This window comes from Streptomyces sp. NPDC006879, assembly GCF_042869595.1.
Taxonomy (GTDB): Bacteria; Actinomycetota; Actinomycetes; order Streptomycetales; family Streptomycetaceae; genus Streptomyces.
Window position 1 is genome coordinate 56790 of record NZ_JBIAGC010000019.1, and the last position, 55931, is coordinate 112720.

47 protein-coding genes (1 of these 47 only partly in view) are annotated in these 55931 nt (G+C 71.2%); 19 read left to right on the forward strand and 28 right to left on the reverse strand.

The window, feature by feature from the left end:
- Positions 1-3: the 5' end (the start) of an EF-hand domain-containing protein gene (locus ACFYMC_RS16765; protein ID WP_388525088.1), read on the reverse strand. The gene continues 516 nt to the left of window position 1, outside the view; only the first 3 of its 519 coding nucleotides appear in the window; the start codon lies at positions 1-3; its stop codon lies off the left edge, out of view.
- Positions 4-310: 307 nt separating this feature from the next.
- On the opposite strand from ACFYMC_RS16765, the gene ACFYMC_RS16770 reads away from it, so the two are divergent.
- Both ACFYMC_RS16770 and ACFYMC_RS16775 read left to right on the forward strand, forming a co-directional pair.
- The gene (locus ACFYMC_RS16770) at positions 311-883 is read left to right on the forward strand and encodes a sigma-70 family RNA polymerase sigma factor (RefSeq protein ID WP_388525091.1); all 573 of its coding nucleotides are present in this window, start codon (positions 311-313) and stop codon (positions 881-883) included.
- Between the two features lie 80 nt (positions 884-963).
- A complete protein-coding gene (locus tag ACFYMC_RS16775; protein WP_388525236.1) occupies positions 964-2271 on the forward strand; it encodes a zf-HC2 domain-containing protein in 1308 nt (435 codons plus the stop codon).
- 147 nt (positions 2272-2418) lie between these two features.
- On the opposite strand, the gene purU is transcribed toward ACFYMC_RS16775, so the two are convergent.
- Both purU and ACFYMC_RS16785 read right to left on the reverse strand, forming a co-directional pair.
- Positions 2419-3303, reverse strand: a complete 885-nt coding sequence (gene purU, locus ACFYMC_RS16780) for a formyltetrahydrofolate deformylase (RefSeq protein ID WP_388525094.1) — start codon at positions 3301-3303, stop codon at positions 2419-2421.
- An 81-nt stretch (positions 3304-3384) separates the two neighbouring features.
- Positions 3385-3882 carry a hypothetical protein gene (locus ACFYMC_RS16785; RefSeq protein WP_388525097.1) on the reverse strand — a complete coding sequence of 166 codons (498 nt, stop codon included), beginning with the start codon at positions 3880-3882 and terminating at the stop codon, positions 3385-3387.
- Positions 3883-3999: 117 nt separating this feature from the next.
- Here ACFYMC_RS16785 and ACFYMC_RS16790 point away from each other — a divergent pair, with 117 nt between their 5' ends.
- The gene (locus tag ACFYMC_RS16790; RefSeq protein WP_388525099.1) at positions 4000-5385 is read left to right on the forward strand and encodes an ABC transporter substrate-binding protein; all 1386 of its coding nucleotides are present in this window, start codon (positions 4000-4002) and stop codon (positions 5383-5385) included.
- A gap of 4 nt (positions 5386-5389) precedes the next feature.
- Here the strand turns inward: ACFYMC_RS16790 and ACFYMC_RS16795 are convergent, their stop codons facing one another.
- Positions 5390-7009: a hypothetical protein gene (locus ACFYMC_RS16795; protein ID WP_388525102.1), complete on the reverse strand. Its 1620-nt coding sequence runs from the start codon at positions 7007-7009 to the stop codon at positions 5390-5392.
- Positions 7010-7175: 166 nt separating this feature from the next.
- Positions 7176-8558, reverse strand: coding sequence for a transcriptional regulator (locus tag ACFYMC_RS16800; RefSeq protein ID WP_388525105.1), 1383 nt, complete (start codon positions 8556-8558; stop codon positions 7176-7178).
- A 282-nt stretch (positions 8559-8840) separates the two neighbouring features.
- On the opposite strand from ACFYMC_RS16800, the gene ACFYMC_RS16805 reads away from it, so the two are divergent.
- From ACFYMC_RS16805 to ACFYMC_RS16815, 3 genes are all read left to right on the forward strand, one after another.
- Positions 8841-9518: a bifunctional DNA primase/polymerase gene (locus ACFYMC_RS16805; RefSeq protein ID WP_388525108.1), complete on the forward strand. Its 678-nt coding sequence runs from the start codon at positions 8841-8843 to the stop codon at positions 9516-9518.
- A gap of 105 nt (positions 9519-9623) precedes the next feature.
- On the forward strand, positions 9624-10442 hold the full coding sequence (locus ACFYMC_RS16810) for an ABC transporter ATP-binding protein (protein WP_388525111.1): 819 nt from the start codon (positions 9624-9626) through the stop codon (positions 10440-10442).
- 98 nt (positions 10443-10540) lie between these two features.
- Positions 10541-12088: a transporter gene (locus ACFYMC_RS16815; protein WP_388525239.1), complete on the forward strand. Its 1548-nt coding sequence runs from the start codon at positions 10541-10543 to the stop codon at positions 12086-12088.
- Between the two features lie 102 nt (positions 12089-12190).
- Here ACFYMC_RS16815 and ACFYMC_RS16820 read toward each other — a convergent pair whose 3' ends face one another.
- Positions 12191-13108: an alpha/beta fold hydrolase gene (locus tag ACFYMC_RS16820; RefSeq protein ID WP_388525114.1), complete on the reverse strand. Its 918-nt coding sequence runs from the start codon at positions 13106-13108 to the stop codon at positions 12191-12193.
- A gap of 301 nt (positions 13109-13409) precedes the next feature.
- Positions 13410-14102 (reverse strand): metal-dependent transcriptional regulator, encoded by a 693-nt coding sequence (locus ACFYMC_RS16825; protein WP_388525117.1) that lies wholly within the window; start codon positions 14100-14102, stop codon positions 13410-13412.
- A 206-nt stretch (positions 14103-14308) separates the two neighbouring features.
- Between ACFYMC_RS16825 and ACFYMC_RS16830 the strand changes: the two genes are divergently transcribed.
- Positions 14309-15064, forward strand: coding sequence for an SIS domain-containing protein (locus ACFYMC_RS16830; RefSeq protein WP_388525120.1), 756 nt, complete (start codon positions 14309-14311; stop codon positions 15062-15064).
- A gap of 75 nt (positions 15065-15139) precedes the next feature.
- On the opposite strand, the gene ACFYMC_RS16835 is transcribed toward ACFYMC_RS16830, so the two are convergent.
- Together ACFYMC_RS16835 and pdxH are read right to left on the reverse strand one after the other, a co-directional pair.
- Positions 15140-16510 (reverse strand): PAS domain-containing protein, encoded by a 1371-nt coding sequence (locus ACFYMC_RS16835; protein WP_388525123.1) that lies wholly within the window; start codon positions 16508-16510, stop codon positions 15140-15142.
- 366 nt (positions 16511-16876) lie between these two features.
- Positions 16877-17539 carry a pyridoxamine 5'-phosphate oxidase gene (pdxH, locus tag ACFYMC_RS16840; RefSeq protein WP_388525126.1) on the reverse strand — a complete coding sequence of 221 codons (663 nt, stop codon included), beginning with the start codon at positions 17537-17539 and terminating at the stop codon, positions 16877-16879.
- A gap of 222 nt (positions 17540-17761) precedes the next feature.
- Here pdxH and ACFYMC_RS16845 point away from each other — a divergent pair, with 222 nt between their 5' ends.
- On the forward strand, positions 17762-18862 hold the full coding sequence (locus ACFYMC_RS16845) for a citrate synthase 2 (protein ID WP_388525129.1): 1101 nt from the start codon (positions 17762-17764) through the stop codon (positions 18860-18862).
- 38 nt (positions 18863-18900) lie between these two features.
- Here ACFYMC_RS16845 and ACFYMC_RS16850 read toward each other — a convergent pair whose 3' ends face one another.
- The 7 genes from ACFYMC_RS16850 to ACFYMC_RS16880 all read right to left on the reverse strand — a co-directional run bounded on the left by ACFYMC_RS16850 (position 18901) and on the right by ACFYMC_RS16880 (position 27729).
- A complete protein-coding gene (locus ACFYMC_RS16850; protein ID WP_388525132.1) occupies positions 18901-19557 on the reverse strand; it encodes a TetR/AcrR family transcriptional regulator in 657 nt (218 codons plus the stop codon).
- On the reverse strand, positions 19554-20294 hold the full coding sequence (locus tag ACFYMC_RS16855) for an enoyl-CoA hydratase family protein (RefSeq protein ID WP_388525135.1): 741 nt from the start codon (positions 20292-20294) through the stop codon (positions 19554-19556). Before ACFYMC_RS16855 ends, ACFYMC_RS16850 begins: the two co-directional genes overlap by 4 nt.
- A 26-nt stretch (positions 20295-20320) precedes the next feature.
- Complete coding sequence (locus tag ACFYMC_RS16860) at positions 20321-21481, reverse strand: acyl-CoA dehydrogenase family protein (RefSeq protein ID WP_388525138.1); 1161 nt, start codon at positions 21479-21481, stop codon at positions 20321-20323.
- Complete coding sequence (locus ACFYMC_RS16865) at positions 21478-23529, reverse strand: biotin carboxylase N-terminal domain-containing protein (protein ID WP_388525141.1); 2052 nt, start codon at positions 23527-23529, stop codon at positions 21478-21480. The genes ACFYMC_RS16860 and ACFYMC_RS16865 overlap by 4 nt, the downstream gene beginning before the upstream one ends.
- Positions 23530-23537: 8 nt before the next feature.
- Positions 23538-25136, reverse strand: a complete 1599-nt coding sequence (locus tag ACFYMC_RS16870; RefSeq protein ID WP_388525143.1) for an acyl-CoA carboxylase subunit beta — start codon at positions 25134-25136, stop codon at positions 23538-23540.
- Positions 25133-26839, reverse strand: a complete 1707-nt coding sequence (locus ACFYMC_RS16875) for an acyclic terpene utilization AtuA family protein (protein WP_388525242.1) — start codon at positions 26837-26839, stop codon at positions 25133-25135. Before ACFYMC_RS16875 ends, ACFYMC_RS16870 begins: the two co-directional genes overlap by 4 nt.
- 86 nt (positions 26840-26925) lie before the next feature.
- Positions 26926-27729, reverse strand: coding sequence for a TIGR03084 family metal-binding protein (locus tag ACFYMC_RS16880; protein ID WP_388525146.1), 804 nt, complete (start codon positions 27727-27729; stop codon positions 26926-26928).
- Between the two features lie 657 nt (positions 27730-28386).
- On the opposite strand from ACFYMC_RS16880, the gene ACFYMC_RS16885 reads away from it, so the two are divergent.
- Positions 28387-28926, forward strand: coding sequence for a CbrC family protein (locus ACFYMC_RS16885; protein ID WP_388525149.1), 540 nt, complete (start codon positions 28387-28389; stop codon positions 28924-28926).
- 122 nt (positions 28927-29048) lie between these two features.
- Here the strand turns inward: ACFYMC_RS16885 and ACFYMC_RS16890 are convergent, their stop codons facing one another.
- Positions 29049-30014 (reverse strand): DMT family transporter, encoded by a 966-nt coding sequence (locus ACFYMC_RS16890; RefSeq protein WP_388525152.1) that lies wholly within the window; start codon positions 30012-30014, stop codon positions 29049-29051.
- A gap of 118 nt (positions 30015-30132) precedes the next feature.
- Positions 30133-33036 carry an FAD-binding and (Fe-S)-binding domain-containing protein gene (locus ACFYMC_RS16895; RefSeq protein WP_388525155.1) on the reverse strand — a complete coding sequence of 968 codons (2904 nt, stop codon included), beginning with the start codon at positions 33034-33036 and terminating at the stop codon, positions 30133-30135.
- A 54-nt stretch (positions 33037-33090) separates the two neighbouring features.
- On the opposite strand from ACFYMC_RS16895, the gene serC reads away from it, so the two are divergent.
- Positions 33091-34209, forward strand: coding sequence for a phosphoserine transaminase (gene serC / locus ACFYMC_RS16900; protein WP_388525158.1), 1119 nt, complete (start codon positions 33091-33093; stop codon positions 34207-34209).
- An 81-nt stretch (positions 34210-34290) separates the two neighbouring features.
- Here the strand turns inward: serC and ACFYMC_RS16905 are convergent, their stop codons facing one another.
- A complete protein-coding gene (locus ACFYMC_RS16905) occupies positions 34291-35259 on the reverse strand; it encodes a WD40 repeat domain-containing protein (RefSeq protein ID WP_388525161.1) in 969 nt (322 codons plus the stop codon).
- Positions 35260-35348: 89 nt separating this feature from the next.
- Here ACFYMC_RS16905 and ACFYMC_RS16910 point away from each other — a divergent pair, with 89 nt between their 5' ends.
- Positions 35349-36041 carry a GDSL-type esterase/lipase family protein gene (locus tag ACFYMC_RS16910; protein ID WP_388525164.1) on the forward strand — a complete coding sequence of 231 codons (693 nt, stop codon included), beginning with the start codon at positions 35349-35351 and terminating at the stop codon, positions 36039-36041.
- Positions 36042-36137: 96 nt separating this feature from the next.
- Here ACFYMC_RS16910 and ACFYMC_RS16915 read toward each other — a convergent pair whose 3' ends face one another.
- A complete protein-coding gene (locus tag ACFYMC_RS16915; protein ID WP_388525167.1) occupies positions 36138-37127 on the reverse strand; it encodes an aldo/keto reductase in 990 nt (329 codons plus the stop codon).
- Between the two features lie 258 nt (positions 37128-37385).
- On the reverse strand, positions 37386-37949 hold the full coding sequence (gene thpR, locus ACFYMC_RS16920; RefSeq protein ID WP_388525170.1) for an RNA 2',3'-cyclic phosphodiesterase: 564 nt from the start codon (positions 37947-37949) through the stop codon (positions 37386-37388).
- A 248-nt stretch (positions 37950-38197) separates the two neighbouring features.
- On the opposite strand from thpR, the gene ACFYMC_RS16925 reads away from it, so the two are divergent.
- On the forward strand, positions 38198-38932 hold the full coding sequence (locus tag ACFYMC_RS16925) for a pyridoxal 5'-phosphate synthase (RefSeq protein ID WP_388525173.1): 735 nt from the start codon (positions 38198-38200) through the stop codon (positions 38930-38932).
- Positions 38933-39025: 93 nt separating this feature from the next.
- Here the strand turns inward: ACFYMC_RS16925 and ACFYMC_RS16930 are convergent, their stop codons facing one another.
- Complete coding sequence (locus ACFYMC_RS16930) at positions 39026-40399, reverse strand: MFS transporter (protein WP_388525176.1); 1374 nt, start codon at positions 40397-40399, stop codon at positions 39026-39028.
- A gap of 27 nt (positions 40400-40426) precedes the next feature.
- On the reverse strand, positions 40427-40864 hold the full coding sequence (locus ACFYMC_RS16935) for a MarR family winged helix-turn-helix transcriptional regulator (RefSeq protein ID WP_388525178.1): 438 nt from the start codon (positions 40862-40864) through the stop codon (positions 40427-40429).
- 168 nt (positions 40865-41032) lie between these two features.
- On the opposite strand from ACFYMC_RS16935, the gene ACFYMC_RS16940 reads away from it, so the two are divergent.
- Positions 41033-41212 carry a ribbon-helix-helix protein, CopG family gene (locus ACFYMC_RS16940; protein WP_388525181.1) on the forward strand — a complete coding sequence of 60 codons (180 nt, stop codon included), beginning with the start codon at positions 41033-41035 and terminating at the stop codon, positions 41210-41212.
- Positions 41213-41241: 29 nt separating this feature from the next.
- Here ACFYMC_RS16940 and ACFYMC_RS16945 read toward each other — a convergent pair whose 3' ends face one another.
- Entirely contained in the window at positions 41242-42699 is a 1458-nt protein-coding gene (locus tag ACFYMC_RS16945) for an NCS2 family permease (protein WP_388525183.1), read from the reverse strand.
- A 154-nt stretch (positions 42700-42853) separates the two neighbouring features.
- Here ACFYMC_RS16945 and ACFYMC_RS16950 point away from each other — a divergent pair, with 154 nt between their 5' ends.
- Both ACFYMC_RS16950 and ACFYMC_RS16955 read left to right on the forward strand, forming a co-directional pair.
- The gene (locus tag ACFYMC_RS16950; RefSeq protein WP_388525186.1) at positions 42854-43114 is read left to right on the forward strand and encodes a DUF2530 domain-containing protein; all 261 of its coding nucleotides are present in this window, start codon (positions 42854-42856) and stop codon (positions 43112-43114) included.
- A 150-nt stretch (positions 43115-43264) separates the two neighbouring features.
- Positions 43265-45736 carry an HAD-IC family P-type ATPase gene (locus ACFYMC_RS16955; RefSeq protein ID WP_388525189.1) on the forward strand — a complete coding sequence of 824 codons (2472 nt, stop codon included), beginning with the start codon at positions 43265-43267 and terminating at the stop codon, positions 45734-45736.
- A 64-nt stretch (positions 45737-45800) separates the two neighbouring features.
- Here the strand turns inward: ACFYMC_RS16955 and ACFYMC_RS16960 are convergent, their stop codons facing one another.
- Together ACFYMC_RS16960 and ACFYMC_RS16965 are read right to left on the reverse strand one after the other, a co-directional pair.
- On the reverse strand, positions 45801-48974 hold the full coding sequence (locus ACFYMC_RS16960) for a sacsin N-terminal ATP-binding-like domain-containing protein (protein ID WP_388525192.1): 3174 nt from the start codon (positions 48972-48974) through the stop codon (positions 45801-45803).
- A 154-nt stretch (positions 48975-49128) separates the two neighbouring features.
- A complete protein-coding gene (locus tag ACFYMC_RS16965; RefSeq protein ID WP_388525194.1) occupies positions 49129-50037 on the reverse strand; it encodes a DUF3027 domain-containing protein in 909 nt (302 codons plus the stop codon).
- 356 nt (positions 50038-50393) lie between these two features.
- On the opposite strand from ACFYMC_RS16965, the gene ACFYMC_RS16970 reads away from it, so the two are divergent.
- The 4 genes from ACFYMC_RS16970 to ACFYMC_RS16985 all read left to right on the forward strand — a co-directional run bounded on the left by ACFYMC_RS16970 (position 50394) and on the right by ACFYMC_RS16985 (position 54169).
- Positions 50394-51785, forward strand: a complete 1392-nt coding sequence (locus ACFYMC_RS16970; RefSeq protein WP_388525197.1) for an MFS transporter — start codon at positions 50394-50396, stop codon at positions 51783-51785.
- Positions 51786-52037: 252 nt separating this feature from the next.
- Positions 52038-52538 (forward strand): DUF2771 domain-containing protein, encoded by a 501-nt coding sequence (locus ACFYMC_RS16975; protein ID WP_388525200.1) that lies wholly within the window; start codon positions 52038-52040, stop codon positions 52536-52538.
- A 16-nt stretch (positions 52539-52554) separates the two neighbouring features.
- Positions 52555-53310, forward strand: coding sequence for a futalosine hydrolase (locus tag ACFYMC_RS16980; protein ID WP_388525203.1), 756 nt, complete (start codon positions 52555-52557; stop codon positions 53308-53310).
- Positions 53300-54169 carry a 1,4-dihydroxy-6-naphthoate synthase gene (locus ACFYMC_RS16985; RefSeq protein ID WP_388525206.1) on the forward strand — a complete coding sequence of 290 codons (870 nt, stop codon included), beginning with the start codon at positions 53300-53302 and terminating at the stop codon, positions 54167-54169. Before ACFYMC_RS16980 ends, ACFYMC_RS16985 begins: the two co-directional genes overlap by 11 nt.
- Before the next feature lie 53 nt (positions 54170-54222).
- Here ACFYMC_RS16985 and ACFYMC_RS16990 read toward each other — a convergent pair whose 3' ends face one another.
- Complete coding sequence (locus ACFYMC_RS16990) at positions 54223-54606, reverse strand: cold-shock protein (RefSeq protein WP_388525210.1); 384 nt, start codon at positions 54604-54606, stop codon at positions 54223-54225.
- Positions 54607-55105: 499 nt separating this feature from the next.
- The coding region (locus ACFYMC_RS16995) for a hypothetical protein (RefSeq protein ID WP_388525213.1) at positions 55106-55931 on the reverse strand (826 nt) is incomplete at its 5' end.

Here is a 55931-nt window from a genome sequence, read left to right on the forward strand (position 1 = left end):
CATGTTCGGTATCCGCCTTCACTGGTGCAGTGGGTCCGCTTCAAGTCAGGCAGGAGCGTACGGCCTCGGTGGCCACGACGTTAAGGAAAGCCGTCCGGCACGTGGCGGCAATCGGCCAGCGCACAGGCAGCACGACCGGCGCACCGGGATCTGCTCATTACCATGGACGGCCTCCGCACGAGGGCACCTTGTCGTAAACCAAGTGCAGAACGGCCCGCGACGTCTACATTCGAAAGAGCAGAACAGCAGGCCGGGGCGTATGCCGCTCCGGGTACGCACGGGCAAGGGCTCAGGAGGTCGGGGGGAGCACATGGCGAAGAACGCACCGCCTCGCTGGGACCGCAGGATGCAACAGCGGCTGGCCCGGGGCGAAGCCGCGGCACTCGGGGAGCTCTACGACCGCTTCGCCTCCCTGGTTCACCACCTCGCCTACCGCGTGCTCGGCGACGAGGAGGCCGCCGACCGGGTCACCCGTGAGGTCTTCGGCTACATCTGGGAGAACCCGGACGCCTACGACGCCAAGCAGGGTTCGATGCGCTCCTGGGTCGCCCGCCTGACCCAGCGGCAGGCAGTGGCCCGGCTACGGCAGCTGGCCGCCGGTGAGGGCTCCCTGGAGGAGCTGGAACAGCGGGTACGCACTGCCTCGGCCGCCGCCCGAGCCGACTACATCGTCACCTCCATGCCCGCACCCCTGCGGGCAGCCCTGGAACTCGCCTACTTCCAACGGCGCGACTACCGTCAGGCCGCAGCCGACCTCGGGGTCACCGAGGACGAGGCGCGCCGGCGTCTGCGACTCGGCCTGCAACTGCTCTCCACCGCGAACAACCTGACGGCCGACGGGCGCCCGCCCGCCACCGGCGGCGGGCTCGGGCAGGTCCGGTGAGTACGGACGAGGGCGTGGAGCAGCCCGCCACGCCGGACGACGGCCACGGACCGCGAGACCAGCCGCCCCAGGAGAACGACGTGCGTGGCGGCAGCAGCGGCCCGAAGGAACCGGAAGGTGCCGGCCGGCAGGCCCGTCCACCGCGGATACCCGCTCCCCGAAGGGCCGCCGATGACCTCGACCCGGCCCTCGCACCTGACCCCACGGCCGTACCACCCGCGGATCCGACCACCACGAGTGCGATGACCAACACCGGCGATGGCGGGGCCGAGCCAGAGACCCGGCCCAAGCCGGCCCACCAGGTCCTACGGTCACTGCTCGGCGCCTGGGCACTGTCGGCCTGCTCGACCGAGGAGTCCGAGGCCGTGGAAGGCCACCTGACCGAATGTGCGCCCTGCGCGGAAGAAGCCCTCCGTCTTCGCGACGCGGTGGGCCTGCTGCACCACGAAGAGACCCTGGACCTGGACCCGCTGCTGCGCTCCCGGGTCCTGGAGGGCTGCCTGGGCAAGCGTCCGGCCCGCATCCCCGTGCCGAGCTGGGCGGCACCGTACGACACGGAGACCGCCCGGCTCGACGCCCTGCTCAAGGACATCGGCGACGCCGAATGGCACGCACCGGTGCGACTGAAGTGGTTCCAGGGCGAGCGGGTGCACAGCCGGAAGACCACCGTGGCCGGGGTCATCGGGCACCTGCTGAGCGTGGACGGACTGATCACCGCCGCGCTGGGACTGGACGATCCACTGGGCGACCAGGCCCCGATGGACCCGACGGATCGCACCGAATTCCTCTGGGCGTCCTTTCCCACCCCTGCCACCCGCCGCATCCGTGAACCCTGGCGAGAACAGAGCCACGCCCTCGTCCGCACGGTTTCCTTCGCCGGCCGCGGAGCGGCCGAGCTTGCCGTACCGTACGGCCAGCAACGCGCCCTACCGCTACAGGACGCCTTCTTGGAGCGGGCCTTCGAATGCTGGGTACACGCGGGCGACATCGCCGAGGCCGTCGACTACCCGTACGAAGCTCCTACCGGGCCGCATCTCAACGGCATGATCGACCTGGCCGCGCGGCTCCTGCCAGGAGCTCTGGCCGAGCGTCGCCGAGCAGGGCTCGCCGCCCCGGCCCGTGGGCTGGTGGCCGCCGGTGCCCCCGGCCGCACCCTGCACCTGGAGGTCGAGGGCAGTGGCGGCGGCAACTGGTTCATCGCCCTGGACTCCCCCGCCGCATCCACCTCGGCAGAGCGCACGGTGGCGCAGATCGCCCTCGACGGGACGGAGTTCTGCCAGCTCGCAGCGGGCCGCATCGCCCCCGAGGACGCGGTTGCGGGCTTGGACGGCGACCGGGAGGCGATCCGCGACGTTCTCTTCGCCGCCGCCTCCCTCAGCCGGCTCTGAGGTCACTCCCGTCGTCTCCAGGTGGACCGGGCGCGCGGCGTAGGGCACAGGGCCGCTCTCCCCGTGGGGGTGCTTTCGGGCGATGACCAGAGAGCCTCGGGCGCGGACCGGTACCCAAGGGCCCGGTCCACTAACCCCAGCGGGTGTTCAGGCGAAGACGACGGTGCGGGAGCCGTTCAGCAGGACGCGGTGTTCGCTGTGCCACTTCACCGCGCGGGCGAGCGCCTGGCACTCCACGTCCCGACCGATGGCCACCAGTTGCTCGGGCGAGACCTCGTGCCCCACCCGCTCCACCTCCTGCTCGATGATCGGACCCTCGTCGAGATCGGCCGTCACGTAGTGCGCGGTGGCGCCGATCAACTTCACGCCCCGGGCATGCGCCTGGTGATAGGGCTTGGCGCCCTTGAAACTCGGCAGGAAGGAGTGGTGAATGTTGATGATCCGCCCGCTGAGCGCCTTGCAGAGGTCGTCGGAGAGCACCTGCATGTAGCGGGCGAGCACCACCAGTTCGACGTTCTCCTCGCGCACCAACTCCAGCAGTTGGGCCTCGGCCTGCGCCTTGGTGTCCCGCGTCACCGGAATGTGGTGGAAGGGGATGTCGTACGAGGCGGCGAGCTCGGCGAAGTCGGTGTGGTTGGAGACGACCGCGGCGATCTCGACCGGCAGCGCGCCGATCCGCGAGCGGAAGAGCAGGTCGTTGAGGCAGTGGCCGAATCTGGAGACCATCAGCACGATGCGCATCCGCTGGTCGGCTCGGTGGATCTGCCAGTCCATCCGGAAGGTGTCACCGATGGCTGCGAAGCTCGCCCTCAGTTTGTCGACCGTCACGGGAGTCCCGGCCGAGAAGTGCACCCGCATGAAGAACAGGCCGGTGCCGTGGTCACCGAACTGCTGGCTGTCCTCGATGTTGCAACCCGTCATGAACAGGTAGCTGGAGACGGCGTGCACGATGCCCGGCTTGTCCGGACACGAGAGGGTGAGGACGTACTGTTCGGGTGCAGCGGGCGTGGGGTCGGCTTGCGGATCGCTCATGACCCCACAGAATCCCATACCGGTCGACCGGGGCCGGAGTCTGCCTGAAGGGTGAGACGCGACGCCCACCCGCGCGGGCCGTCAGGCTCCCGTCATGATGCGCAGGACCTCCAGTGAACGGGGCGCCACGTCCGGGTCCTCCGCATCAGCCGTCGCGAGGCGCACGTGCGCCTCGCGGGCGGCCCGCACGGCCTCGGGCCAGGCATGGTGCTCCAGGTAGGCGGAGACGGGCGCGTCGGGGCCGACCTGGTGCAGGATGCGCAGGACCCGCAGCACCGCGGTGTCGACGAGCGCCGCCTCCTGCGAGTCCCGGAAGACGGTGCCGACGTACTTCTCGGCGGACCAGTTGTCGAGCCAGGTGTCCTCGACGAGTCGGTACACCGCATCGGTCACGTCCCCGTAGCCCTCGATGCCGGCCAGCCAGCACTCCTCGTGGAACACCGGGTCGGAGAGCATGTGCAGCGCCGAGCGCACGTTGCTGCGCCAGCGCCACCAGGGCATGTCGGTGAGAGGCATGTCGCCCATGGTGGACGAGCGACTGCCGCGACGGGAAGAGTTCTTCGAACCTTGCACGGTCACCGATCGTACGTTCCCCCTCCGTCGTGATCTCGCCACCCCGGTAGTTCACTTGATCGTCACCAGCTGTTAGCGACTCCTCACTCCCGAATTCCCTCCGGAGCGCAATCGTGCAGATTCATGACCGGATGGCGACGCATGTTCCCGCATCGACCCGACCGCTACACCCACCCGCGCATCCCCACGGGCACCGGCGCCCGCAGCGCTCCCGTGCGAACCGCGGTCTGTGCCGTGGTCGGCGCGTCCTTCATCGCAGGTTGTGGCGTGCTCCCTGGAGACCCGGGGGGGTCCAGGGAGCCGCTGACCGTCATGACCTGGGCTCCGGTGGGCACCAAGGCAACGAACATGGCCGGAATGCCCGCCATGGCACAGGCCTACGCACGATGGGTCAACGCCAACGGCGGCCTGGCCGGCCGCGACCTCAACGTCCTCACCTGCAACGAACACAACACACCCACTGGCGCTGCGGACTGCGCCCGCAAGGCCGTGGCGGCGGGCGCAGTGGCCGTCATCGGCTCGTACAGCCAGCACGGGCGTGCCTTCATGGCACCCCTGGAGACGGCTGGCATTCCCTACATCGGCGGCTACGGCGTCTCCTCGGAAGAGTTCAAGTCCGCCCTCTCCTACCCGGTCAACGGAGGCCAGCCGGCGCTGCTCGCCGGCAACGGCCGCCAGCTCGCCCGCGACTGCGAGCGCGTCGCGCTGGTCCGCCCCGACACCCTCCCCGGCGACTCCATGTCCGCTCTGCTCAATGCCGGGCTCACGGGGGGCAAGAACAAGGCGGCCGTCGACATCGTCGCCGCGGAGGACGCGAGCGACTACAGCGAACCCGCCCGCGAGGCACTCGGCGCGGCCGGCGCCGACCCCGCGCTTCCGGCCCGGATCGGTACCGCAGCGGCCCGCGAGAAGGCCGCCAAGGGGTGTGTGACGGCCGTGCTCGGCGAGCGGACGGAAACCTTCTTCGACTCCTTCCGGCGGATGGAGTCGAAGGACCAGAAGGTCCGGATCTCCTCCGTGCTCGGCAGTGTCAGCCAGGATCTGATCAACAGCACCGGTGGCAAGAACGGCCCCTTCGAAGGTGCGTACGTCACCGGCTGGTACCCGGTGTCCAGCGACCCGCTGTGGGACCGCATGAAGGGAGTGATCCGCGACCATGCCTTCGGTGACGACCGGATCGACCCGGCCGACACCGGGGTGCAGACCACCTGGATCGCGTACTCGGTCTTCAGCGAGATCACCAAGCGGCTGGCGGACGGCGAGATCAGCGCCCGCAAGGTCGCCAGGGCCCTCGACCGCGCAGAAGGAGTGGCCACCGGCGGCCTTACCCCGCCGCTGAGCTGGCGCTATGAGGACATGCGCGCGGTGACCGGCTTCCCCCGCATCGTCAACGGGCAGGTCACCTTCCAGTTGGTGCGAGAGGGCCGGTTGGTCGCCCTCGCCGATGGGGGCGACAGCGGCTCGATGGACATGACGCAGACCCTGGAGAACGCCCCCGGCCCCATCTGAGCCCCTACAGCTGGGACTTGGTCCGCTTGGGCAGGTCGTACTTGGCGGCGACACGGTTCCACAGTGTCGCCGCCGAAGCCTTGTAGCGGGTCGCCGAAGCGCTCGCCTTGTTGGCGGCAGTGGTATGGCTCGTGGTCTTGGCCCTGCCGTCCTTGCAGAGCTTCTTCCCGCCCGACTCCACCTGCTTGGCCCAGGCCGCGTAGTGGTCATCTGCCGAGGCCGAGGCCTTCCAGGCGCGGCGCAGCGCCGAGGACAACTTCGTGTCGTCCTTCAACTTGTCGATCTCGACGCCTTCGAGCCGGGTGATCAGCTCCTTGCGCTGGCGCGCGGCGGCACGCAGGTCATCGGCCGCCGCCTCCAACTTCTCGCACTTCTTGATGTTGTCCACGGAGCGGATCACCGCGTCACGGCTGTTGTTGCTGTCTGCGAGCAGCGCATCGAGCTGGACCGCCTGCGCCCGAGCCGGATCGACCGGCTTCTCGCCGTTGCTCGCCTCGCCCTCCGCCTTGGCGGTGGGCGAGGACTCGGCCGTCACCTTGGTCCGCTCGGCCTGGGCCACCGGGTCCGAGCCGTTACCGAGCAGCGAACCGACGCCCACGCCCACGACCACCAGCCCCACCGCGCCCGCGGCGGCCAACGGCACCGTGCCGCGTCTGCGCTTCGCCGGCGGCTCCCGGTACGCCGGTTGCGGGGCGGGCTGGTGATGAGGAGGCGGGGGCGCCTGGTGGTACTGCGGAGCAGGTCCGGGCGGCTGCTGTTCGATGACAGGCAACTGTGCGGTCGCCTCCACGCCGGCGCTCGCCCGGTCGCCCGGGGAGCCGCCCTCGCTCCGGAAGAGTCCGTCGAATTCCGCGTAGGGTGCGCCGGCGGCAGGCGCCGCCGGAGTGACGGGCCCACCCGGAACCGGCGGCAAGTACTGGGTGGCCGCCGCCGAAGCGTCCTGACCCCCCGGTGGCCCACCCGGAACCGGCGGCAAGTACTGGGTGGCCGCCGCCGAAGCGTCCTGCGAGTCCTGGTAAGGAGGGATCAAGGCCGTGGCGTCCGCGTCGGAGCCCATGGTCTGCGCCGGCGCGCCCGCCCCTTGCGAGGGGTAGCCGGAGGCGGCCGGAGCACCGTGGCCGGGCGGCGGAGCCTGCGCTCCTGTGGAGAACGGGCCCGGGTCGTACACCGCGCCCTGACCGGCGCCCTCGTGGCCGTGGCCCTGGTAGCCGCCGGACCCTGCGTAATCCGGCGCAGAGTGATAGTCCTGCTGACCGTAGAAAGGCTGCCCCTGGGGGCTCTGCTGCTGGTACTCCTGCCCGTAGGCCTGCTGACCGTAGTTCTGCTGGCCGTAGGGGGACTGCTGTTGGTAGGGCTGCCCACTGCCGCCGTACTCCGGCTGGGCGGCCGGTGCGGGCGCCCCCTGGGGGCTCGCACCGGCCGCCCAGCCGGAGTCCCAGGACTGGCCTGCGGCCGGCGTGGATGCCTGCTGCGGGTCCTGGGCGACGTACGGACCGGAGCGCGCCTCCTCCTGGCCGGCCGCACCGGGTATCCAGGGGCCCGATCCGTCGGCGGGCAGTACGATCCCCTCGCGCGCGGGCTGGGTCGCTCGGAACTGCGACTCACCCTGTCCGCTCTGCGTCACCGGGACTCCCACCTCACGTACGTGTGCCGACCTACGGAACCGTCGGTGTACGCTACCCGGTCGTCCGAGCGCCCTGCCACGTGGCCGTGACCCCGGCAGCGGGACTGCCCGGCAGGCATATGAGGAAGTGTCACCATCTGCTCCGGGCAGCGGCCTGCCCGCCCTCTCAGGCCGCCTGCGCCTCCAGCCGGGCACTGAACTCCCTTACCGGCGCTTCTTCCTGGAAGGGCTCCAGGCGTTGCTGAAGGTCAGCCAGGTACTCGGCGCCCCGGTTGCTACGCAGGCCCGACAACAGGGCGGCGGCGGCCGTCCCGGTGTGGCAGGCCTGTTCGATCTCCCTGCGCTGCACCTGCGAGGTGGCGAGCAGCAGGAGCCCGATCGCCCGGCGCCTGGCCTTGCTCTCCGGGAGGGTGTGCAGTGCCTCCTGTGCGCACCGGCCGGCTGCCTCGGCCTGCCCCAGGTCCCGGTGGCAGTGGGCGAGTTCGTCGGCGAGGTAGGCGCCGTCGAAATGGGCGATCCACACCGGGTCGTCGCCGGCGCCCGGGTCTGCGCGCTCCAACGCGTCCTGGGCCCGACCGGCCAGGGTCGCCGCGGCGCGGGCGTCCCCGAGCAGCGCGTGCCCGCGCGCCTCCGCGGCGCAGAACATCGCGGTAGCCCGAGCGGTGACCTGTCCGCGGGTGCCCTCCTGTGCGGCGCGCGCCAACTGGGCGATCTCACGGGGGTTGCCCAGTTGGGCCGCGAGGTGACTCATCGAGGCGGCCAGTACGTAACCGCCGTAGGCCCGGTCCCCCGCGGCCTGGGCGAGCCGGAGCGCCTGGATGTAGTAGCGCTGGGCCAGGCCGGGCTGGCCGGTGTCGACTGCCATGTACCCGGCGAGTTCGGTGAGCCGGGCCACGGCGGCGAACAGGGAGCGGCCCACTGATTCGCGGTAGGAGCCGCCGAGCAGGCCGGAGACCACACTGTTCAGGTAGTGGACGACGATCGGCCGGACGTGCCCGCTGCCGAAGCGGTGGTCCAGGTCGACCAGGGCCTGGGTGGTGGCCAGCACCGCCTCGACGTCGCTGGCCCCCACCCTGGCCCCGGAGGTGCGGGCCACCTGCGGGTCGGCGCCCGTGATCAGCCAGTCCCGGCTGGGCTCCACCAAAGCGGAGGCGGCCACCGTCGACCCGGTCAGGAAGTCCCGGCGGCCCACGTCGCTGCGCCACAGCTCACAGACCTGCTCGATGGCCCCGAAGACGGTGGGGGAGAACTGTAGGCCGATACCGGAGGCAAGGTTCTTGCCGTTGGCCATGCCGATCTCGTCGATGGTGACGGTCCGACCGAGCTTGCGCCCCAACGCCTCCGCGATGATCCCCGGAGCCCGGCCGCGCGGCTGCTGTCCGCGAAGCCAACGTGCCACCGAGGTCTTGTCGTACCGCAGATCCAGTCCGTGTTCCGCGCCGCACATGTTCACGCGGCGGGCCAACCCGGCGTTGGAACAGCCGGCTTCCTGAATGAGCGCCTGCAACCGTTCGTTCGGCTGACGGGCGACGAGAGTCCTGGCTGCCATGCAAAACCCCCTGTAGCCGCGGGTGATCCTTGACGGGATCAATGCCCGGCAGATGTGCGAGGAATGCGGGACTTGCCCGGATCGTGGTGCTCACGCCCGGCGCCTGCCCGTGTTCCCGCACGACGTCACCTTCGTGGCTACCCGCTTGCAGATGCACGGCCGCACACGCGCCCCCGCCCGTGCACCCATGCGCCCCACGTGCAGGATCGATGAGCCGCATATCGGGCATGCCGGCTTGGTTGACGGCCGTAACCCCGGGTGACACCTGGAGTTGAGCTGAACGTGGAAGAGACCATCGCAGTCACGGAAGCCGCACCCCTCCCCAAGCAGCGTGGCGATCAGCTGTTGGACCATGCCGTGCGGTACGTCGAAGAGCGGCACTGGGATGTTTTCCCCGGCACCTGGTTGGAGGCTGCGGACGGTCACGAGCTCTGCTCGTGCGCCGACGCGGCCTGCCCGCTCCCCGGTGCGCACCCGGCCCGGCCGGACTGGGCCACCCAGGCCACCGGCTCCGCGGTGCAGGTCCGCCGTTCCTGGCAGCGACAGCCGACGGCCTCCATCCTGCTCCCGACCGGACGCACCTTCGACGCGCTCGACGTCTCCGAGTCCGCGGGCTTCCTGGCGCTGGCCCGCATGGAGCGGATGAACCTCACCCTGGGACCGGTCACCTGCACCCCGGACCGCCGGATGATGTTCTTCGTACTACCCGGGGCCGGCGCCAAGATCCCCGACCTGGTGCGCAGGCTGGGCTGGGCGCCGGCGGCTCTGGACCTGCGCGCCCGCGGCGAGGGGGAGTACGTCGCCGCGCCACCGACCCGCCTCGGTGGGCGCGGCGCCGTGCAGTGGGCGCGCCGCCCCACACCAGCGAACCGCTGGCTCCCGGACGCCGAGGAGCTGCTCAGCGCCCTGGCGTACGCCTGCGGTCGCGAGGCCGCCGCGGAACGGGATCGACGGGAGTAGCCGTCCGCCCTGCCCCCGCAGGGCTCCCCGGCCGCATACTGGCGCCTCACGGAACGCCTCCTAGAGTGGGTTCGAACAACGGGGAACACTCAGGAGGCACGTCACATGAGTGGGCAAAGCTTTGCAGAACCGACGGGTACGGCGCTGACCACGCCGCCCCCAGCCGTGCGGATACGCGGCCTCTGGAAACGCTTCGGGCAGCAAATCGCGGTCGCGGGGATCGACCTCGAACTACCGGCGGGCAAGTTCATCGGCCTGGTCGGACCGAACGGAGCGGGCAAGACCACCACCTTGTCGATGGTCACCGGACTGCTGCGGCCCGATCAGGGCCGCATCGAGGTCGCCGGCCACGACGTGTGGGCGGACCCGGTCGCCGTCAAGGCCCGAATCGGCGTGCTGCCCGAAGGGCTGCGCCTGTTCGAGCGGCTCTCCGGACGTGAACTACTCGGCTACATGGGACGCCTACGCGGCCTGCCCGGCGTGGAAGTCGACAAGAGGGCGACCCAGTTGCTGGAGGTCCTCGACCTGGCCGGCTCCCAGCACAAGTTGGTCATCGACTACTCCACCGGGATGCGCAAGAAGATCGGTCTGGCCGCAGCACTCCTGCACAACCCGGAAGTCCTCTTCCTGGACGAGCCCTTCGAGGGCGTCGATCCCGTCTCGGCACAGACCATCCGCAAGGTCCTGGAGCGGTACACCGCTTCCGGGGCCACCGTGATCTTCTCCTCGCACGTCATGGAACTGGTCGAGTCGCTGTGTGACTGGGTGGCGGTGATGGCCGCCGGTCGGATCCGGGCCCAGGGTCCGACCGTCGACGTACGGGGCGACGCGCCCTCCCTGCAGGACGCCTTCCTCGAACTGGTCGGGGCGGGCGGCCGGGACGACCGGGACTCCCTGGACTGGCTGGGCGGAGCAGCTCGGTGACCGCTCCCGCACTCACCGAGCGCCCGCAGGCGAGCGTTCCGCCGAGCACGTCGGCCGCCGCCCTCGTACCCGTCTTCCTCCGGCTGAAGATCTCTCTGATGATGGGTGGGCTGCGCCAATCTGCCAAACGCCGCACCGCCTTCATCACCTCAGCCGTCTTCTCCCTGCTCTTCGCCGCCGCCACCGTGATCTCCCTGATCATGGCGCGCGGCCATGATCAGGCGGGCACCCTGGTCGTCCTCCTGGCGGCGGTGCTCGCCGGCGGCTGGACCTTCATGCCGCTGCTCTTTCCCACGGGCGACGAGACCCTGGACGCCACGCGTCTGGTGATGCTGCCGCTTCGACCGCGCCCGCTGGTCGGCGCCCTTCTGGCCTCCTCGCTGGTCGGCGTCGGCCCGCTGTTCACCTTCAGCCTCGTCATCGGCGCGGTCATCGCGGTGACCCACGGCGGGGCCGCCCTCGCCGTCGCCGTGCTGGCGGCGCCGCTGCTACTGCTGACCTGCGTGGCCCTGGCCCGGGCGGTGGCCACCGCCAACGTCCGCCTGCTGACCAGCCGCCGCGGCCGTGACCTGGCGGTACTGAGCGGCCTACTGATCGCCATCGGCGCGCAGTTGGTGAGCTACGGCTGGCAGAGCCTGAGCCGAAACGGTGGGCTGTCGTCCCTGGAACCGGTGGCCGAGGTCATCCGCTGGGTGCCCCCGGCCTCGGCCGTCGGCGCCGTCGACTCGGCCTCCGAGGGATCCTACGGTCGGGCAGCCCTGCAACTGGTGCTGTCCGCCGTCGCCCTCGTGCTGCTGCTGCGGTGGTGGGAGCAGAGCCTCAACCGGCTGATGACCGCGCCGGACTCCTCCACCCTCACCACGACCGCCCCCGCCGCCCGGGAGCGGGCCGGCGGCGGCCGGCTCTCCCGGCTGCTGCCCGAGGGGCGTACCGGAACGGTCATGCAGCGGACCCTTCGGTATGCGATGCGCGACCCGAAGACCAAGTCGGCGTGGGTGAGTTCGCTGGCCATCGGGCTGCTCGTGCCGGTCTTCAACGCCCTCCAGGGCACCGGCTCGGTCTACATGGCCTGCTTTGGAACGGGCATGCTGGGAGTACAGATGTACAACCAGTTCGGGCAGGACGGTCCGGCGTTCTGGATGGTCTCGCAGACCATCTCGACCAGCCGCGAGGCGTATGGCGAACTGCGGGCCCGGGCCCTGGCCCTGCTGTCGGTCACGCTGCCCTACACCCTGCTGGTCACCGCGGTGACTTCGGCGATGCTAGAAGACTGGAAGACCTTCCCGGAGGTCCTCGGAGTGGCGCTGGCGCTGCTGGGCGGGATGGTCTGCACGGGCGCCCTCGCTTCGGCCCGGTTCCCGTACTCCATCCCGCAGGAGGGGGCGTTCAAGAACGTGGCACCCGGCCAGGGCGCGCTGGCGTGGATGGGCATCTTCAGCGGACTGTTCACCTCGGCAGTGCTCTCTTCCCCGCTGATCGCGCTGGTGATCACCTTGCACGCGGTGGACCGAGCTGACCTCCTGTGGACCGCCCTGCCACTGGGAATCGCGTGGGGCGGGTTGATCTGCTGGGCGGGGCTGCGCCTCGCCGCGCCGATGACGGCGAAGCGACTGCCGGAGATCCTGGCGGCGGTCAGCAAGGGTTGACCGGCCGGGGGGAGTGGAGGCTCACCACCCTCCCCGGTGGCCCTGACGCGTGGGGAGGGCTGTCCCGTGATCCCCTGGCGGGATGCGTGACGGGACAGCCCTTCAGCCGGTGAGGACTCCGTCCAAGAAGGGCTCAAGGATGGTGCGCCACGCGGCCGGCTGGTCGTAGTGGAGGTAGTGCCCGGCATCGGGTACTTCCGCGTACTGGCCGTGGGGGAGGACCCGGACCATTTCCTGGGCCTCGGCTCGCCCCAGCTCGCCATCGAGGCCGCGTACGACCAAGGTGGGGCAGCGGACCTGGGCCAGCTCCTCCCAGTGGGCGTCGTAGACCCAGGTGGCGCGGGCGGCGAGCATATGCGCCCGGGAGAAGACCGGCCGCCAGCCATCGGGATAACGCGCCATCATCTCGGCGAAGAATCTTCCCCGCGCCGGGTTGGGGCGCTCCAGCCAGGGATCCGCGGTGCCGAACCAGGAGCGGACCGCGGCAAGCGAGGAGAAGGGCAACGGCCAGGCTCGGAACCAGTCCTCCCACTCGCGCTGGGAGGCGGCGCCGAGGGCGGAGGCCCGCATATCGCAGATGACCAGGGCATGCACCAGGTCGGGGCGCCGAGCGGCCAACTGCCAGGCCGTGAGCGCTCCCATGGAGTGCCCGACGAGGGTGACGGGGCCGAGGTCCAGTTGCTCGACGGTGGCCTCGACGTCCTCGACGAACGCTTCACGGGTGTAGGGCCCGGGGGCTGGCTTGTCGCTGTAGCCGTGGCCTCGTTGGTCCAGGGCGACGGTGCGCCGCCGGGTGCTGACCCAGCCTGCGGTGTCGGCCCAGTGGGCGGCCCGCCCCATCAGGCCGTGCAATAAGAGCACCGCCGGTTCGGCCTCGGGCCTCGGTCTGGGAGCGGCCCCCGGACGAGGGGGCGGCAGGGCGGCGGTGGCGGGGCCGCCCTCCGGCGTCTTCGGTGGGTCGAACTCCCACGCCGCGAGCCGGACACCACCGGCTCCCGTGACATCGATGCGCCGCACCACTGCCGCACCCCCTTCGGGCTGACCTTGCCGCGCCAGGCTATCGAACTTGCATTCGAAATCGCGGTTCTCGACGCAACACCGCTCTTTCGAGTGACCTTGCTCAAGGATTGACGGCCGCTGCCGAGGGGAGATCTTCCTCGGGAGGCGGGCCGCTCGGGGAAGACGGTCCGAGGGGATCGACCCTGGGAGCTCGGGGCTCCGGGTCATCCAAGGGGAGGACGGGTCCCGGCGCCAGCAGGCGCCGGGACCCACCCATGAGCACACCAGTCCCTCGACGAGATGTGCACCGAAACCCCTACGGCTAGCGCTTCGCCACGAACACGTGCGAGGCGATGTCCGGCTGGAGCTCGGCCGCCTCACCACCACTGCCGACCAGCACACCACCCGGGGACTCCGTCACGCTCACCACCGACCCGGGCTGCACCCCGGCCCGCCGGAGCGTGTACATCAGCTGGGCATCAGTCTGGATGGGCTCCCCGATCCGGCGCACGATCACCGTCTTGCCCTCCGCCCCCGGTTCGAGGTCGAGCAGGCTCACCATGCCCTCGTCGAGGAAGGGATCGGCCTCCGCCTTCTCCCCCAATTCCTCCAGCCCCGGAATGGGATTGCCGTACGGCGACTCGGTCGGATGGCGCAGCAGCTCAAGCACCCGCCGCTCCACCGCCTCGCTCATCACGTGCTCCCAGCGACAGGCCTCGGCGTGCACCTGCTCCCACTCCAGCCCGATGACGTCCACCAGCAGGCACTCGGCCAGCCGGTGCTTACGCATCACCCGAGTGGCCAGCTTGCGGCCCTCGTCGGTGAGCTCCAGGTGGCGGTCGCTGGCAACCGCCACCAGACCATCGCGCTCCATCCGCGCCACCGTCTGGCTCACCGTGGGGCCGCTCTGATCGAGCCGCTCCGCGATTCGGGCGCGCATGGGCACCACACCTTCCTCTTCCAGCTCAAGGATGGTGCGGAGATACATCTCCGTGGTGTCGATCAGTCCGGACATACGTGCCCCTCGTTATCGTGCGCTGGCCCTTCTACCAATTCTGCCGGATAGCGCTGACAACCGGGCCCCGCCGAAGGGATCCGGAAGGCGCGCGCACCGTGCGGCGGGGGCGTCCCGCCGTATTGACACGCCGATGGTCCAGACCGCACGGTGAGCGGCGACATCGCACGACACTTCTCGGGAAGGGCCCTCGGCGGATGAGCGGTATGAGCGAGAGCAAGCTTGCAGGCCAGTTCTTCGACGCCGCCATCGGCCTGCTCCAGCGGGTCCGGGACGAGGAGTCCGCGCGGATCGCCGCGGCCGGCACGCTGATCGCCCAGGCCGTGGCCGACGGCAAGCGCCTGTTCGCCTTCGGCGCCGGCCATTCCTCGCTGCCCGCCCAAGACGTGGTCTACCGGGCCGGCGGGCTGGCCCTGATGAACTTCCTGGCCGTGCCCGGCACCGTGGGTATCGACGTCATGCCCGCCACCTTGGGCAGTGCCCTGGAGCGGGTCGACGGCCTGGCCGGCGCGGTCCTGGACAGCAGCCCGGCCGCCGAAGGCGATGTCCTGGTGATCATCTCGCTCTCCGGGCGCAACTCCCTGCCGGTGGAGATGGCCGTCAACGCCCGCGCTCTCGGCCTGAAGGTCATCGGCGTCACCTCCGTGGCGTACACCCGGGAGACCAAACCCAGGCACGCTTCCGGCACCTTCCTGAAGGAACACTGCGACATCGTCTTGGACAGCAAGATCGCGGTCGGCGACGCGGAGTTGACGGCCGAGGGTATCGAAGCCCCCTTCGCCCCGGCCTCCACGGTGGTCACCAGCGCGATCATGCAGTCCGTGATGGCCGCTGCCGCCGGCGAGCTGGCCGAGCGCGGCATCGAGCCGCCGCTGCTGCGTTCCGGCAACGTCGACGGCGGACACGAGTGGAACGGCCAGGTGATGTCGGAGTACCAGGACCGGATCTTCTTCCGCCGCTGAATGAGCCCCGGGCGCGGCGCGCGCCGCCCGGAGGGCGTGCAGACCGCGGGCTCGGGCGCCGCGCCACCGCGGCCGTCAGCCGCGGTGGCGCAGCGCCATGGCCAGGGCCAGGTCGGCAGCCACCCGTGCCGCGACGTCCTCCGCGTACGCCGCGTCCGGGCGCTCGAAGGCGGCGCGCGCCGGGCCGCGCAGGAAGGTCGCCACGCCGAGCGTGCGACCACGGTTGCGCAGCACCGCGCACAAGGCGTGCGCGGTACCCGCGGGCCACTGACGAGAGTGCGCCCAGTCCGCCGCCACGCCAGGTGGAGCGGAGCTGCGCACCGAGCCCACTCGGTCCAGGGCGTGCAGCGCCGGATGGCCGTCGTTGTAGCACACCGGTATGGCACCCGGCGCGGGCAGCGCGGGTCCGCCCGGCCCGGCGGGCGCACAGGGCCCGCGCACCAGGCGTTCGGGTTCCTTGCGGGCGACCTCAGCCCGCGCTTCGCCCTCCGGGCGGTCCACCACCGCGCCCGTGTCCACGAGGTCGAGCAGCGCATGGTCGGCGAAGCCGGCCAGCGCGAACTCCAGGCGCACCACCGCACCCTCGATCGGGTCCTCGCACTCGGCGGCGGCGCGCTCCGCCCGGTGGAGCTGGTTGGCCCTGAACCGCAGTTGCGCCGCGTCCAGCTCCGCCTGCCGGGCTTCCGTGACGTCCTGGAAGATCCAGCCGACGCCGAGCGGCACCGGTTCCTCCGCCAAGGGCGACGCCAGGCGTACGAAGCCGCACCGCCAACAGCGCCGCCGTGCTCCCTCCGCGGTCCGCAGTGACACCCACAGCTCCACGGGGGCGGGTGGCGCGCCCTCAGCGAGCACGTGGTGGAAGGCGCCCTCCAGTTCCTCCACGCCCTGGGTGATCAGCTCGCCCAGCGGCCGTCCCAGCAGGACCGTCCGCCCGGTGCCGAAGGCCCGCGCGGCATGCGCGTTGACCACGGCCGGCCGCAGGTCGACGTCGACGAGGACCACGCCCCAGGGCGCGTCCTCCATCAGCGCCTCGCTGAGGGCCACGGACCGTTCCAGGTCCATCTGTGCGTGGACTTCGCTGAAGGCGCAGTACACCCCGGCCGGCCGGCCACCGGCGCCGCGCACGCCGGCGGACTGGGTCCGTACGAGCACCCGCCCGCCACCCTTGGTGACCAGAGCGAATTCGTGCACCTGACGCCCCGGGGCGTCGAGTGCGGACATCAGCCTGCGCTGGACCTCTTCGGCGTCGGCGGCCCGTGCCGCCCAGCCTGCGAACCCGCGCCGGCCGACCGCCTCGCCGGCGGTCCAGCCCAGGATCCGCTCGGCTTCGCGGTTCCAGTGAGTGATCACTCCGTCGGCGTCAAGGGCGCAGAGCGCGGCGTCCATGCCGTCCAAGAGTGCGGCCAGTAGATCGTCGGCGGTCTCACTACGTCCGAAGGCACTCACCTGACACCCCCTGCAGGTGTTCGCGTGTGCGGCACGTCAGATCATTGAACTGCAACGTGACGCGAGCCACACCGCGTTCCCGGGAAATTAATCGCTTGTGAGCTCCTGGAAGGGCTCGTAGGTTTGAGTCACACGAGAAGGGAGGTGGTTCCGGAAATGTATGGATACCGGACGCGTGAGGTGGCTGCGGGCTAGCGCCCGTCGTCGCACGCACCCTGTGCGGTCCCGGCGCACGATCGCCGGCCAATCCCAAGCAGTCACCCGACCCGCGGGCTCGCCGGTACGTCCGGCCGGCTCCTCTCACTGCAGGAGAGGACCCGAGCCCGCGGGTCGTCTGCATCCGGCTCCCGGGCCGGACCAGCCCGGTCAGGGGTTGAGGCGCTCCACCCGCCACCCGCCGCCCTCACGGACGTAGCGCAGGCGATCATGCAAGCGGTTCTCGTGGCCCTGCCAGAACTCGACCGCCTCCGGCACCACTCGGTAGCCACCCCAGTCCAAAGGCACCGGCACCTGCTCACCCTCGGGGTACCGGGCAGCCAGATCCGCATAACGCCCCTCCAACTCCGCACGGGAGCCGACCACGGCGGACTGTTCACTCGCCCAGGCACCCAACTGCGAGCCGTGCGGGCGCGACCTGAAGTAGGCGGCCGTCTCGTCCCGTCCCACCCGGTCGACGCGGCCCGTCACCACGACCTGCCGGGCGATCGGATGCCAGGGGAAGAGCAGCGAGGCGTGGGGGTTCGCGGCCAGCTCCTGACCCTTGCGGGAGCGGTAGTTGGTGTAGAAGACGAAACCGCGCGCGTCGTAGTGCTTCAGCAGCACCGTACGGGAGCTCGGCAGGCCCTCGGGCGTGGCGGTGGAGACCACCATCGCATTGGGCTCGAACAGGTTCGCCTCGGTGGCCTGGAGGAACCAGCGGGCGAACTGCTCCATGGGACCGGCAGCGAGGGAGTCCTCGGTGACCACCTCGGAGCGGTACTGCCGGCGCATGACGGAGGGGTCGATCTCGTGGTTCGGCACACCCGCCATCCTGCCGCAGGGCCGCAGTCTGCCCCGCTGCGGGGCCCCTCAATCCTGTCCGCGGTAAATGGGACAGTGTGCGGGACGTCACGCTTCCCCGCATCGGTCGAACCCGCCAAACTCATACGCCGGGCCACTGTGGCCTTCATACATCCGGGGACGCCGAGCGCGGGTTATCGTGCCTGTCCGCGCCCTGGAGCGTCGCGTTTCGCACATGTGAGGAGCCGCCTGATGTCCGAGTTCGTTGCCGGCCTCGAAGGGGTCGTGGCCTTCGAGACGGAGATCGCCGAACCAGATCGGCAGGGCGGCGCACTGCGCTACCGCGGGGTCGACATCGAGGACCTGGTCGGACACGTCTCCTTCGGAAACGTGTGGGGCCTGCTCGTGGACGGTGCTTTCAACCCGGGCCTGCCGCCCGCGGAGCCGTTCCCGATCCCCGTCCACTCGGGTGACATCCGGGTGGACGTGCAGTCGGCGCTGGCGATGCTCGCACCGGTGTGGGGCCTGAAGCCGCTCCTGGACATCGACGAGCAGACAGCCCGCGACGACCTGGCGCGGGCAGCGGTGATGGCCCTGTCCTACGTGGCCCAGTCCGCCCGCGGCCAGGGGCTGCCGATGGTCCCGCAGCGGGAGATCGACAAGGCCGAGTCCGTGGTCGAGCGGTTCATGATCCGCTGGCGTGGGGAGCCCGACCCCAAGCACGTCAAGGCCGTGGACGCCTACTGGACGTCGGCCGCCGAGCACGGCATGAACGCCTCCACCTTCACCGCCCGGGTCATCGCCTCCACCGGCGCCGACGTGGCAGCGGCGCTCTCCGGCGCCGTCGGGGCCATGTCCGGTCCGCTGCACGGCGGCGCTCCCTCCCGGGTCCTCGGCATGATCGAAGAGATCGAGCGGATGGGTGACGCCCGCGCCTGGGTACGCCAGGCACTGGACAAGGGCGAGCGGCTGATGGGCTTCGGGCACCGCGTGTACCGCGCGGAGGACCCGCGGGCACGGGTCCTGCGCCGTACCGCCAAGGAGTTGGGCGCGCCGCGCTTCGAGGTGGCGGAGGCCCTGGAGAAGGCCGCGTTGGAAGAGCTGCACAACCGTCGTCCGGACCGGGTTCTGGCGACGAACGTGGAGTTCTGGGCCGCGATCACGCTGGACTTCGCGGAGGTCCCGGCGCACATGTTCACCTCCATGTTCACCTGTGCCCGCACCGCGGGCTGGTCGGCGCACATCCTGGAGCAGAAGCGGACCGGCCGCCTGGTGCGCCCCTCGGCCCGTTACGTGGGCCCCGGCCCACGTGATCCGCGCGCCATCGAGGGCTACGAGGACATCGCGAGCTGACCCTCGCACACGACTGACGCCCGGCCGGTGGCCGGGCGTCAGTCGTTCGCGCCGAGCGCCCCGTCCAGGATCTTCGACCACTGGGCGACGACCCGGGCGCGACGCGGGGCGTCGTCGGTGAGGACGTTGGCGAGCCCGAGGCCGCGGGCCATGTCCAGGAGGCCCTGTACGGTCTCGCGCACTCCGGGCAGTGATTCGTCGGCTCCGAGCAGGTCCACGGCGATCCGGTGGGTCTCGCGGCCCACCCGCGCTTCCAGTTCGGTGACGCGGGGCCGGAGTGGCTCCTCGTTGGAAGCGGCCACCCACAGGTGCAGGGCGGCCCGGAAGAGCGGCCCCGTGTAGAGGTCGACGAGGGCTTTGACCACCGTGCCCCGCGGGGCGGGGCCGTCGGCCCCGTCGGTGAACAGACCCCGCAGGGCCGCCGAGCGCTGCTCGGCTACGTACTCCACGGCGGCCGTGAAGAGGTCCTCTCGGGTGGGGAAGTGGTGCTGGGCGGCTCCACGGGAGACCCCGGCCCGCTCGGCGACTACCGAGACCGTGGAGCCCGCCCAGCCGTATTCGGCGAGGCAGGCCACCGCGGCCTCCAGCAGGCGCAACCGGGTGACCCGGCTGCGGTCCTGTTTGGGTGAACGCTCGGCCCGGCCTGCGACCGGGCGCGTGTTCCCCGTGGTGCCCAGGGTTCCGGGCACCGTCATGACGCCCACGTGGGATCCCGCCGCTCCAGGAAGGCGGCCACGCCCTCCCGGGCCTCCGGGGAGGCGAAGAGCCGGGCAGAGAGCACCACCAGATCGTCGGCGTCCCGGTCGAAGGCCGCCCGTACGCCGGCGGTGACCAGACGCTTGGACTCGGCGAGCCCTTGGGGCGAGGCTTGGCGCAGCCCTTCGAGGATCGGTCGCAGCCCCTGGTCGACCTCGGGGGCCGCCAGAGTCAGCAGGCCGATCCTGGCCGCCTCCGCCGCGTCGAAGCGCTCCCCGGTGAGGAAGTAGCGACTGGCGGCCCGCGGGTCGAGTCGGGGCAGCAGGGGCAGCGAGATCACCGCCGGAGCCAGGCCCAGCCGGGACTCCGTGAAGGCGAAACTCGACTCGGGTCCCGCGACGGCGAGGTCGCAGGCCCCGAGCAGCCCGAGTCCGCCCGCCCGCACGTGGCCGGTGACCCGGGCCAGCACCGGCTTGGGCGACTCGGTGATCTCCCGCAGGAGAGCCACGAAGTCGTAGGGGTTGCTGGGAGACTTCAGGTCGGCTCCGGCGCAGAAGGTGCCGCCGGTGTGGGTGAGCACGACCGCCCGTATCGAACGGTCGGCGCCCGCCTGAGCGAGGGCTTCGCGCAACCCGCCGACGAGTTCCGCGGAGAGCGCGTTGCGGTTGTCGGGCGAGTCGAGCGTCAGGGTGGTGATCCCGCGCCCGTCGGACGTGATCCCAAGGGGGTTGGCCATAAGGCTTCCTACCACTCGAACGTCGGTTAGTACGACTTAGGCAGGCCCAGGGTCTGGTGGGAGATGAAGTTGAGGATCATCTCCCGGCTGACCGGGGCGATCCGTGCCACCCGGGAGGCGGTGATGAGCGAGGCGAGCCCGAACTCACGGGTCAACCCGTTGCCTCCGAGGGTGTGGACCGACTGGTCCACCGCCTTGACGCAGGCCTCCGCGGCGGCGTACTTGGCCATGTTGGCGGCCTCGCCGGCGCCGGCGTCGTCTCCGCGGTCATACAGGGCGGCGGCCTTCTGCATCATCAGCCGGGCCAGTTCCAGTTCGATGTGGGCCTGCGCCAGCGGGTGGGCGATGGCTTGGTGGGCGCCGATGGGCTCCTTCCAGACGGTCCGGGTCTTGGCGTAGTCCACCGCCCGGGACAGGGCGTAGCGGCCCATGCCGATGGCGAAGGCGGCCGTCATGATCCGTTCCGGGTTGAGGCCTGCGAAGAGTTGGAGCAGCCCGGCGTCCTCGTCGCCGACCAGAGCGTCGGCGGGCAGTCGCACCTCGTCCAGGACCAGTTCGAACTGCTTCTCCGCAGCGTTGAGTTCCATGTCGATCCGGGTGCGGGTGAAACCGGGCGCGTCACGTTCCACGATGAAGAGGCAGGGCTTGAGCCGTCCGGTGCGGGCGTCTTCGGTGCGACCGACTATCAACGTGGCGTCGGCGATGTCCACACCCGAGATGAACACCTTGCGACCAGTGAGCACCCACTGTTCCCCGTCGCGGCGGGCCGTGGTGGTGATGCGGTGCGAGTTGGATCCGGCGTCCGGCTCGGTGATGCCGAAGGCCATGGTGCGGCTGCCGTCGGCCAGACCGGGCAGCCAGGCGCGTTTTTGTTCCTCGGTGCCGAAGCGGGCGATGACGGTGCCGCAGATGGCGGGCGAGACCACCATCATCAGCAGCGGGCAGCCGGCCGCTCCCAGTTCCTCCAACACGAGGGAGAGTTCAGCGATGCCACCCCCGCCGCCGCCGTACTCCTGCGGCAGGTTCACCCCGAGGTAGCCGAGTTTGGCGGCCTCCGCCCACAACTCCTCGGGCTGGCCACCCTCATGGCCGAGTCGGGCGAGATAGGGGCGCCCAAAGCGCTTGCCGAGGGCGGCGACGGCGGTGCGTAGGGCCCGGTGCTCTTCGGGTTCGACGACGGAGCTCATGACGGCGGTGCCTCCTGTGCTTCCTGGGTCTGGTGGGCTTCCTTCGTGCAGTGGTCGTGCGGGTCCTCCTGGTCCTGCTGCTGGACCACCGCGAGCAGGGCTCCGAGCTCGACTTGACGGCCCGGTACGGCGTGCAGAGCGGTGAGCGTGCCGGAGCCCGGGGAGACGATGCGGTGCTCCATCTTCATGGCCTCCAGCCAGAGCAGAGGCTGCCCGGCGGCGACCTCCGCGCCGGGGACGATCCCTTCGGCGACGCGGACCACCGTGCCGGGCATCGGGGCGAGCAGAGAACCGGGCTCGGCACGGTCCTCGGGGTCGGTGAAACGCGGGAGGGCGGTGAGCGCATGAGCACCGACCGCGGAGTCGACGTGGCGCGCCCGGGCGTACCGCGCGACGTGGAACGTCCGCAACACACCCTCGACTTCCAGGACCACCCGGTGCGGTGCGGCCTCACGGACCCGGACTCCGGGGTGGTCTCCGGGCTCGGGTTGAAGGCCGGCGTCCCGGGTCAGTCGGTAACGGACCTCGTGCACGCCGCCGCCCGGATCGGCGTAGCTGCGGGAGTGCGGTCGCGACGGCACGTTGCGCCAGCCACCCAGTCGGGCACCCAGGGCTCGCCCCTTGGCATCCGGCGCCGCATCGGCCAGGGCGGCGGCGAGGGCGGCCAGGGCCACGCCGCGCGCCTCCCGGTCGGTCGGCTCGGTGAGGGCGCCGAGGTGCCGGGCGTAGAAGGCGGTATCGACCCGCCCGGTGGCGAAGTCCGGATGGCGAAGGGACCGTACGAGCAGCTCCCGGTTGGTGTTCACGCCGTGGATACGGGCCCGGGACAGGGCCCGGGCGAGGGCGCGGACGGCTTCGGCACGGGTGGGCGCGTGGGCGATGACCTTGGCCAGCATCGAGTCGTAGTGGACCCCGACGGTGTCGGCGTCCCCGTACCCGCTGTCCACCCGCAGGCCCGGGCCTCCCGGGACTGCGAAGCTGTGCAGGACACCCGTCTGGGGACGCCAGTGAGAAGCCGGGTCCTCGGCGTACAGGCGCGCCTCGACTGCGTGTCCCAGGGCGTCGGGCCGCGCTACTGGCAGCGGCGCGCCCTCGGCGATGCGGAGTTGGAGGGCTACCAGGTCGACCCCGTACACGGCTTCGGTGACGGGGTGTTCGACCTGGAGTCGGGTGTTCATCTCCAGGAAGTACGGTTGGCCCTCGGCGGTGACCAGGAACTCCACGGTACCGGCGCCCTGGTAGTCAACAGCGCGGGCCGCGGCCACGGCGGCTTCGTGCAAGGTGGTGCGCAACGCCTCGGACAGGTTCGGGGCGGGAGCCTCCTCGATCACCTTCTGGTGGCGGCGCTGGAGGGAGCAGTCACGGGTGCCCAGGGCCCAGACGGCTCCGTGGGCATCGGCCAGAACCTGCACCTCCACGTGCCGGGCGCCCTCCACGTAGGGCTCGGCGAAGACCTCACCGTCGCCGAAGGCGGCGCGGGCCTCCGCCCGTGCGGCTGCCAGTTCCTGCGGGAGATCGGCGAGTTCCCGTACGAGCCGCATGCCGCGGCCACCGCCGCCGGCAGCCGCCTTGAGTAGCAGCGGCAGGTCGGCGGCGGTGACCGCAGCCGGGTCCACCTGAGCAAGCAGCGGTACCCCCGCTGCGGCCATCAGGGTCTTGGCGCGTGTCTTGGAGGCCATCGCCTCGATCGCTGCGGGGGGCGGGCCGATCCAGCGCAGCCCGGCGTCCTGCACCGCGCGGGCGAACTCGGCGTTCTCGGAAAGGAAGCCGTACCCGGGGTGCACGGCGTCGGCGCCGGCGGTCAGCGCGGCCTTGATGACCAGATCGCCGCGTAGGTAGGTGTCGGCTGGCGCGGCGCCGGGGAGCCGCACGGCCGCATCGGCTTCGCGGACGTGGCGGGCGTCGGCATCGGGGTCGGAGTGGACGGCGACGGTTTCCAGGCCCAGTTCGCGGGCGGTGCGCAGGATCCGACAGGCGATCTCACCGCGATTGGCGATCAGCAGGCTGGTCAGGGGGCGGATCGGGGTTCGGGGGGACGGGGTGGTCAACTGTGGCCTCACATCCGGAAGACGCCGAAGCCGCCGCGGGCGCCCTCGACGGGGGCGTTGTGGACGGCGGACAGGCACAGGCCGAGCACGGTGCGGGTGTCGCGGGGGTCGATGACCCCGTCGTCGTACAACCGCCCGGACAGGAACATGGGAAGGGATTCGGATTCGATCTGCTGCTCGACCATGGCGCGCAGCCCCGCATCCGCCTCCTCGTCGTAGGGCTGGCCCTTGGCGGCGGCCGAGGCGCGGGCGACGATGGACAACACTCCGGCGAGCTGGGCGGGTCCCATCACGGCGGACTTGGCGCTGGGCCAGGCGAACAGGAACCGCGGGTCGTAGGCCCGACCGCACATGCCGTAGTGGCCGGCGCCGTAACTGGCACCGAGGAGCACGGACAGATGCGGCACCCGGGAGTTGGAGACCGCGTTGATCATCATCGCGCCGTGCTTGATGATGCCGCCCTGCTCGTACTCCCGGCCCACCATGTAGCCGGTGGTGTTGTGGAGGAAGAGCAACGGGATGTCCCGTTGGTTGGCGAGCTGGATGAACTGCGCGGCCTTCTGCGATTCGGCGCTGAACAACACGCCCTGGGCGTTGGCGAGGATGCCGACGGGATAGCCGTGCAGACTCGCCCAGCCGGTGGTCAGGCTGGTGCCGTACAGCGGCTTGAACTCGTCGAACTCGGAGCCGTCCACCAGACGGGCGATGACCTCGCGCGGGTCGAAGGGCACCTTGAGGTCTGCCGGGGCGATGCCCAGGAGTTCCTCGGGGTCGTGGACGGGTTCGGCGGCGGGGGACGGATCGGGTTGCGCCTTGCGGTGGTTGAGCCGCGCGACCACGCGCCGGGCCTGACGAATGGCGTCCTGCTCGTCGAGGGCGAAGTAGTCGGCGAGGCCGGAGGTGCGGGCGTGCATCTCGGCGCCGCCCAGTGATTCGTCGTCGCTCTCCTCTCCGGTGGCCATCCGTACCAGTGGCGGTCCGCCGAGGAAGACCTTCGACCGTTCCTTGATCATGATCGTGTGGTCCGACATGCCCGGGACGTACGCCCCGCCCGCCGTCGAGTTGCCGAAGACCACCGCGATGGTGGGGATCCCGGCGGCGGACAACCGGGTGAGGTCACGGAAGATCGCTCCTCCCGGGATGAAGATCTCCTTCTGAGAGGGCAGGTCGGCGCCGCCGGATTCGACGAGGCTGATGCAGGGCAGTCGGTTGCGCAGTGCGATCTCGTTGGCCCGCAGGGCCTTCTTCAACGTCCAGGGGTTGCTCGCTCCGCCGCGGACGGTCGGATCGCTGGCGGTGATCAGGCATTCGACACCCTCGACCAGGCCGATCCCGGTGACGGTGCTGGCACCCACCGGGTACTCACTCCCCCAAGCCGCCAGCGGGGACAACTCCAGGAAGGGTGTATCGGGGTCCACCAGCAGTTCGATCCGCTCCCGGGCCAGGAGCTTGCCCCGCCCCCGGTGGCGTTCGGTGTACTTCGGGCCGCCCCCGGCGAGCGCCTTGGCGTGCTCGGCTTCGAGTTCGGCGAGCTTGTCGAGCATGGCGGTGCGGTTCGCGGCGTAGGCCGGATCGCGGGTGTCCAAACGCGTGCCGAGCGCGGTCACGGGTGCGCGGTCCCTTCGGTGGTCGGGGCGGATGGCTCCAGCAGGGCTCTCGGCACGTCAAGGTGACGCGCACGCAGCCACTCGCCCAGGGCTTTCGCCTGCGGGTCGAAGCGGTGGCGGGAGGCGACTCCCTGGCCGAGGATGCCTTCGACGAGGAAGTTCAGGGCGCGCAGCCGAGGCAGCGGGTGCCGGGTGACGGTCAGTCCCCGGGTCTCGGGGAGCAGTTCCGCCAGCCGTTGCACGGTGAGGGTGTCCAGCAGCCAGCGGTAGGCCTCTTCGCTGCGGACCCACACGCCGATGTTGGCGTCGCCGCCCTTGTCCCCGCTGCGGGCCCCCGCGATCAGGCCGAGCGGCACCCGGACGGTGTCGGCGGCGGGCGGTCCGGCGCTGGCGAGCCCGGCGCTCGGTTCCGCCTTCGGCGGCGCGCAGGCGCCGGAGGCCGGTGGGGGCGGTCCGGAGGTGGTCGTGGGTGGTCCGCCCGGCGGCAGCGGCAGGACCGTTCCGTCGGGCAGCACCGCCTGGGCCCGGACCTCGGTGCGGTCGACGTAGTGCGTTTCGAAGACTCCGTACGGGCTGGGTTTCGCCGGGGCGGAGGTGAGGTGGAAGCCTGGATAGCTGGCCAGCGCGAGTTCGACCGCGGCGGAGGTCAGGGCACGCTCCACGGCCGTCGCGTCAGCATCGCGCACCACCAGCCGCAGCAGCGCACTTGCGGTCTCCTCGGTGGGGGCGTCCGCCCGGTCGGTGCGCGACAGTTCCCAGTCGACGTGCGCGGGGCGGCGTCCGGACCGGGCCAGCGCGTCCTCGAACTGCCCCTTCAACAGGTCGGCCTTGGCCGGGATATCCAGTCCGGTCAGCACGAACACCAGCTCGTTGCGCCAGCCTCCGATCCGGGTCACGCCGACCTTGAGCCGCTCCGGCGGAGGTTGTCCGCACACCCCGAAGACGCGTACCCGATCCGGCCCTTCCGGCTCCAGGCGGACCGTGTCCAGACGGGTGGTCACATCCGGCCCCAGGTAGGCGGCGCCCTGGGTCTCGTAGAGGAGTTGCGCGGTCACGGTGCCGGTGTCCACCACGCCGCCGGTCCCCGGGTGCTTGGTCACCACGCAGGATCCGTCGGCATGGATCTCAGCGAGCGGGAAACCCGGGTTGCGTACGTCGTGTTCGGTGAAGAAGGCGTAGTTTCCTCCGGTGGCCTGCGTACCGCACTCCAGCACGTGGCCGGCGACGGTGGCCCCCGCCAGGGCGTCGTAGTCCTCGGGGGACCAGTCGAACCACCAGGCGGCGGGCCCGCTGACCAGGGCCGCGTCCGTCACCCGACCGGTCACCACCACGTCTGCACCGGCGCGCAGGCAGGCGGTGATTCCCGCGCCCCCCAGGTAGGCGTTGGCCGTCAACGCCCCGGACGGGGGCGGCAGGTCGTCGCCGGTGACGTAGCCCACCGAGACCGCGAGCCCCGACTTCTCGGCCAGTTCCTCGATCGAGCGGGCCAACGCGGCAGGGTGGAGGCCACCGGCGTTGGTCACGATGCGCACCCCGTGGTCCTTGGCGAGTCCCAGTCCCTCCTCCAGTTGGCGCAGGAAGGTCTTGGCGTAGCCGGTGGACGGGTCCCGGAGCCGGTCCCGGCCCAGGATCAGCATGGTCAGTTCGGCCAGGTAGTCCCCCGTGAGCACGTCCAGCGGTCCGCCGGTGAGCATTTCCCGCATGGCGGCGAAGCGGTCGCCGTAGAAGCCGGAGGCATTGCCGATCCGCAGCACGCTCCGCCTGCCCGCGGCCGATGTGCCGGCGCCGCTCACCGCGGGCCGCCGAGCGCCTCGCGTCCGGCTCCGGGTGGCCCGGCGAAGGCCTGGGCGATGTCCAGCCAGCGGTCCGCGTCGTGGCCTTCCGCCCGGACGGCCAGGTCGGCCCGGTGTGCCCGCTGGGTGACCAGCAGACAGAAGTCGAGGGCGGGTCCGGTGACTCGTTGATCGGCCTCCGGTGGTCCGTACGTCCATGTGTCGGCGCCGTCGGGGGCGGTGAGTTCGACTCGGAACTCCCTTTCGGGTGCGGGCAGTCCGCGTACCAGGTAGGCGTAGTCGCGGGCCCGGACGCCGATCCGGGCCACGTGTCGCAGTCTCGCGGTGGGCTGTCGCCGCACGTTGAGGGCGTCGGCTACGTCCTGGCCGTGCGCCCAGGTCTCCATCAGGCGTGCGCTGGCCATGGACAGTGCCTTCATCGGCGGCCCGTACCACGGGAAGCGTTCGCCGGGCGGTGCCTGACGGCAGGCCCGGGTGAGTGCGAGGCGACCGTCCCGCCAGCGTTGCAGGAGTTCGGCGGGTGGCAGTTTCGCGCCGGCGGCTGCGCCCTCGTCCACGAAGGATTCGGGGACGGCGAGGGCATCTTGCACGTGGGCGGCGAAACCCTCCTGGTCGGTGAGGGAGAGCAGCGCGGCACGGTCGGTCCATTCCAGGTGGGCGATCTGGTGGGCAACGGTCCATCCCGGTGCGGGCGTCGGGCGCGCCCAGTCGGACGGGGCCGCTGAACTGACCAGTGCGTCGAGCTCCTCCCCCTCCTGTTGTAGATCACCGAACACGGTGTCGACGGATGGTTCGGGCACGGTGCGCTCCCCTCGGGGTGTGGGACACGGGCTCCGGAGTGGGGGAAGACTGGCAGCGCCCCACAAAACAATCAAGCGTGCTTGCATTGTTTTTCTGTGCGAACGTCAAATTCCAGCCAACTCAGGGGCGTCCCACCGTCTCGGACCGACGCGTGACGACAGCCACGGCGCCCGACCGCATCGCCAGATCGCCTGAAAACGCCACTCAGTAGGAGGAACTGCCGCCTCGCGGCGCACCACATCTGACACCGCGCACCGGTCCACCGGGGCCGCGGAACGGTCATTCGGCAGCTCCTTCCCGCGGCGCCCGGCCCACCCGCACCTCACCGGCCAACCGGCGACCGAACGCTGCACTATTTCGTTTTGGCCACCGGCCAAGCCCTCTACGGACAGTTCGAGTTCACCCGGCTACCGTGATCCCGGCGCCCGCACTGCGGACGCTGCGTACGGGGGCAGCAAGGGAGTACGTACCGATGGAATCGGTTCTGCACGCGCGGACGAATGTTCGGCAGCGCGCCTGGGGGTGGCTACTCGGCGTGCCGGGCACTGCCCCTACCGCCACGCGGGGCAGGCACCGCAGCCGGGCCGTCCAGATCTGGAGAGACTCCCCCGTCGCCTGAAATCTCAGCACCTGAGATCGATCGAGGCGATGAATTCATGACTCAAACCATTCCCGACTTTCCTTACCACCCAGACCCACTGGCCACCGGCTCGGTGGTCTCCTCGGACGAGCCCTGTGCCTGCTGCGGGCAGGTTCGGGGCTTCCGTTACACCGGCCCGGTCTACTCGACGGGCACCTTCGGCGGGCAGCTCTGCCCGTGGTGCATCGCCGACGGCAGGGCCGCGGAGCGGTACCGCGCCCAGTTCAGCGCAGGAGTCGACAGCGAGGACGAGGTGAGCGGCGACGCGGTGCGCGCCATCATCGAGCGCACCCCCGGCTTCACCGCCTGGCAGGACGAGCAGTGGCTGACGCACTGCGGGGACGGCGCGGCCTACCTCGGCCCCGCCGGAGCCAGTGAACTGGCCGGGCATCCGGACGCCATCCGCGCCTTGTGGCGGGAGTACCGCGGCTACGGATGGCCGCCGGACGGGATCGAGGACTTCCTCGCCCGCCTCGACAAGGAAAGCCAGCCCACCGCGTACCTCTTCCGCTGCCGGGTCTGCGGCACTCACCTGGCCTACGCGGACTACACCTGAGTGCGCTCCCCGCCGGGCCGCGGCGGAGTGCCCGGGCTCCGCCGCGGCGCACCCCGGGCCCGCGGCACCGGCAACGGGCCTGCCCCATCCGACCGTGCCGACAGGCGTCGAGGCCGACCCCATCAACCCGCCGGGGCTGTCCATGAGGTCTTGGCCTGGGAGCGGACTGCGCCCATGCTCGCGGCGACGACCAGGGCGATCGCCAGGGCGTCGGTCACGGACAGCGCCTGGCTGAGGACCAGGAAGCCGGCGGTGGCGGCGATGGCCGGCTCCAGGCTCATCAGGACCGCGAAGGTGGGGGCGGCCATCCGCCGCAGCGCCAGCAACTCCAGGGTGTAGGGGAGCACGGACGACAACAGGGCGACCGCCACGCCCAACCCGAGCGTGCTCGGGACGAGGAGCTTGGCACCCGCGTCGGCGATACCGATCGGCAGACTCAGTACCGCGCCCACCGCCATCGCCAGGGCCAGCCCGTCGGCCTGCGGGAAGCGCCGGCCGGTGCGCGCGCTGAAGACGATGTACCCCGCCCACATGGCGCCCGCGCCGAGGGCGAAGGCGGCTCCCGCGAGATCGAGTGTTTCGAAACCGCCGGCACCGCCGGAACCGAGGACACCGCCCAGAAGGGCCACCCCGCACAGCGCGAGGCCGGCCCAGAGCAGACTGGACAGCCGTCGGGAGACGACCACGGACAGCACCAGCGGCCCCAGCACCTCCAAGGTCACCGCAGGGCCGAGCGGAATCCGGTCGACGGCCTGGTAGAACAGGCCGTTCATCCCCGCGAGGGTCAGACCGAAGGCGAACACAGTGCCCCAGTCGGCCCGCCGGTACCCACGGATGCGGGGACGGCACAGAACCAGCAGCACCACGGCCGCCGCCAGGAGCCGCAGGGTCACCACTCCGGCCGCACCGGTACGCGGCATCAGCGTCACCGCCAGGGCGGCCCCGAACTGCACCGACACCCCGGCCGAGATCACCAGGGCCACCGGTCCCAGGCGCCCCGGGGCCACCGGGCCGGGGGCGGGTGCGCCGACGGCTGTCGTGCTGGCGCGTGCGGCGGACCCGGCCGGGCCGGGAGCGGAGGCAGTCATTCCTCCAGACTAAAGCCGCCGTACCCGTGACCAGGCACCCCGGAAGGTCGACGCCTCGGCTTCGGCCCGCCGCGAAAGCGGACCGCGGCCCTCGACGCGGCGGCCCGCAGGAACGCCCTCAGGCACTCCCGGGATCCGCCAGGCCCTGCGCCAACAGCTCCGCCAGGTGCCGCCCCGACCGCCCACCACCGAGCTGAGCGATCTGGGTACGGCAGGAGAAGCCGTCGGCCAGGATCAACGCGTCGGCGGGAGCCCCGCGCAGCGCGGGCAACAGCTGCTCCTCGGCACAGGCCACCGACACCTCGTAGTGGCCACCGCCCCGCTCGAACCCGAAGTTCCCGGCCAGCCCGCAGCAGCCCGAACTGAGCTCGCCGGTCAGCCCGGCAAGGTCCCGCAGGCGGCGTTCCGCCGCGTCCCCGAGGACCGCGTGCTGATGGCAGTGGGTCTGCCCGGCGACCGGGCGGTCCAGCCGCGGCGGGAGCCACCGCGGCGCGCGCTCGCGCAGGACCTCCGCAAAGGTACGGACAGCCGCCGCCAGCCGCGCCGCCCGAGCGTCTGCCGGCAGCAGAGCCGGCAGGTCCCCCCGCAGGGCGGCGGCGCAACTGGGCTCCAGGACAACCACCGGCAGACCCGCCTGCAGGGCCGGCTCCAACACGTCCAAGCTCCGCCGCAGCACCGTCCGCGCCCGGTCGAGCCTGCCGGTGGACAGGTACGTCAAAGCGCAGCACACCCGCCCATCGGGCACCGCGGGCCGTAGCCCGGCATCCGCCAGGACCCGGACCGCAGCCCGCCCCACAGACGGCGAGAAGTGCTCGGTGAACGTGTCCGGCCACAGCACCACGTCGACCGCCCGCCCCGGCGTAGGCCCGGGCCCGGCCGCCGCCCACCACCGGGTGAACGTGCGGGTGGCCACCTTCGGAAGTTCCCGCTGAGCCGCGATGCCACCCAGACGTCGGGCGAACGACGCCAACGGCCCCGCCGAAGCGGCGCCGTTGACCACCGGCGCCGCCCGCAGCGCCGCCACCAACCGCAGCCAGTTCGGCAAACCCCCCATCGAGTAGTGCGCGGCGGGGCGCAGCCGGCCCCGGTAGTGGTGGTACAGGAACTCGGACCGATAGGTGGCCATGTCCACCCCCACCGGACAGTCGCTCAGGCAGCCCTTGCACCCCAGACACAGGTCCAGGGCCTCCAGGACCTCCCTCGAACGCCAGCCCCCCGTGACGACCTCACCCGCCAGCATCTCGTGCAGCAAGCGGGCCCGCCCGCGGGTGGAATGTCGTTCCTGTCCCGTCACCCGGTACGAGGGGCACATCACCCCCGGTCCCTCCACGGTCGGGGTGCGGCAGGCCGCGACCCCCACGCACCGCCGCACCGCGGTGCCGAAGTCCCCAGCGTCCTCGGGGTAGTCGAAGGCCACCGCCACCGGCCGCCGGGGCAACACCTCCAAGCGCAGGTTGCGGTCCAACGGGGCCGGGCGGACCAACACCCCGGGGTTCATTCCTCCCGCCGGGTCCCAGAGGTCCTTGAACGCGCCGAAGAGCCGGACCACGTCGCCCCCGTACATCCGCGGCAGCAGCTCCGCGCGGGCCATGCCGTCCCCGTGCTCCCCCGACAGCGAACCGCCGTACGAGACCACCAGATCGGCCAACTCTGCCGAGAAGGCGCGGAAGCGGGCCACCCCGGCCTCGCTGACCAGGTCGAAGTCGATCCGCACATGGATGCAGCCCTCCCCGAAGTGCCCGTACGGGGCACCCCGCAGCCGGTGGCGGACCAGCAGGGCGCGGAAGTCCCGCAGATAGGCACCGAGCCGCTCCGGAGGGACCGCGCAGTCCTCCCAGCCGGGCCACGCCTCGCTCCCGTCGGGCATCCGGGTCGCCGTACCGGCCGCGGCCTCCCGGATCCGCCACAGCGCCCGCTGCTCGGCCGCGCCGGTGACCACAGCCGTGTCCAGGGCCCCCGCCGCCCGCGCCAGCGCCTCGGCCCGCGCCCGCGCCTGCGCCGCACTCTCGCCACCGGTCTCGACGAACAGCCAGGCCCCGCCGCGCGGCAGCCCCGCCGCCCCGTCCACCAGGTCCCTCGCCATGCCCTCAACGGTCAGCGGGGCGTGCGGGAGCAGGCCGGCGGCGGCCTGCGCGGCCTCGCCCTCGTCCTGGTAGCCGAGCACGGCGAGCGCCCGAGCCCTGGGAGCCTCGACCAGGCGCACCACAGCCTCCGTGACCACCCCCAGGGTGCCTTCGCTGCCACAGAAGGCCCTTGCCAGCTCGGTGCCGCGCTCCGGCAGGAGCGCGTCGAGCGCGTAGCCGGAGATCCGACGGGGCAGCTGCCGCCCGGACGCCGGGAATCCGGTGCGCAGCAGGGCCAGGTTCCCCGCCACCAGTTCGCGCAGCCCGAGCGGGATCTCCGCCCCGCCATCCGACCGCCCGGCGGGCCAGCCCGAGCCGATGCGATGGCGGTCGCCCCCGTAGGTGAGGACCTCCAGCTCACGTACGTTGTCGGCGGTGGTGCCCCAGGCCACCGAGTGCGACCCGCAGGCGTTGTTTCCGATCATCCCGCCCAGCGTGCAGCGGCTGTGCGTGGACGGATCAGGCCCGAAGGTCAGTCCGTGGGGGCGCACCGCGTCTCGCAGCGCATCCAGCACCAGCCCCGGTTGGACCACGGCGGTGCCGGCCTCCCGGTCCAGGGACAGCAGGGAGTTCATGTGTCGGGTGAAGTCCAGCACCACCCCGGTCCCGGTAGCCTGACCGGCGATCGAAGTGCCGCCACCGCGGGGCACCACCGGCACTTCGGCCTCGCGGCAGACCTCCAGGGCCGCCGCCACGTCCTGCGCGTCCCGAGGCGCGACCACGCCCAGCGGGACCCGACGGTAGTTGGAGGCGTCCATCGTCACCAGGGCCCGTGCCGAGGCCCCGAAGTCCACCTCGCCACGCACCACCGCCCTGAGGGCGTGCTCGACTTCCCGGGCCTTCGCCGCATCGCTCGTCACCTGCCCATCTTCAGCCCGGGGCGCGACGCGTGGTGGCATCTCACCGGGTGGACCGTCGATCGCGGCTCGACCGGGACCGGATACGCTCCGCTCGTGGCTGAGATCCAGATTCCCGCTGACATCAAGCCCGCCGACGGCCGTTTCGGCGCGGGCCCCTCCAAGGTGCGGACGGAGGCGCTCGACGCGCTGGCCGCCACCGGAACCTCCCTGCTCGGCACCTCCCACCGGCAAGCCCCGGTGAAGAACCTCGTGGGTTCGGTACGGGAGGGCATCCGCGAACTGTTCTCGCTGCCCGAGGGCTACGAGGTGATCCTGGGCAACGGCGGCTCGACCGCCTTCTGGGACATCGCGACCCACGGGCTCATCGAGAACCGCTCCCAACACCTGTCCTTCGGCGAGTTCTCCTCCAAGTTCGCGAAGGCCGCCAAGCTCGCGCCGTGGCTGGCGGAGCCTCAGGTGATCTCCTGCGACCCGGGTACCCACCCGGAACCCGAGGCGACGGCCGGCGTGGACGTCTACGCCTTCACGCACAACGAGACCTCCACCGGTGTCGCCGCCCCGATCAAGCGGGTGACCGGCTCCGACGAAGGCTCTCTGGTGCTGGTCGACGCGACCTCCGGTGCGGGTGGCCTGCCGGTCGACATCACCGAGACCGACGTCTACTACTTCGCCCCGCAGAAGAGCTTCGCGGCGGACGGCGGCCTGTGGCTCGCCGTCTTCTCCCCCGCAGCCCTGGAGCGCGCGCAGCGCATCCACTCCTCCGGCCGGCACGTCCCGGAGTTCTTCTCGCTTCCGACCGCCATCGACAACTCCTTGAAGAACCAGACGTACAACACCCCGGCCCTGGCCACCCTCTTCCTGCTGGACGACCAGCTGAAGTGGATCAACGGTCAGGGCGGCCTGGACTGGGCCGTGGGCCGCACCTCGACCTCCGCCAGCACGCTGTACGGCTGGGCCGAGAACGTGAAGTACGCGACACCGTTCGTCACCGACCCGGCCAAGCGCTCCTCGGTGATCGGCACCATCGACTTCAGCGATGACGTGGACGCGGCGGCGGTCGCCAAGGCCCTGCGGGCCAACGGCATCGTGGACACCGAGCCGTACCGCAAGCTGGGCCGCAACCAGCTGCGGGTCGCCATGTTCCCGGCCGTGGACCCGGCGGACGTCGAAGCCCTGACGCGGTGCGTCGACTACGTGATCGAGCAACTTTGAGCTCTGCCCCCGCGGTCCACTGACCGCTCCGTCCCCCGGTGGGCTCCTACGACCGCGGTCGTAGGAGCCCACCGGTGTTCGTCAGTCCCTGCGCCGCACCAGCCGCTTCAGACCGAGGACCAGGGCGGTCGCACCCGCCAGCACCAGGGCGCCCAGGGTGAAACTTCCCCGGTCGCCGTCCGGTTCGGTGCCCTGGCCGCCGGGGTCCTGGGCGGCCGGGCTACTGGGGGAGCCGGAGGGCCCGTCAGCCCGTTTCACGTCCACCCGCACCACTTCGCTGGACCTGCCCTCGGAGCCGAACATCAGCGCCGAGCCGTCCGCGGTGTAGGTCACTGACTCCGCCTGGCGCTGGAAGGGGGCGTTCACCGGTTCGCCCCCTCCCTGTGGGCGCCCGTCCCGCCAGGGATAGACCCGGGCGAAGAAGTAGCCGCGGAGCACCAGTTGACCGCCGTCGGGCGAGAAGGCGCCGTCGGTCACCCAGGGGACGTCCGCGATCCTGCGGAAGGTGTTGGAGCCGGTGGCGGACAGCCTGGACGGCCCCTCGTACAGGCCGCCGGTGTCCGGGTTCTTGCTGGCGATGTAGACCCGTCCGGTGACCGGATGCACCATCAGCGCCTCGGCGTTGCGCGCACCGCCCTCGTAACGGACGGTGTACTGCGTGGCCTTCACGGTGGCGTCCCGCAACTGGGCCGGCTCCGGGAGGCGGTAGATCCACACGTGCTTCCAGGAGCCGTCGAGATTGTCGCCGATGTCGCCGACGTAGATCTGGTTGTCGGGTCCGATCGAGATGGCCTCCACGTCCCGTGGACTCCCCACGCCCGACATGGTGATCGTGGCGACGGTGCGACCGGTGGCGGAGTCGACGGCGTACAGGTACGGGCCGTCTTCGCTGTCGTTGTGCGTCCAGTAGATCCCTGGGTGCTGCCGGCTCGCAGCCAGGCCGCTGGACTCGGTGATCCGGGAGTCCTCCAGGGTGAAGGACCGGTCGGGGGTCGCGCCGAACAGCGGGAGCGTGGCGGCGAGAACGGCGGCGGAAGCGAGCAGGCGCATGCGCCAAGCCTGCCAGGCCGCCACGGCGGGCGGGCCGCGTGGGCAGGGTCACAGCGCACCGGCCTCGGCGATCCGCGATGATGACCCGCATGCGTTTCATGTTCGTCGGCGATTCCATGACCATCGGGCGCGCCGGCGACTTCACCTGGCGCTACCGGATGTGGCGGCACCTGAACGCGACGTTCGGCGGCCCCTACAAGATCGTCGGCCCGCGCTGCGAGGTGTACGACACCTTCGCCGACGCCCCCGTCTCCCACGAGTACGCCGACCCGCAGTTCCCCGCCCGGGCCCGCCGTCACCTCGCCGGCTGGGGTGAGGGCTGGCAGCACATGGCGCCACTGGTCGGCCCGGCGGTCTCCGCGCACAAGGTCGACGTCCTGCTGGTCTCACTGGGTCTGATCGACCTCGGCTTCTACACCCGGGCTCCCGAGACGGCCGACAACGCCCGCCGCTTCATAGCCGCGGCCCGGGCCGCCAATCCGCGGGTCCGGGCGGTGCTGATGCCCGTGATACCCAACGTCCGCGCCGAAGCGGACGAGCCTTTCGCCGCCGAGGTGGCACGGTTCAACGAACTGCTGGCCAAGGCGGTCGCCGACCTCGACTCCGACGTCTCTCCGCTGCTGCTCGCCGCTCGCCCGCGCGGGTACGACATCCACTACGACACCTACGACGGCACCCACCCGAACGTCTCCGGTGAGCACCGCCTCGCTGGCGAGTTCGCCCAGGCCATGCACCAGGCCTGGGGCATCGGCGGGTCCTACGAGCACTCCGGCACCCGCTGAGCGAAACGGGCCGCGGCACGCGGTGGTCGAAGCCCGCCGCGCGAAGGCGGGCGCCGACCACCGCTCACAGCCGGCCCCCGCCCGGGGACCAGCCGCTCACCAGGCGAAGGCCTCCGGCGACGGGCCGGGGCCGGGGAAGACCTCGTCCAGGCCGGCCAACACCTCGGCAGAGAGCTCCACTTCCAACGCCCGCAGCGCGCTGTGGAGTTGTTCGACCGTACGCGGACCGACGATCGGCCCCGTGATGCCGGGCCGGCTCAGCAACCAGGCCAGTGCCGCCTCACCGGCGTCCAGTCCGTGCTTGTCGAGCAGGTCCTCGTAGGACTGGATCTGCGCACGCACCGCCGGGTCAGTGAGTGCCTCCGCGGAGCGGCCCGAGGCACTGCGCCTCCCCTCGCCCGCCTTCTTGATGACACCACCCAACAGACCTCCGTGCAGCGGGGACCAGGGGATGACCCCGAGGCCGTACTCCTGGGCAGCCGGGATGACCTCCATCTCGGCGCGCCGCTCGGCGAGGTTGTAGAGGCACTGCTCGCTGACCAGTCCGAGCGAGCCGCGGCGGGCCGCGGTCTCGTTGGCCTGGGCGATCTTGAAACCGGGGAAGTTGGAGGAACCCGCGTAAAGGATCTTGCCCTGCTGGACCAGCACATCGACGGCCTGCCAGATCTCCTCGAACGGGGTCCGGCGGTCGATGTGGTGGAACTGGTAGAGGTCGATGTAGTCCGTCTGGAGCCGTTTGAGGCTGGCTTCCACGGCACGGCGGATGTTCTGGGCGGACAGGCGGTCGTGGTTGGGCCACGGGTCACCGTCGCCGGCCATGTTGCCGTACACCTTGGTGGCCAGCACCGTCTTGTCACGCCGGCCGCCACCCTGGGCGAACCAGGTACCGATGATCTCCTCGGTACGGCCCTTGTTCTCGCCCCATCCGTAGACGTTGGCGGTGTCCACGAAGTTCAGACCCGCGCCGAGAGCGGCGTCCAAGATCGCATGGCTGGTGGGTTCGTCTGTCTGCGGACCGAAGTTCATCGTGCCGAGAACGAGTCGGCTGACCTTGAGTCCGGTGCGTCCGAGCTGCGTGTACTTCATGTCCACCAGCCAACTGCTTCGAGTCCGCTCCAAGCAAGTACACCCGGCCGAAACGAGGCTCTTGGGACGGACGGAAGCCGGGCAAGGGCACCAACCGGCCGCGGGGCAGCGCGGGCCGCGGCGAGGTGGGCACCCCCGGGAGTCAGCGGCCGACGGCTGCCGCCACCGCCACCACGGCGAACATCATCACGAGCACACCGGCCATCACACGGTTTCTGGTCTTCGGATCCACCTGTCGAGCGTAACGAACGCCTGGGCTCAACCTTCCAGCGGCCAGGTGCGCACCACCTCGTACCGTGGCCGCTCACCGGGGACACCGCTCACCGGAAGCCGGCTGCGCACCAAACTCACCTCGGTGACCAGCCACGTGGCACCGGTGAAGTCTCGCAGGGCCTCGGCGTAGGGCCGCAGGTCAAACGATGCGGCGGCTCGGGCCAGGGTCAGGTGCGGGGTGTAGTGGCGGTGCTGGTCCAGGGCGAGCCCCGCCTTGCGAGCCGCGGCTTCGACACGGGCCACGAGCCGCCGCAGCGAATCCGGCTCACCGGCGGCGCCGGCCCACAAGACCCGGTCGGAGAACCGACCCGCGCCCTGGATCCGAAGACCGAACGGTGCGGTCCGGCGGGCTGCCCGGGCGAGCCGCTCGTCCAACGACGGCAGCCGCTCCTCGGCCACCTCGCCCAGGAAGGCACAGGTGAAGTGCCAGCCGTCCCTGCCGGTCCACCGCAGGTCGTCGGCGCCCGGCAGGGCTCGGAGGCCGCGGACAGCGGCACCGAGTTCGGCGATCGCCGCGGGGGGCGGCAGGACCGCGACGAAGAGCCTCATGTCCGCGACCCTAAGCGCTCGCGTCCAGGGGTGCTCCCAAGGGGTGAGACGGGGGATGCGCGGCCCCCGGGTCGTTGGGTCGCGAACGGCCGTGTGATCGGCGGGCCGGATGGTCCGTGCCTGTCTGCCCTGGATCCTGGCGCCCGTCGGCTGCATGCTCCCGACGTCTCCGTCCCCTAAGGTGCGGCGGGCGGCGCTCCTGGGATCATTGGCGGGACCCGTCGTAGTCACGTCGAAGGGCCGCCAGCATGCATGACGATCTTGGCGCCGGATCTGCTGACGACACAGCGCACCGGAAGGGCTCCACCACGGCCGAGGGCACTGGCGGGCGCGATATGTACGCGCTGCTGCGCTCCCTGCCGGTGTTGGCGGACCAGGTGTCCGTCTTCGATCCCGAGGACGTTCCCGCTGATCCGGTCACGCTGTTCGTTCGCTGGCTCATCGCCGCCGTCGAGGCGGGCGTGCCGTCCCCGCACGCTGCGGCACTGGCGACCGCCGACGCACAGGGCCGACCCTCCGCCCGCATGCTGGTGTGCAAGGACGTGGAGGCGGCCGGTCACTGGTACTTCGCCTCCAGCGCGACCAGCCGCAAGGGCCGCGAGATCGCCGAGAACCCGCATGCGGCCCTGGTGTTCTACTGGCCGGCCCAGGCCCGCCAGATACGGATCGCCGGGCCCGTCGCCCCGGCGGACGCCGGGCGCTCCGCCGCGGATTTCCTGGCCCGCTCTCCGGCGGCTCGGGCCGAGGCGCTCCTGGCCCGACAGTCGCAGGTCCTGGACGATCCGATCGGCGCCGCCGCGCTGCTGCGTGCCTCGCAGGACCGGCTCGCCGCCCAGCCCGACCTGGTCGCACCGGACCGGACCCTGTACGCCCTGACCGCCCGGGAAGCCGAGTTCTGGCAGGCCGACGATCAGCGCCGCCACATCCGGCTGCGCTACCAGCACACCGGCACCGCCTGGACCCGTCAGCGGCTCTGGGCGTAGACGACCCCGATCGGCGCGCTGCGCCCACGCCGGCCCAGCAGGAGGGCGCGGGCACCGTGCCGGGCCCTCCCGGCCCCCGCCCGGTCGGCGGGCTCAGGCCACCGCGGCCAGGTCCGCGCGGGTACGCGCAACGAAGCTCAGGTGACGACGTCCGCGGCGCAGGTCCACCTGTAGGCGCAGGCCACCGACCCGGGCGAGGGCCAGTCCGACGCCGACCGCCGCCAAGGCGGAGACGATTCCGCCGGCGGCCATCGCGATGCGGGCGCCATGGACGTCGGTGATCCAACCCACCAGTGGCGCACCCAGCGGGGTGCCACCGGTGAACACCATCATGAACAGGGCCATCACCCGCCCGCGCATCTCGGGATCGGTGGCCATCTGCACACTGGAGTTGGCCGTGACGTTGACGGTCAGCCCGAACATACCGATCGGCACGAGCAGTACCGCGAACAGCCAGAAGCCGGGGGCGAAGGCGGTCACCGTCAGCAGGGCACCGAACAGCAGTGCCGCGCCCACCAGCAAGCGCAGCCGTGAGGTCCCTCGGCGGGCCGCGAGGAGCGCCCCGGCCAGCGAACCGGCCGCGATCAGCGTGTTGAGGAGTCCATAGGTGCCGGCTTCCCCGTGGAAGAGCTCGTCGGTGAAAGCGGAGAGCCAGATCGGGAAGTTGAATCCGAAGGTGCCGATGAATCCGACGAGCACGATCGGCCAGATCAGCTCGGGGCGGCTGGCGACGTAGCGCAGGCCTTCGCGCAGTTGCCCCTTGCCGCGCGGTGCCCGTTCGACCGGATGGAGCTCCCTGGCGCGCATCAGCACCAGGCTGAGGATCGGAGCGGCGAAGGACAGGCCGTTCAGCAGGAAGGCGTAGCCGGATCCGACCGCGGTGATCAGTACGCCGGCCACGGCCGGGCCGATCAGTCGGGCGGACTGGAAGTTCGCGGAGTTCAGGCTGACCGCGTTGGCCAGTTGCTCCTTGCCGACCATCTCGGAGACGAACGACTGTCGGGCCGGGTTGTCGACGACGGTAACCAGGCCAAGCAGGAAGGCGATCAGGTAGACGTGCCAGACCTGCACGTGTCCGCTCAGGGTCAGCACGGCGAGGGCGAGGCCGGTGAGGCCCATCGCGCTCTGGGTGGCGAGCAGCAGTCGCCGTTTGGGCAGCCGGTCGGCGAGCACGCCCCCGTAGAGACCGAGCAACAGCATCGGAAGGAACTGGAGGGCGATGGTGATGCCGACGGCGGAGGCGGATCCGGTGAGCGAGAGGACGAGCCAGTCCTGGGCGATGCGCTGCATCCAGGTACCGGTGTTGGACACCGCCTGGCCGAGGGCGAAGAGACGGTAGTTGCGGATCCGTAGCGAGCTGAACATCCCGCCGCGGGCGGGACGGGCGGCGAGTTTAGGGGCCGGCGGGGGGTTGGGGTGGATGGATCGGGGTGCGGGTGCGGAGTCTGCTCCGTTTCCCGTACTCAAGGGCTTTCGCCTCCTCGCGTCTTGGTGTCACAGGTGCGCGAGCTTCTCCAGTACGGGGGCGGCTGCGCGCAGCTTCGCCCACTCGTCCTCGTCGAGCTCGGCCGCGAGCCCGGCCAGGAACGCGTTGCGCTTACGGCGGCTCTCTTCGAGCATCACGTCGGCGCGTTCGGTCCTGGTGACCACCTTCTGGCGGCGGTCGTCGGGGTGCGGCTCCAGCGTGACCAAGCCCTTGGCTTCGAGCAGGGCGACGATGCGGGTCATCGACGGGGGCTGCACGTGCTCCCGGCGGGCCAGCTCACCGGGGGTGGCTGAGCCGCAGCGGGCCAGAGTGCCGAGCACCGACATCTCGGTCGGGCTCAGCGATTCGTCGACGCGCTGGTGTTTCAGGCGCCGGCCCAGCCGCATGATGGCCGAGCGGAGATCGTTCACGGCGGCTGCGTCGTCGCCATGGGAAAGGTCACGCATGTTCCTTAGGTTAACTCATTACTCTGCCTAAAGAACACCCGGGAGCCGCGTGACGGGCGCCACGCGGCTCAAACTTTTCACCCCCCGAAAACCTCTCTCATCACTCATACGGGTGAGAGAGTCGCGAAAAGTGACATCGTTGGGGCAGCCCCGACCGACCCTGTCGGCATGGGGTCAGACGTGCTCAGCATGCGCATAGACGGGGAGCTGCTGGACCGGGTCCGCCAGCACGCCGCCAGACGCGGAATGAGCGTCCAGGACTACGTGGTCCGGACGCTCATTCGCGATGACTTCGACGAGCGCTTCAAGACGGCGGTCGACGAGACGGAGAAGTTCTACTCGGGCTGACCTGGGCAGCGGGCCCGGGCCCGGACCACTCAGGTGAGGCCCAGCGCGGGCATGGCGTAGTAGAAGACGAAGATCGCCGACACCACGTACATCGCGGTCGGAACCTCCCGGCCACGGCCCGCCGCCAGACGCAGCGCACAGAAGCTGATGAAGCCGATGCCGATGCCGTTGGTGATCGAGTACGTGAAGGGCATCGTCACCATCGCCAGGAAGGCCGGGACCGCGATGGTGAAGTCCGCCCAGTCGATGTCCCGGACCGACCCCGCCAGGATCAGGAAGCCGACCGCGACGAGCGCCGGAGTGGCCGCCTGGGAGGGGACCATCGTGGCCAGCGGGGTGAGGAACAACGCCACCGCGAAGAGCGCGCCGGTGACCACGCTCGCCAAGCCCGTACGGGCTCCCTCCCCGACGCCGGCGGTGGACTCCACGAAGCAGGTGTTGGCCGAGGCGGAGGTGGCTCCACCGGCAGCGACGGCGATGCCGTCGACGATCAGAACCTTGTTGATGCCGGGAAGGTTGCCGCGCTCGTCCATCAGCTTGGCCTCATCACCGACGCCGAGGATGGTGCCCATCGCATCGAAGAAGCAGGAAAGCAACACGGTGAACACGAAGAGGGCGCCCGTGAGGAAGCCCACCTTCGAGAAGCCGCCGAAGAGGCTGACCTGGCCGATGAGCCCGAAGTCCGGGGCGGACACGGGGTTGCCCGGCCACTGCGGGACGGTCAGGCCCCAGTCCTGGCCGGGCAGGTCCGTGACCGACTGGACCAACAGCGCGAGGACGGTCATCACGACGATCGAAATGAGGATCGCGCCCGGCGCCTTGCGGACGATCAGCGCCAGGGTCAGCAGAACCCCCAACACGAAGATCAATACCGGCCAGCCGTGCAGGTGGCCGTTGCCTCCGAGTTGGAGCGGCACGGTGGTGTGCGCGGCATCCGGGATACGGGAGACGAAACCGGAGTCAACCAGCCCGATGAGCATGATGAACAGGCCGATGCCGATCGCGATGCCCTTGCGCAGGCCGGTCGGTACGGCGTTCATCACCCGTTCCCGAAGACCGGTGGCCACCAGCAACATCACCACGAACCCGGCGAGCACCACCATGCCCATGGCGTCCGCCCAGCTCATCCGGGGCGCGAGCTGGAGGGCGACCACCGTGTTGACGCCCAGTCCGGCAGCCAGGGCGATCGGCACGTTGCCGATGACACCCATGAGGAGCGTGGAGAAGGCCGCGGTGAGCACGGTGGCGGTGACCAGTTGGCCGCCGTCGAGCTGGTGACCGTACATGTCCTTGGCGCTGCCGAGGATGATCGGGTTCAGCACGATGATGTATGCCATCGCGAAGAAGGTCGCGAATCCGCCCCGGATCTCCCGGGCCACCGTGGAGCCCCGCTCGGAGATCTTGAAGAAGCGGTCGAGTCCGCTGGTCACGGGCTGCTGCGCGGGTGCCGGCGGTGGGGTGGCCGGAACGTGGGCCGTGGTGCTCATGCGGTCCTCATGGGGGTTCGTACGAAGAAAACTCGTCACGGGCAAACCGTTTCAGTATGAACACATGAACGGAAGATCGGTATCTCCGCGCGTAGAGCCCGGCCCGCACTGGGCACCGCGAGTCCGCGAGGGCGGACCTGTCTACACTTCCGGCATGGCGAAGTGGACCCCCAAGCACGAGGCACCCGAGCCCCTGGAGGGGCCCGTCGTCGCCACCATCACCGGCGGCACGATCCTCTGGTTCGCCCTCTTCCTCGTCCAGTTGCCCTTCTACGGCTGGTTCGCCGACCGTGACCTGTCCTGGTGGGTGTGGACCTGCGCCGCCGGCGGCGGACTCGGACTGATCGGCATCTGGTACGTCCGCAAGCGGGACGCCGCGATCAGGCGCCACGCGGCGACGAACGGACTGCACTGAGCCACCCGACCGCGCCCGACCGGCCTCCACCGAAGGTCGCGGAAGACGAAGTGGGCCAGGAGTACCCGGGGACGATCCCCGTCATACCCAGGTCGGATCTTCGCCACGCTCAGCGGGTGAAGCCCTCGAACCCCGCTTACCGTCGAAGGCATGACGCAGCGGGCGAAGATCGACACGGACGGGCCTGAGCCGCCCGGTGGCGGGGGCGGCACCGGCGCCACCATCGACTCGGGGGCCGAACTCGACCCCGTCCATCCGGTCCCGCTGCCCGCGCCCCCCTTCCACCCGGGCGGCCTGAGCACCACCGACGTCGCCGAGCGGGTGGCCCGGGGCGAGGTCAACGACGTACCACTACGCAGCAGCCGCTCGACCACGGACATCGTCCGCGGCAACGTCTTCACCCGGTTCAACGCGATCATCGGTGTGCTCTGGGTGATCATGCTCTTCGTCGCACCCATCCAGGACAGCCTCTTCGGCTTCGTGATCGTCGCCAACACCGGCATCGGCATCGTCCAGGAACTGCGCGCCAAGAAGACACTCGACGGCCTCGCCGTGATCGGCGAGGCCAAACCCACGGTGCGCCGAAACGGCCAGGCCTGCGAGATCTCCACCTCCGAGATCGTCCTGGACGAGGTCATCGAGCTCGGCCCCGGCGACAAGGTCGTCGTCGACGGTGTCGTCGGCGAAGCAGACGGCCTGGAGATCGATGAGTCCCTCCTGACCGGAGAGGCTGACCCGGTCCTGAAGAAGGCCGGGGACCAGGTGATGTCCGGGTCGTTCGTGGTCGCCGGCGGCGGCGCCTTCACCGCCACCAAAGTCGGCCGCGAGGCCTACGCCGCCCAGCTCGCCGAGGAGGCCAGCCGCTTCACGCTCGTTCACTCCGAGCTGCGCTCGGGCATCTCCACCATCCTCAAGTACGTCACCTGGATGATGATCCCGACCTCCATCGGCCTGGTCATCAGCCAACTGGTGGTCAAGGACAACAACCTCACCGACTCCATCGCCCGCACCGTGGGCGGCATCGTCCCGATGATCCCCGAAGGGCTGGTTCTCCTCACCTCCGTCGCCTTCGCCATCGGCGTCATCCGCCTCGGCCGCAAGCAGTGCCTGGTACAGGAGCTACCCGCCATCGAGGGCCTCGCCCGCGTGGACGTGGTCTGCCTGGACAAGACCGGCACGCTCACCGAAGGCGGCATGGACGTCACCGAACTCCGGACGCTCGGCACCTCGGAGGAGCCCTACGTGCGTCGGGTGCTCGGCGCACTCGGCGAGTCCGACCCGCGCCCCAACGCCAGCCTGCAGGCCATCATCGACGCCTACCCCGACAACGGGGAGTGGCGCTGCACCGCATCCCTGCCCTTCTCCTCCGCCCGCAAGTACAGCGGCGCCAGCTTCAGCGAGGGCGACGGGGACGCCTCCACCTGGCTGCTGGGCGCCCCCGACGTGCTGCTCCCCAGCGGCGACCCGACACTGGAGGAGACCGAACAGCTCAACGAACAGGGCCTGCGGGTTCTCCTGCTGGCCCACGCGGTCAAGGATCTCGACGATCCCGCCGTCGCCGAAGGAGTCCGCCCGGCCGCGCTGGTCGTTCTCGAACAGCGGCTGCGCCCGGACGCGGCCGACACCCTGCGCTACTTCGAGGAACAGGGCGTCCACGCCAAGGTCATCTCCGGCGACAACGCCGTTTCGGTGGGAGCGGTGGCCGGAAAGCTCGGGCTCCCCGGTGCCGAGCGCACCGTGGACGCCCGCCGGCTGCCCCAGGACCGGCCGGCGATGGCCGAGACCCTCGACGATCACGCCGTGTTCGGGCGCGTCACCCCACAGCAGAAGCGCGACATGGTCGGCGCCCTGCAGTCCCGCGGCCACACGGTGGCGATGACCGGCGACGGGGTCAACGACGTACTGGCCCTCAAGGACGCCGACATCGGCGTCAGCATGGGGTCGGGCTCCGAGGCCACCCGAGCGGTCGCCCAGATCGTGCTGCTGAACAACAGCTTCGCGACCCTGCCCTCGGTGGTCGCCGAAGGACGCCGTGTCATCGGCAACATCACCAGAGTCGCCACGCTCTTCCTGACCAAGACGGTGTACTCGGTGCTGCTGGCTGTCCTGGTGGTCGTCAGCCAGGTGGAGTACCCCTTCCTACCTCGCCACCTGACGCTGTTGTCCACGCTGACCATCGGAGTGCCGGCCTTCTTCCTGGCCCTTGCGCCCAACAAGGAACGGGCCAAGCCGCACTTCGTCAAACGCGTGATGCGGTACGCGATCCCCGGCGGCGCCATCGCCGCGTTCGCCACCTTCGCGGTCTACCTCCTGGCCCGCAGCTACTACTCGGGCACGGCCTCTTTGGAAGCAGAGACCTCGGCCGCCACCTTGACCCTGTTCCTGATCGCCCTGTGGGTGTTGGCAATCATCGCCCGTCCGTACACCTGGTGGCGGGTCGGTCTGATCGGCGCCATGGGGCTGGGCTTCCTGCTCGTCCTGGTCGTCCCCTGGCTCCAGCAGTTCTTCGAACTGAAACTGGTGGGCCTGGTGATGCCTTGGACAGCGGTCGGCGTCGCAGCCGGCGCCGCAGTCCTCCTGGAGTTCGCCTTCCGCTGGGTGGACCGCAAGTTCCCCGCCTGAGAACCGCCCCCGGGCCCCTGAGGGGCGCCGGGGACGGTGCGGGCCCGCAACCGGGCGGCGCGGCTCAGTCGAACCAGCGGTCCCGCGCCAGCTCCTCGGTCCGGGACGGATCCTCCAGCAGCGCCGCCACCTCGAAACGGCGCGGCCACTGGCCAGCGGCCCAGGCCAGGCCGGCAGCAACACCTTCCAGGGTGGCGGCGTGCAAGGTGCCGTCGGAGGTGCGGCGCCAGTCCAGCTCCACGCCGCCCGCGACCAGCTCCTCGTGCTCGTAGTAGCTGCGCGGAGTCTTCGGGCCCAACAGGATCCGTACCGGCTCGGCGACCAGGTGTTCCTCCCCCGGCGTGCTGACCTCGGCCGGGACCGACTCGGACAGCCTCCGCACCTGGAGCAGCTCAGCGAGGTCAGCCGCCCGGGACGGGGACACCGGCAGCAGCGGCAGGCCGGCGCTGAGCGGCAGCAGGTCCGGGGCATCGGCCACCAGCGCGTCGGCGGCGTCCACGACCCGCACCTCGCCGTCCACCACCGCCCGCAGTTCTTCCGGAAGCGTGACCTGTTCGGGTTCGAGCTCAGCCAGCGCCCCGTACAGAGCGTGCAGCTGGCGTCCGGTCACCTCTCGGTCCGGGTCGGCGAGGCGACCCAACAGCTCGGCCGCACCGCCAGGCTCGTCCAGCAGGGCGGCGACCGAGGTCCGCACCCCCAGGGCCCTCAGGACCTGCTCGTCCTCGAAGCCGGTGGCATCGGCCGAGGTGTACAGCCCTTCCAGCAGCGGATCCCCACCGGCGGCGCGCAGCCCCGCGGGGCGCCGCCCACCCAGGACCGGGTGGTCCCGCAGCCACCAGGCCGTGTACGGGCGGACGGTCCGGGTGGTGCCGTCAGGCAGGAGCACCCGAACCGGTTGGGTCAGCGCGTCCCGCAACGGCGGCTCGGCGAGCATGGCCAGAGCCTGTGGCCATGCCTCGTCGTCGACCAGATCCAGGTCCCGGACCGCGACGATCTCGGTGGCCACCGGCGGGACCGGCGTGTCCGGGAGCTGGTCGAGGACGTCCTCGCACCACACGTCCACGGCGTCCAGCAGGCCGGCGTCGTCCGGTTCGGGGAAGTCGCCCTCACGCGGCTCCAGCTCATCGGGGTCAAGCACCACGTCGGTGGCGCGGACCAAGGCAAACCCGGCGAGTACACCACAGGCGACCAGGGGTTGTGCGCCCCACTGCTCGGCCAGCTCCGCGTCACACAGCGCGAGTTCACCCGCGCGCATGACTTCGGCGAACGGGCTGTCTGGCAGGACCAGCTCGCCCGCCGGGGCCAGTTCACCGTCCTCATCGGGCAGGGCCAGCGCCGCCAACCACGGCTCGTCGCCCGGCTCCAGCCCTGCCTCCCGGACCAAGCCCAGGACGACCTCGGCGAGTTCCTCGGAATCCAGGCTGCTCTCGTCCTCGTCCCAGACCTCCCCCGCGTCCAGGGAGGCGGCGACGGCCGCCCGCACCTGAGGGGTGGTCAGCACGGCCCGTGGCGAGGCCGGCACCGCACCGAGCTTCTCCAACAGGGGGTGGGCGGCATCGGGGTGAGCAACCTTCAGCCCCAGGCGCGCCAGGTTCACGGGAGTGTCCGGGCCGGGCAACAGGACGTGGCGGGGGCCGATGGTGGTGGGCACTCCACCACTGGGCACGGTGTCGCCTTCCAGCCCGCGGACGCCGTCGTGGGACCGGGCCAGTGGCACCGGCAGCCCCGAGAGGCGGTCCGGGTCGACCCCGGCGAGGGTGTCGTACAACTGGTACCACCAGTGCGGGGGGCGTTCGACGCCGGCGATGCGTTCGATGGCGTCCCCCAGCGGCAGCCTGCCCACCCCGAGGGTGCGCAGTTCCGGGCGGCGCTCCAGGCCTGCCGGCAGCAGGGTGGGCAGCACCTCGGCGAGCACCCGGACGGTGTCGGCGCCGGCGCCTTCGACCACCTCCGCCTCGAAGGGCCGCAGCGCGGCGAGCTCCTCCGAAGGCGAGGCGGGCGCCAGGAAGGCGGTACGCGGCAGAAGTCGCAGGATCTCGGCGCGCAGGGCGCCATCGAGTTCGCCCTTACCGAGAGGGCCGGGCACCAGGTCCACCAGAGCGGTCGTCACGGGCGCCCAGTCGGCGAGGAGTTCGGCGTAGGCCTCGGCTGCCCGGACGAGCAGGAAGTCGGTGAGCGGGCCGGGCGCCGGGTGGCGCCGTGCGGTGTCCAACGGCAGCGAGGCGATCAGGAGCGCGGGCACACCCAGGGGTTCGTCGGTGGGCGTGGGTGCGTGCACCACCGCGGCCGTGGTGGGCCGCACCGGCTCGCCCCCGGCATCCACGGGAACGGCCCAGGTCACGGTCCAGTACGGGCGGAGCCGCTCCTCAACCGGTCGGTCCGCGAGCAGCGCGGGCTCGATGGGCCCCGAACGTCGGACCGTACGCCAGCGCACCGTGCGGGTGGTGTCCCCTTCGGTGTCGTCCACGCAGGTGTAGGACCCCTCCTCACGGCGGCGCAGCACCCGCGTGCCCGCGGGCGTGTCCACGATCACCTCGTGCAGACCGGGCAGGGTCAGCAACAGGCCGTCATCGATGCCGGCCAGCAGCCGCTGCACGAGGTCCTGGGCGCCGCCGTCGCGCAGCGGCAGGACCACCACGGTGTCGTAGCCGTCCGGGGCGGTGCCCTCGGCGGGAAGCGGCAGCCGCAGCAGCGGTACGTGGCCGTCCCGGCGGCGCAGTTCGTCGCCGAGCCCCGGGCTGGCGGTGGCGGTCTGGGCGGCCAGTTCCCGGGCTTCGGCCAGCGACCAGCGGACGCCGCCGTGCCTGCCGAGGACGGCGGGTTCGTCGCTGACCGCGAGGACGGCCGCGAAGCCGACCCCGAAGCGACCGACCGTCGTGTCGGCACCGTCGGAGGCGCGTTTGGCGGAGGCCCGCAGGGTGCTCAGCGATTCGACGCCGGTCGCATCCAGGGGAGCGCCGGTGTTTGCAGCGGCCAGCACCGACGCCTCGCCGGGCTCCCCGGGGTACAGGGTCAGGCGCAGCCGGCCGGGCACCTGCGCCCGGGCCGCGGCGTCAGCGGCGTTCTGGGCGAGTTCCACGACGAGCCGGTCCCGGTAGCCGCCGAGGGCGAGGTCCTCCTCGGCGTTCGCGTCCTCCCGGAAGCGGGCCGGACTCGCGCCCCACGCGTCGAGCACGCCGCGGCGCAGCCGCGCGGTCCCGAAGGGGTCGACCCCACCCTGGGCTGCGGTCGCTCTCACGCTGTTGCCTCCTCATCGGGCGGTACGGGGTTTCCCGTCCGCGCCCGAAAGGTACCGCGCCTGGCGGGCGTGTCCCTCTTCGCGGCCCGGCAGGACGGGGCGTGCCGCGCCCGGCGCGGATCCCACCGCCGGGCGCCGGGCCCGCGGCCCGGGCTCAGGAGTGGCCGAGGTCCTGCTCGGGGAGGTCCGAGGTGGGCACCGATCCGCTGTCGTCAGAGGGCCGCAGCTGGAACTCGTCCGACCTCATCGAATCCAGGACGTGCGGCGCCGGTCGCGGCGGTTTGGGCATCACGGCGGCCTCGGAGTGCCCCCCGCAGCCGTAACTGAGGGAGACCAGGCGGCCGTCCGCCGGACCGAACTCGTTGGCGCAGACACCGAAGGCCTGTCCGAGTGAGCCGCCGATCGCGACGAGGAACCCGCAGGAGACGCAGGAGGCCGGCGCGGCCTGCGCCATCGGGGTCTTGGCTCCGTAAGCCTCGTCCCAACGGTCGGCGGCGCTGTGCAGCCCGTAACGGGACAGCACCCGGGCCCGGCGCATGCCGAGTTCCTCGGCGATGGCCGTGATGGAACCGCGGGCCGGCACCACCGTGCGGTCGGTGACCTCGGCGTCCTCCGCCTCGACCAGTTCGGCCATCTCGTGCGAGACGACGGAGTTCGGCGGTGGGATGTCCTCACCGGTGTAGCCGGGTTCCAGCCGCAGGTCCTCGGCGTCGGTGGGCAGCAGGTCGCCGGGGCCCATGTCGCCGGGGCGCAGCCGCTCGCTCCAGGGCACCCACTCGGGTGCGAGAAGGGCGTCCGGGCCGGGCAGCAGCACGCACTCGTCGAGGGTGACGTACTTGGCGCGCGAGGCGCGGGCCACGGTGACGGCCCAGCGCCAACCCCGGTAGCCGAAGTCCTGGCACTCGAAGAAGTGGGTGACGACCCGGTCGCCCTCCGCCACTACGGCTACGTGTTCACCCACCGATCCCGGGTCGGCGGCTTCCACCGCCACCTCCCGGGCGAGATCGACCGCCGCGGCGCACAGGCGGTCAGGGGTACGGCTTCGCATCGTCGCAGCACTCACAGGTCTCGCTTCTCTCCTACGCCGTCTCACGAGTGCGCCGTTTCGTCACAGAACGATCCGTCGGTCCCGTCCGTCCATGGCGCGGGCGGAGCGGACCTGTGGGCCGCGTCGACGTCCGCGCCCGATCGGACTCGGGCGCACCTTCTACGTCCCATTCTGCGGGATCGCGGAGAGGCGCGCGGCCAAGAACAACCGCCGGTGGCGCGCTACGCACGCTACCTCCTTCACGGCGCTGGGCCCACCTGCGCGTCCGATTCGCGGACTCAAGGACTCCGCCTGCCCGGTTCCGGGCGCGTTCCCAGCGGGTCGATCCACTGAAGGACACGCCCGCGCGGCGCCCTCCGCGGCGTGCCGTGATGCACTATGGCCACGTGGCAGCCGCACGGTCCTCCGACGACGGCTCGGGCCGGGCCCGTAGGGCGGGCCGGGCGGTCGGGCGTGCCCTGCACCAGCCCATCACGGGGACCGCGCGCGGCATCCGACGGGCCACTCACGCCCAGGGCGCGGGAGAATCCGGGCTGGGCAAACTCATCGAACTCCATGCCGTCAACGGCGCCGGAGACGTGATGATCACGGTGGCGCTCGCCTCCACGGTGTTCTTCTCGGTACCCACCGACGAGGCCCGCGGGCGGGTCGCGCTGTACCTGGCGATCACGATGGCGCCGTTCACCCTGCTGGCACCCGTGATCGGACCGTTGTTGGACCGGCTGCCGCACGGCAGGCGGGCCGCGATGGCCGGGGCGATGCTGGCCCGGGCCCTGCTGGCACTGACCATGTCCGGGGCCGTCGCCAGCGGCAGCCTGGAGCTCTATCCGGCCGCACTCGGCGTACTGGTCGCCTCCAAGGCGTACGGGGTGGTGCGCAGCGCCGTCGTACCCAGGCTGTTGCCACCCGACTTCTCCCTGGTCAAGGCCAACTCGCGGGTGACCTTGGCCGGGCTGCTCGCCACCGGTGTGGCTGCGCCCATCGGCGCCGGTCTGCACCACATCGGACCCGGCTGGCCGCTGTACGGGGCCTGCGCGGTGTTCTGTGCGGGCACCTTCTTGGCGTTCACCCTGCCGCACAAGGTGGACGAGGCCAAGGGCGAGCGCAGGGCCCGGCTGTCCACCCACGAGGAGCGTTCCCGCAAGCCCGGCCTGCGCACGGTGGGGCCCTCGGTGCTGTGCGGGCTGTGGGCGAACGCGGCGATGCGTGGGCTGTCCGGGTTCCTCATCTTCTTCCTCGCGTTCCTGCTGCGCGAGGAACCCATGGCCGGGCAGAGCGCCGCAGTCTCCCTCGGCATCGTCGGCGTGTCGGCGGGTCTGGGCAACGCGTGCGGCACGGCCGTGGGTTCCTGGCTGCGGGCCCGGGCACCCGAGGTGATCATCGCCACGGTGCTCTGTCTGACGCTGGCCGTCGCCGTCTTGGTGGCTGTTTTCTTCCGCGCACCGCTGACGGCGGTGCTGGCCGCGACGGCGGGCTTCTGCCAGGCGCTGGCGAAGCTCTCGCTGGACGCCCTGATCCAGCGGGACGTGCCCGAGGCGGTGCGGACCTCCGCGTTCGCACGGTCCGAGACGCTGCTACAGATGGCCTGGGTTCTGGGTGGGGCGATCGGCATCGCGCTGCCCCTGAACGGGGTGGCGGGGATGGCGGTGGCCGCGGCCATCGTCGCCGCGGGTGCGGTGATGGCCGTCCGGGGCGTGCTGACCACGCCGTACCGCGGTTCCAAAGGCCCGACCGGTCCACGTTCGCGGCCCCGGGTCGCCTGAGGCGAACCCCCGGGAACCGCCGGTCCGGATGCTCCAGTTCCAGCCAGATCGGCGGCGGCCGACGAGGGGGCGGGGAGCCCCGCGAGGGGCTCGCCCCGCTGCCGGGTGCCGCCTCGGAGGCATTCCCAGGCGAGTTCCGGGGGTTTCGCGAGTAGGCCGCGCGGCGGCAACCGGGGCACCCGCGCAGGTGGTGCGGCGCGCGGCGGTGACCCCATGCATCGCCCGGGGGCCTGGCCCGATAGCCTTCGGCTCATGACCGCACCGCTTTTCTCGGGTAGGGGCCGCCGCACCGCCGCCGCCCTCGGAGCCGTGTCCGCCGGCCTCCTCGTCCTTTCGGCCTGCGACAAGCCGACCCCGCTCGCGACCGTGACGGTCGGCAGCTCGTCGGTGTCCTCCGAGGCCTCGTGCATGAGGACGGGTGACCAAAAGGAGCTCTCCCAGGAGAAGCTCGGCTCCTGCCTCAGCAGCCTCAAGACCTCGAAGACCATCAACTACGGCCGGGGCGACACGCTGCGCCTGGGCGTCGAGCCCGAGGTGGTGGAGGACGGCTCGAAGTGGGTCGCGTTCCTCGACGGCAACCCCATCACCGAGCCGTCCAGCAACACCTACCGCAGTTTCCCCGGCGCGGACGTGTTCAGCACCGGCGGCCAGGGTGAGACCCCCAAGACCCGGAAGGTCTCCATCGTCCAGGTCTCCGCGGACGACAAGCCGCAGGCCGTCTGGTCCTTCACGTTGAAGAACGACGAAGCCTGATCTGCCGGGACGCCCCGTGCGTGCGCTGATCGTCACCGCGGTGGCAGCGGAGACCGACTCCGTCGCCACCGCGCTGGCCCCCTACCCGGACACCCCGGTGCCCGTTCCGCGGGTGCTGCCGGGCGGGCGGGCGCTGAGCCGGTACGACGTTCCCGGCCTGGCCCTGGACCTCCTGACCACTGGCGTGGGGCCGGCCGCGGCTGCCGCCGGCACCGCGACGGCACTGGCACTGGCCGCCGCTGAGCAACGCCCGTACCACCTCGTGCTCAGTGTCGGGATCGGCGGCGGCTTCCAGCCGTCCGCACCCGTCGGATCGCTGGTGGTCGCCGACGCGATCGTCGCCGCCGACCTCGGCGCCGACACTCCGGGGGACGACGACGGCCCCGACGGCTACCTCTCCGTCGAAGAGCTGGGGTTCGGTCGCTGCGTCCACCTGCCGCAGCCCGAACTGTCCGCACGCGCCGCCGAAGCCACCGGCGCGCTACTCGCCCCCGTCCTGACCGTTTCGACCGTCACCGGGACCGCCGCCCGCGCAGCCGAACTCGCCGTCCGCCACCCACTGGCCGGAGCGGAAGCCATGGAGGGTTTCGGGGTGGCCGAGGCAGCCGCCGGCCACGGCCTGCCGTTCCTGGAGATCCGGGCGGTGTCCAATCCGGTGGGTCCCCGCGACCGTGCCGCCTGGCGGATCGGCGAGGCACTCGCGTCGCTCGCGGAGGGACTGCGCACGCTCGTACCCGTACTCGCCGACTGGGGGCACCGCCATGACCGCTGAGCCGACCGCGACCACCGGCCGCACCCTGCGGATCGCCTACTCGCCGTGCCCGAACGACACCTTCGTCTTCGACGCCTGGGCGCACGGCAGGGTGCCCGGAGCCCCGGCCCTTGACGTCACCTTCGCCGACATCGACGTCACCAACGGCATGGCCGAGCGCGGCGAGTTCGACGTGCTGAAGGTCAGTTACGCCGTGCTGCCCTGGGTGCTCGACGAGTACGCCCTGCTGCCCTGTGGCGGCGCCCTCGGCCGTGGATGCGGCCCACTGGTGCTCACCCGGGAGCCGGGGCTGGACCTGGGCGGACGTACGGTCGCGGTTCCCAGCGAGCGTTCTACGGCCTACCTGCTGTTCCGGCTGTGGGCCGCGGACGTGCTGCCGGACGGGGTCGGCCGGGTCGTCGTGATGCCCTTCCACGAGATCATGCCGGCGGTGCGGGAAGGCCGGGTGGACGCCGGGCTGGTGATCCACGAGGCGCGCTTCACCTATCGCGCGTACGGGCTGCACTGCCTGGCCGACATGGGTGAGCACTGGGAGTCGAGCACCGGCCTGCCCATCCCCCTCGGCGCGATCATCGCCAAACGGTCACTGGGTGCGGACACCCTGCGGGCCCTCGCCGCGTCCGCCCGCGCCTCGGTACGGATGGCCTGGGAGGACCCCGAAGCCTCCCGCCCCTACGTGCGTGCGCACGCCCAGGAGCTCGACCCTTCGGTGGCGGACCAACACATCGGTCTGTACGTGAACGAGTTCACCGCAGACCTCGGTGGCGCCGGATACGCGGCCGTGCGCGGCCTGCTCACCCGGGCCGCCGCGGAAGGGCTGGTGCCGCCACTGCCTGCGGGCGCCCTGGAATTCGTCTGAGGGCGGGCCTCCGCGCCCCGCCACGGCCGGGGTGACGGGACGCGGGTGCGGCCTCAGACGTCCAGTTGGTCGGCCACGGCCCGGAGCAGGCCAGCGATCTTCGAGCCCTGCGCCTTGTCGGGGTAGCGGCCACGCTCCAGCATCGGAGTCACGTTCTCCAGGAGGGTGGTGAGGTCCTGGACGATCGAAGCGAGCTCGTCGGGCTTGCGCCGCTGGGCGGCGGCAACGGAGGGCGCCGGCTCCAAGACCGTCACGGAAAGCGCCTGATCACCGCGCTGACCTGCGACTACACCGAATTCCACACGCTGTCCGGGCTTGAGTGCTTCGACCCCGGCAGGAAGTACCGACGAGTGCACGAAGACGTCGCCGCCGTCGTCGCGGGAGAGAAAGCCGAAGCCCTTCTCACTGTTGAACCACTTGACCTTGCCAGTAGGCAAAGCACACACTCCCTCGGTCACTCCAGGAACGCCCTGGACTGCTGTCTACCAGCCGTCGAAACACTTTACCGGGGGTCTGTCCAGGGGGACGCGCCTTAAAACGGTAGCGAGCACCGGCCCGTGTTGACAGAGGCTCAAAGTGGTGCAGGAAGCGTGGGGATCAAGAGCTGTCCTGGTGGGGAGTGGCAACGGCGGCCACCGCCAGGTCGGCCAAGGCGGCGCCCGGGGAGGTGTCGCACAGCAAGCCGTGATCTCCCGGACCAGCGCGCCGTCCTTCTCTCCCTCTTCCGCGCGCGATGGATGTCGGACCAGCAGGCGCCTCTCCAACCTCTCATCAGCCGAGGCGGGTTGGACGGCCACCCCAGTCGTACCCGCGGAGCTCTTGGCGCCCCCAACACACGAGCGGCACCTCGGGGCGAGGCCCGCACGCCGCCGCGACCCGCCGAGGCACGGGGGAACGGCGGACGGGCGGGGCAGCATGGAAGCTGTCAGCCCGTGGTCACGCCCAGGTGAGGCGTTGCACGTCGGGGCCGACGTGCAACCGCATACGGTCGGCAGGCAGGCGCCCGCCCGCCTGCCACTGCGTGACACGCTCGGTGATCTCGTCCCACAGGCGCGCCGCACCGCTCTGCCGGACCATCCACCGGCCGCCGTCTTGGAAGACGAGCGCCCACGACTCCGCGTCCACGTCGATTACGACGTGTTCCGTCCGACCCTCACGTTCCAGTGTGAGCCGCTGTGCGCACGGCGCGGCGAACTGCGCGACGAATCGGGCGGTCCAGTCGTCGAGCGCATCCGAGCCCAGCCCGGCGGGTACCGCGTCGCCCTCACTGAGGTTCGGCAGGATGCCCAGCGGGGGCGGAAGGTGGGGGCGTGCCAGCATGAACGAGACCTGTCCGCCGAGAACCGGGCCGCTGGCCGTGCCGTCGTCGGCGACCGTGAGCCGTACGAGTTCGGATGCGTGCATCCATCCGCCGACCGTGACCAGGACCTCACCGCCGGGGCGTGTCTGCGCGAGCCAGTCGGTCGGCACCGTGTGCACGCCGCACGTGGCGATCACGCGGTCATACGGGCTTCCTTCCTTGTAACCTGCCAGTCCGTCACCGACCACGCGGGCAGGCCAGTACCCGGCGCCCGCGAGCGCGATCCCTGCACGGGCGGACACCTCCGCGTCGACCTCGACCGTGGTCACGTTGTCCTCGCCGACGACATGACACAGCAGCGCGGTTGAGTACTGAACTTGATTGGGTGATGTCGGAGCCGTTCGCCTGACGGCGATGGGTCCGCTCCGGTAGCCCTGGACTGTGAGATACGCACAGGGCGGC

Bases quoted from the DNA above. Each gene is read 5' to 3' on its own strand.
- ACFYMC_RS16770 (WP_388525091.1), top strand. From the start codon at position 311: ATGGCGAAGAACGCACCGCCTCGCTGGGACCGCAGGATGCAACAGCGG.
- purU (WP_388525094.1), bottom strand. From the start codon at position 3,303: ATGAGCGATCCGCAAGCCGACCCCACGCCCGCTGCACCCGAACAGTAC.
- ACFYMC_RS16790 (WP_388525099.1), top strand. From the start codon at position 4,000: ATGACCGGATGGCGACGCATGTTCCCGCATCGACCCGACCGCTACACC.
- ACFYMC_RS16800 (WP_388525105.1), bottom strand. From the start codon at position 8,558: ATGGCAGCCAGGACTCTCGTCGCCCGTCAGCCGAACGAACGGTTGCAG.
- ACFYMC_RS16810 (WP_388525111.1), top strand. From the start codon at position 9,624: ATGAGTGGGCAAAGCTTTGCAGAACCGACGGGTACGGCGCTGACCACG.
- ACFYMC_RS16815 (WP_388525239.1), top strand. From the start codon at position 10,541: ATGATGGGTGGGCTGCGCCAATCTGCCAAACGCCGCACCGCCTTCATC.
- ACFYMC_RS16825 (WP_388525117.1), bottom strand. From the start codon at position 14,102: ATGTCCGGACTGATCGACACCACGGAGATGTATCTCCGCACCATCCTT.
- ACFYMC_RS16830 (WP_388525120.1), top strand. From the start codon at position 14,309: ATGAGCGAGAGCAAGCTTGCAGGCCAGTTCTTCGACGCCGCCATCGGC.
- pdxH (WP_388525126.1), bottom strand. From the start codon at position 17,539: ATGGCGGGTGTGCCGAACCACGAGATCGACCCCTCCGTCATGCGCCGG.
- ACFYMC_RS16845 (WP_388525129.1), top strand. From the start codon at position 17,762: ATGTCCGAGTTCGTTGCCGGCCTCGAAGGGGTCGTGGCCTTCGAGACG.
- ACFYMC_RS16850 (WP_388525132.1), bottom strand. From the start codon at position 19,557: ATGACGGTGCCCGGAACCCTGGGCACCACGGGGAACACGCGCCCGGTC.
- ACFYMC_RS16855 (WP_388525135.1), bottom strand. From the start codon at position 20,294: ATGGCCAACCCCCTTGGGATCACGTCCGACGGGCGCGGGATCACCACC.
- ACFYMC_RS16860 (WP_388525138.1), bottom strand. From the start codon at position 21,481: ATGAGCTCCGTCGTCGAACCCGAAGAGCACCGGGCCCTACGCACCGCC.
- ACFYMC_RS16875 (WP_388525242.1), bottom strand. From the start codon at position 26,839: ATGCGGGAAATGCTCACCGGCGGACCGCTGGACGTGCTCACGGGGGAC.
- ACFYMC_RS16885 (WP_388525149.1), top strand. From the start codon at position 28,387: ATGACTCAAACCATTCCCGACTTTCCTTACCACCCAGACCCACTGGCC.
- ACFYMC_RS16890 (WP_388525152.1), bottom strand. From the start codon at position 30,014: ATGACTGCCTCCGCTCCCGGCCCGGCCGGGTCCGCCGCACGCGCCAGC.
- ACFYMC_RS16895 (WP_388525155.1), bottom strand. From the start codon at position 33,036: ATGCCACCACGCGTCGCGCCCCGGGCTGAAGATGGGCAGGTGACGAGC.
- ACFYMC_RS16905 (WP_388525161.1), bottom strand. From the start codon at position 35,259: ATGCGCCTGCTCGCTTCCGCCGCCGTTCTCGCCGCCACGCTCCCGCTG.
- ACFYMC_RS16910 (WP_388525164.1), top strand. From the start codon at position 35,349: ATGCGTTTCATGTTCGTCGGCGATTCCATGACCATCGGGCGCGCCGGC.
- ACFYMC_RS16915 (WP_388525167.1), bottom strand. From the start codon at position 37,127: ATGAAGTACACGCAGCTCGGACGCACCGGACTCAAGGTCAGCCGACTC.
- thpR (WP_388525170.1), bottom strand. From the start codon at position 37,949: ATGAGGCTCTTCGTCGCGGTCCTGCCGCCCCCCGCGGCGATCGCCGAA.
- ACFYMC_RS16925 (WP_388525173.1), top strand. From the start codon at position 38,198: ATGCATGACGATCTTGGCGCCGGATCTGCTGACGACACAGCGCACCGG.
- ACFYMC_RS16935 (WP_388525178.1), bottom strand. From the start codon at position 40,864: ATGCGTGACCTTTCCCATGGCGACGACGCAGCCGCCGTGAACGATCTC.
- ACFYMC_RS16940 (WP_388525181.1), top strand. From the start codon at position 41,033: ATGGGGTCAGACGTGCTCAGCATGCGCATAGACGGGGAGCTGCTGGAC.
- ACFYMC_RS16945 (WP_388525183.1), bottom strand. From the start codon at position 42,699: ATGAGCACCACGGCCCACGTTCCGGCCACCCCACCGCCGGCACCCGCG.
- ACFYMC_RS16950 (WP_388525186.1), top strand. From the start codon at position 42,854: ATGGCGAAGTGGACCCCCAAGCACGAGGCACCCGAGCCCCTGGAGGGG.
- ACFYMC_RS16955 (WP_388525189.1), top strand. From the start codon at position 43,265: ATGACGCAGCGGGCGAAGATCGACACGGACGGGCCTGAGCCGCCCGGT.
- ACFYMC_RS16970 (WP_388525197.1), top strand. From the start codon at position 50,394: ATGCACTATGGCCACGTGGCAGCCGCACGGTCCTCCGACGACGGCTCG.
- ACFYMC_RS16975 (WP_388525200.1), top strand. From the start codon at position 52,038: ATGACCGCACCGCTTTTCTCGGGTAGGGGCCGCCGCACCGCCGCCGCC.
- ACFYMC_RS16985 (WP_388525206.1), top strand. From the start codon at position 53,300: ATGACCGCTGAGCCGACCGCGACCACCGGCCGCACCCTGCGGATCGCC.